55 protein-coding genes, 1 tRNA gene and 2 pseudogenes (1 of these 58 only partly in view) are annotated in these 56,664 nt (G+C 65.2%); 39 read left to right on the top strand and 19 right to left on the bottom strand.

Translation table 11 applies throughout. From position 1 onward, the window contains the following. Positions 1-373: the 3' end of a lipase family protein gene (locus tag JWN03_RS39895; RefSeq protein WP_297626942.1), read on the top strand. It extends 965 nt beyond the left edge of the window; 373 of the gene's 1,338 nt are visible here — the last part of the coding sequence; the start codon falls outside the window, past its left edge; it ends in the stop codon at positions 371-373. Here JWN03_RS39895 and JWN03_RS39890 read toward each other — a convergent pair. After that, positions 370-1,188, bottom strand: coding sequence for a helix-turn-helix domain-containing protein (locus tag JWN03_RS39890; RefSeq protein WP_297626809.1), 819 nt, complete (start codon positions 1,186-1,188; stop codon positions 370-372). The genes JWN03_RS39895 and JWN03_RS39890 overlap by 4 nt on opposite strands. A 114-nt stretch (positions 1,189-1,302) precedes the next feature. Between JWN03_RS39890 and JWN03_RS39885 the strand changes: the two genes are divergently transcribed. Then, positions 1,303-2,235, top strand: coding sequence for an alpha/beta fold hydrolase (locus JWN03_RS39885; RefSeq protein WP_297626807.1), 933 nt, complete (start codon positions 1,303-1,305; stop codon positions 2,233-2,235). Between the two features lie 369 nt (positions 2,236-2,604). Here the strand turns inward: JWN03_RS39885 and JWN03_RS39880 are convergent, their stop codons facing one another. After that, positions 2,605-3,150 carry a ferredoxin gene (locus tag JWN03_RS39880; RefSeq protein ID WP_297626805.1) on the bottom strand — a complete coding sequence of 182 codons (546 nt, stop codon included), beginning with the start codon at positions 3,148-3,150 and terminating at the stop codon, positions 2,605-2,607. Between JWN03_RS39880 and JWN03_RS45890 the strand changes: the two are divergent. Further along, a pseudogene (locus tag JWN03_RS45890) lies at positions 3,092-3,697 on the top strand (DUF6892 domain-containing protein). The gene JWN03_RS39880 and the pseudogene JWN03_RS45890 sit on opposite strands and share 59 nt — an antisense overlap. A gap of 668 nt (positions 3,698-4,365) precedes the next feature. After that, positions 4,366-4,439: transfer RNA gene (locus tag JWN03_RS39870), tRNA-Ile, on the top strand. A gap of 296 nt (positions 4,440-4,735) precedes the next feature. Here the strand turns inward: JWN03_RS39870 and JWN03_RS39865 are convergent. Then, a complete protein-coding gene (locus tag JWN03_RS39865) occupies positions 4,736-5,338 on the bottom strand; it encodes a DUF7691 family protein (RefSeq protein ID WP_297626801.1) in 603 nt (200 codons plus the stop codon). A gap of 501 nt (positions 5,339-5,839) precedes the next feature. Between JWN03_RS39865 and JWN03_RS39860 the strand changes: the two genes are divergently transcribed. Beyond that, positions 5,840-6,661, top strand: coding sequence for a sugar phosphate isomerase/epimerase family protein (locus tag JWN03_RS39860; protein ID WP_297626939.1), 822 nt, complete (start codon positions 5,840-5,842; stop codon positions 6,659-6,661). A 129-nt stretch (positions 6,662-6,790) separates the two neighbouring features. On the opposite strand, the gene JWN03_RS39855 is transcribed toward JWN03_RS39860, so the two are convergent. Continuing rightward, positions 6,791-7,195, bottom strand: a complete 405-nt coding sequence (locus tag JWN03_RS39855; protein WP_297626799.1) for a hypothetical protein — start codon at positions 7,193-7,195, stop codon at positions 6,791-6,793. Positions 7,196-7,484: 289 nt separating this feature from the next. Between JWN03_RS39855 and JWN03_RS39850 the strand changes: the two genes are divergently transcribed. Then, positions 7,485-8,687 (top strand): methyltransferase, encoded by a 1,203-nt coding sequence (locus tag JWN03_RS39850; protein ID WP_297626796.1) that lies wholly within the window; start codon positions 7,485-7,487, stop codon positions 8,685-8,687. 84 nt (positions 8,688-8,771) lie between these two features. On the opposite strand, the gene JWN03_RS39845 is transcribed toward JWN03_RS39850, so the two are convergent. After that, on the bottom strand, positions 8,772-9,809 hold the full coding sequence (locus JWN03_RS39845; RefSeq protein ID WP_297626793.1) for a 3-oxoacyl-ACP synthase III family protein: 1,038 nt from the start codon (positions 9,807-9,809) through the stop codon (positions 8,772-8,774). Further along, positions 9,806-11,677 (bottom strand): ThiF family adenylyltransferase, encoded by a 1,872-nt coding sequence (locus JWN03_RS39840; RefSeq protein WP_297626790.1) that lies wholly within the window; start codon positions 11,675-11,677, stop codon positions 9,806-9,808. Before JWN03_RS39840 ends, JWN03_RS39845 begins: the two co-directional genes overlap by 4 nt. Before the next feature lie 192 nt (positions 11,678-11,869). On the opposite strand from JWN03_RS39840, the gene JWN03_RS39835 reads away from it, so the two are divergent. Next, a complete protein-coding gene (locus tag JWN03_RS39835) occupies positions 11,870-11,992 on the top strand; it encodes a hypothetical protein (protein WP_297626787.1) in 123 nt (40 codons plus the stop codon). Positions 11,993-12,103: 111 nt separating this feature from the next. Here JWN03_RS39835 and JWN03_RS39830 read toward each other — a convergent pair whose 3' ends face one another. Further along, a complete protein-coding gene (locus JWN03_RS39830) occupies positions 12,104-13,366 on the bottom strand; it encodes an amidohydrolase (RefSeq protein WP_297626785.1) in 1,263 nt (420 codons plus the stop codon). Between the two features lie 255 nt (positions 13,367-13,621). Here JWN03_RS39830 and JWN03_RS39825 point away from each other — a divergent pair, with 255 nt between their 5' ends. Further along, on the top strand, positions 13,622-14,407 hold the full coding sequence (locus JWN03_RS39825; RefSeq protein ID WP_297626782.1) for an SAM-dependent methyltransferase: 786 nt from the start codon (positions 13,622-13,624) through the stop codon (positions 14,405-14,407). Between the two features lie 217 nt (positions 14,408-14,624). Here the strand turns inward: JWN03_RS39825 and JWN03_RS39820 are convergent, their stop codons facing one another. After that, entirely contained in the window at positions 14,625-15,446 is an 822-nt protein-coding gene (locus JWN03_RS39820; RefSeq protein ID WP_297626779.1) for a PIG-L deacetylase family protein, read from the bottom strand. A 182-nt stretch (positions 15,447-15,628) separates the two neighbouring features. On the opposite strand from JWN03_RS39820, the gene JWN03_RS39815 reads away from it, so the two are divergent. Next, positions 15,629-16,597 (top strand): SDR family NAD(P)-dependent oxidoreductase, encoded by a 969-nt coding sequence (locus JWN03_RS39815; RefSeq protein ID WP_297626776.1) that lies wholly within the window; start codon positions 15,629-15,631, stop codon positions 16,595-16,597. 118 nt (positions 16,598-16,715) lie between these two features. Here the strand turns inward: JWN03_RS39815 and JWN03_RS39810 are convergent, their stop codons facing one another. The 3 genes from JWN03_RS39810 to JWN03_RS39800 all read right to left on the bottom strand — a co-directional run bounded on the left by JWN03_RS39810 (position 16,716) and on the right by JWN03_RS39800 (position 18,836). Then, complete coding sequence (locus JWN03_RS39810; RefSeq protein ID WP_297626773.1) at positions 16,716-17,114, bottom strand: hypothetical protein; 399 nt, start codon at positions 17,112-17,114, stop codon at positions 16,716-16,718. 152 nt (positions 17,115-17,266) lie between these two features. Further along, a complete protein-coding gene (locus JWN03_RS39805; RefSeq protein WP_297626771.1) occupies positions 17,267-18,139 on the bottom strand; it encodes an SAM-dependent methyltransferase in 873 nt (290 codons plus the stop codon). Positions 18,140-18,242: 103 nt separating this feature from the next. Beyond that, on the bottom strand, positions 18,243-18,836 hold the full coding sequence (locus tag JWN03_RS39800; protein WP_297626768.1) for a TetR/AcrR family transcriptional regulator: 594 nt from the start codon (positions 18,834-18,836) through the stop codon (positions 18,243-18,245). Between the two features lie 125 nt (positions 18,837-18,961). On the opposite strand from JWN03_RS39800, the gene JWN03_RS39795 reads away from it, so the two are divergent. Together JWN03_RS39795 and JWN03_RS39790 are read left to right on the top strand one after the other, a co-directional pair. Beyond that, positions 18,962-20,407, top strand: a complete 1,446-nt coding sequence (locus tag JWN03_RS39795; protein WP_297626765.1) for an MFS transporter — start codon at positions 18,962-18,964, stop codon at positions 20,405-20,407. 173 nt (positions 20,408-20,580) lie between these two features. After that, positions 20,581-20,841 carry a hypothetical protein gene (locus tag JWN03_RS39790; protein ID WP_297626762.1) on the top strand — a complete coding sequence of 87 codons (261 nt, stop codon included), beginning with the start codon at positions 20,581-20,583 and terminating at the stop codon, positions 20,839-20,841. 77 nt (positions 20,842-20,918) lie between these two features. Here the strand turns inward: JWN03_RS39790 and JWN03_RS39785 are convergent, their stop codons facing one another. Next, entirely contained in the window at positions 20,919-21,872 is a 954-nt protein-coding gene (locus JWN03_RS39785; protein WP_297626759.1) for an acyl-ACP desaturase, read from the bottom strand. A 219-nt stretch (positions 21,873-22,091) separates the two neighbouring features. Between JWN03_RS39785 and JWN03_RS39780 the strand changes: the two genes are divergently transcribed. Continuing rightward, complete coding sequence (locus tag JWN03_RS39780) at positions 22,092-22,913, top strand: crotonase/enoyl-CoA hydratase family protein (protein ID WP_297626756.1); 822 nt, start codon at positions 22,092-22,094, stop codon at positions 22,911-22,913. A gap of 331 nt (positions 22,914-23,244) precedes the next feature. On the opposite strand, the gene JWN03_RS39775 is transcribed toward JWN03_RS39780, so the two are convergent. Beyond that, positions 23,245-23,835 (bottom strand): TetR/AcrR family transcriptional regulator, encoded by a 591-nt coding sequence (locus tag JWN03_RS39775; protein WP_297626753.1) that lies wholly within the window; start codon positions 23,833-23,835, stop codon positions 23,245-23,247. Between the two features lie 119 nt (positions 23,836-23,954). Here JWN03_RS39775 and JWN03_RS39770 point away from each other — a divergent pair, with 119 nt between their 5' ends. Next, entirely contained in the window at positions 23,955-24,794 is an 840-nt protein-coding gene (locus JWN03_RS39770; protein ID WP_297626751.1) for an SDR family NAD(P)-dependent oxidoreductase, read from the top strand. An 8-nt stretch (positions 24,795-24,802) separates the two neighbouring features. On the opposite strand, the gene JWN03_RS39765 is transcribed toward JWN03_RS39770, so the two are convergent. Further along, positions 24,803-25,567, bottom strand: coding sequence for an alpha/beta fold hydrolase (locus tag JWN03_RS39765; protein ID WP_297626749.1), 765 nt, complete (start codon positions 25,565-25,567; stop codon positions 24,803-24,805). A 284-nt stretch (positions 25,568-25,851) separates the two neighbouring features. Between JWN03_RS39765 and JWN03_RS39760 the strand changes: the two genes are divergently transcribed. The 10 genes from JWN03_RS39760 (at position 25,852) to JWN03_RS39715 (ending at position 36,311) form a co-directional block, all read left to right on the top strand. Beyond that, positions 25,852-26,670, top strand: a complete 819-nt coding sequence (locus tag JWN03_RS39760; protein WP_297626747.1) for an MlaE family ABC transporter permease — start codon at positions 25,852-25,854, stop codon at positions 26,668-26,670. 1 nt (position 26,671) lies between these two features. Next, complete coding sequence (locus tag JWN03_RS39755; protein WP_297626745.1) at positions 26,672-27,535, top strand: ABC transporter permease; 864 nt, start codon at positions 26,672-26,674, stop codon at positions 27,533-27,535. Positions 27,536-27,545: 10 nt separating this feature from the next. Beyond that, complete coding sequence (locus JWN03_RS39750; protein ID WP_297626742.1) at positions 27,546-28,811, top strand: MlaD family protein; 1,266 nt, start codon at positions 27,546-27,548, stop codon at positions 28,809-28,811. Continuing rightward, positions 28,808-29,860 carry an MCE family protein gene (locus tag JWN03_RS39745; RefSeq protein ID WP_297626740.1) on the top strand — a complete coding sequence of 351 codons (1,053 nt, stop codon included), beginning with the start codon at positions 28,808-28,810 and terminating at the stop codon, positions 29,858-29,860. The genes JWN03_RS39750 and JWN03_RS39745 overlap by 4 nt, the downstream gene beginning before the upstream one ends. Then, positions 29,857-30,879 carry an MCE family protein gene (locus tag JWN03_RS39740; RefSeq protein ID WP_297626739.1) on the top strand — a complete coding sequence of 341 codons (1,023 nt, stop codon included), beginning with the start codon at positions 29,857-29,859 and terminating at the stop codon, positions 30,877-30,879. Before JWN03_RS39745 ends, JWN03_RS39740 begins: the two co-directional genes overlap by 4 nt. After that, entirely contained in the window at positions 30,876-31,994 is a 1,119-nt protein-coding gene (locus JWN03_RS39735; protein ID WP_297626737.1) for an MCE family protein, read from the top strand. The genes JWN03_RS39740 and JWN03_RS39735 overlap by 4 nt, the downstream gene beginning before the upstream one ends. Continuing rightward, entirely contained in the window at positions 31,991-33,070 is a 1,080-nt protein-coding gene (locus tag JWN03_RS39730) for an MCE family protein (RefSeq protein WP_297626736.1), read from the top strand. The genes JWN03_RS39735 and JWN03_RS39730 overlap by 4 nt, the downstream gene beginning before the upstream one ends. After that, positions 33,067-34,254 carry an MlaD family protein gene (locus tag JWN03_RS39725; protein WP_297626734.1) on the top strand — a complete coding sequence of 396 codons (1,188 nt, stop codon included), beginning with the start codon at positions 33,067-33,069 and terminating at the stop codon, positions 34,252-34,254. Before JWN03_RS39730 ends, JWN03_RS39725 begins: the two co-directional genes overlap by 4 nt. Before the next feature lie 81 nt (positions 34,255-34,335). Beyond that, on the top strand, positions 34,336-34,962 hold the full coding sequence (locus JWN03_RS39720; protein WP_297626731.1) for a hypothetical protein: 627 nt from the start codon (positions 34,336-34,338) through the stop codon (positions 34,960-34,962). 35 nt (positions 34,963-34,997) lie between these two features. After that, positions 34,998-36,311 carry a hypothetical protein gene (locus tag JWN03_RS39715; RefSeq protein WP_297626729.1) on the top strand — a complete coding sequence of 438 codons (1,314 nt, stop codon included), beginning with the start codon at positions 34,998-35,000 and terminating at the stop codon, positions 36,309-36,311. A gap of 6 nt (positions 36,312-36,317) precedes the next feature. On the opposite strand, the gene JWN03_RS39710 is transcribed toward JWN03_RS39715, so the two are convergent. The 4 genes from JWN03_RS39710 to JWN03_RS39695 are packed head-to-tail and all read right to left on the bottom strand — an operon-like array spanning position 36,318 to position 40,060. After that, positions 36,318-37,466: an acyl-CoA dehydrogenase family protein gene (locus JWN03_RS39710; RefSeq protein WP_297626726.1), complete on the bottom strand. Its 1,149-nt coding sequence runs from the start codon at positions 37,464-37,466 to the stop codon at positions 36,318-36,320. Positions 37,467-37,469: 3 nt separating this feature from the next. Continuing rightward, positions 37,470-38,621: an acetyl-CoA C-acetyltransferase gene (locus JWN03_RS39705; protein ID WP_297626724.1), complete on the bottom strand. Its 1,152-nt coding sequence runs from the start codon at positions 38,619-38,621 to the stop codon at positions 37,470-37,472. Positions 38,622-38,657: 36 nt separating this feature from the next. Then, complete coding sequence (locus JWN03_RS39700; RefSeq protein WP_297626721.1) at positions 38,658-39,260, bottom strand: TetR/AcrR family transcriptional regulator; 603 nt, start codon at positions 39,258-39,260, stop codon at positions 38,658-38,660. Positions 39,261-39,262: 2 nt separating this feature from the next. Beyond that, the gene (locus JWN03_RS39695; protein ID WP_297626718.1) at positions 39,263-40,060 is read right to left on the bottom strand and encodes an SDR family NAD(P)-dependent oxidoreductase; all 798 of its coding nucleotides are present in this window, start codon (positions 40,058-40,060) and stop codon (positions 39,263-39,265) included. Positions 40,061-40,148: 88 nt separating this feature from the next. Here JWN03_RS39695 and JWN03_RS39690 point away from each other — a divergent pair, with 88 nt between their 5' ends. Together JWN03_RS39690 and JWN03_RS39685 are read left to right on the top strand one after the other, a co-directional pair. After that, positions 40,149-41,000 carry a PaaI family thioesterase gene (locus tag JWN03_RS39690; protein WP_297626715.1) on the top strand — a complete coding sequence of 284 codons (852 nt, stop codon included), beginning with the start codon at positions 40,149-40,151 and terminating at the stop codon, positions 40,998-41,000. After that, positions 40,969-41,814: pseudogene (locus tag JWN03_RS39685) on the top strand (enoyl-CoA hydratase/isomerase family protein); the annotation flags it as partial. The gene JWN03_RS39690 and the pseudogene JWN03_RS39685, both read left to right, overlap by 32 nt. A 33-nt stretch (positions 41,815-41,847) precedes the next feature. Here the strand turns inward: JWN03_RS39685 and JWN03_RS39680 are convergent. Beyond that, positions 41,848-42,492 (bottom strand): TetR/AcrR family transcriptional regulator, encoded by a 645-nt coding sequence (locus tag JWN03_RS39680; RefSeq protein ID WP_297626712.1) that lies wholly within the window; start codon positions 42,490-42,492, stop codon positions 41,848-41,850. Positions 42,493-42,618: 126 nt separating this feature from the next. Between JWN03_RS39680 and JWN03_RS39675 the strand changes: the two genes are divergently transcribed. The 14 genes from JWN03_RS39675 to JWN03_RS39610 are packed head-to-tail and all read left to right on the top strand — an operon-like array spanning position 42,619 to position 56,499. Beyond that, positions 42,619-43,071 carry a MaoC family dehydratase gene (locus tag JWN03_RS39675; RefSeq protein ID WP_297626710.1) on the top strand — a complete coding sequence of 151 codons (453 nt, stop codon included), beginning with the start codon at positions 42,619-42,621 and terminating at the stop codon, positions 43,069-43,071. Next, complete coding sequence (gene fabG / locus JWN03_RS39670) at positions 43,068-43,805, top strand: 3-oxoacyl-ACP reductase FabG (RefSeq protein ID WP_297626707.1); 738 nt, start codon at positions 43,068-43,070, stop codon at positions 43,803-43,805. Before JWN03_RS39675 ends, fabG begins: the two co-directional genes overlap by 4 nt. After that, positions 43,802-44,569 carry an enoyl-CoA hydratase/isomerase family protein gene (locus JWN03_RS39665; RefSeq protein WP_297626704.1) on the top strand — a complete coding sequence of 256 codons (768 nt, stop codon included), beginning with the start codon at positions 43,802-43,804 and terminating at the stop codon, positions 44,567-44,569. The genes fabG and JWN03_RS39665 overlap by 4 nt, the downstream gene beginning before the upstream one ends. Next, positions 44,569-45,360 (top strand): enoyl-CoA hydratase/isomerase family protein, encoded by a 792-nt coding sequence (locus JWN03_RS39660; protein ID WP_297626702.1) that lies wholly within the window; start codon positions 44,569-44,571, stop codon positions 45,358-45,360. Before JWN03_RS39665 ends, JWN03_RS39660 begins: the two co-directional genes overlap by 1 nt. Next, a complete protein-coding gene (locus JWN03_RS39655) occupies positions 45,357-46,163 on the top strand; it encodes an enoyl-CoA hydratase/isomerase family protein (RefSeq protein ID WP_297626699.1) in 807 nt (268 codons plus the stop codon). The genes JWN03_RS39660 and JWN03_RS39655 overlap by 4 nt, the downstream gene beginning before the upstream one ends. A gap of 14 nt (positions 46,164-46,177) precedes the next feature. Continuing rightward, a complete protein-coding gene (locus JWN03_RS39650; protein WP_297626697.1) occupies positions 46,178-47,812 on the top strand; it encodes a class I adenylate-forming enzyme family protein in 1,635 nt (544 codons plus the stop codon). A 5-nt stretch (positions 47,813-47,817) separates the two neighbouring features. Beyond that, positions 47,818-49,509 (top strand): class I adenylate-forming enzyme family protein, encoded by a 1,692-nt coding sequence (locus tag JWN03_RS39645; RefSeq protein WP_297626695.1) that lies wholly within the window; start codon positions 47,818-47,820, stop codon positions 49,507-49,509. Beyond that, a complete protein-coding gene (locus tag JWN03_RS39640; RefSeq protein WP_297626692.1) occupies positions 49,506-50,768 on the top strand; it encodes an aromatic ring-hydroxylating oxygenase subunit alpha in 1,263 nt (420 codons plus the stop codon). Before JWN03_RS39645 ends, JWN03_RS39640 begins: the two co-directional genes overlap by 4 nt. Further along, the gene (locus tag JWN03_RS39635; protein ID WP_297626689.1) at positions 50,768-51,280 is read left to right on the top strand and encodes an aromatic-ring-hydroxylating dioxygenase subunit beta; all 513 of its coding nucleotides are present in this window, start codon (positions 50,768-50,770) and stop codon (positions 51,278-51,280) included. Before JWN03_RS39640 ends, JWN03_RS39635 begins: the two co-directional genes overlap by 1 nt. Before the next feature lies 1 nt (position 51,281). Further along, entirely contained in the window at positions 51,282-51,488 is a 207-nt protein-coding gene (locus JWN03_RS39630; RefSeq protein ID WP_297626686.1) for a hypothetical protein, read from the top strand. A 2-nt stretch (positions 51,489-51,490) separates the two neighbouring features. Further along, positions 51,491-52,720 carry an acetyl-CoA hydrolase/transferase family protein gene (locus JWN03_RS39625; protein ID WP_297626683.1) on the top strand — a complete coding sequence of 410 codons (1,230 nt, stop codon included), beginning with the start codon at positions 51,491-51,493 and terminating at the stop codon, positions 52,718-52,720. A gap of 28 nt (positions 52,721-52,748) precedes the next feature. Further along, positions 52,749-53,945 carry an acetyl-CoA C-acetyltransferase gene (locus JWN03_RS39620; RefSeq protein WP_297626680.1) on the top strand — a complete coding sequence of 399 codons (1,197 nt, stop codon included), beginning with the start codon at positions 52,749-52,751 and terminating at the stop codon, positions 53,943-53,945. After that, positions 53,945-55,309 (top strand): OB-fold domain-containing protein, encoded by a 1,365-nt coding sequence (locus JWN03_RS39615; RefSeq protein WP_297626676.1) that lies wholly within the window; start codon positions 53,945-53,947, stop codon positions 55,307-55,309. Before JWN03_RS39620 ends, JWN03_RS39615 begins: the two co-directional genes overlap by 1 nt. Beyond that, positions 55,306-56,499 (top strand): acetyl-CoA acetyltransferase, encoded by a 1,194-nt coding sequence (locus JWN03_RS39610; RefSeq protein WP_297626673.1) that lies wholly within the window; start codon positions 55,306-55,308, stop codon positions 56,497-56,499. The genes JWN03_RS39615 and JWN03_RS39610 overlap by 4 nt, the downstream gene beginning before the upstream one ends. Positions 56,500-56,664: the final 165 nt, after the last annotated feature.

The raw sequence follows: 56,664 nt of genomic DNA, 5'->3' as shown, positions 1-56,664 counted from the left end.
CACCTGTGGCGACAGCAACGGCATTCTCGGCATCACCGGCGTTCCGATCGAGGTGGTCACGAACAATGCGCACCCGCTCGACACCGCGGTCGCCGGAACCATGTTCGACAACTCCGACTTCCGCAACCGGAAATCCGCTGCGCCGCTATACATCTACCACGGCATGCTCGACATCTGGGTGCCCGAAAGCGAGTCGCTCAACCTGCTCGCCGACCAGTGCTCCCGAGGCGTCCCCGCCGTCTATCGCGCCATCCCGGGCGAGCACACCATCACGCTGATGGTCGGTTTCCCGGGCGCCATCGACTGGCTGGATCAGCGACTGCGCGGCGTCGCGGCCCCGAACGAATGCCCCGCCCCGCGCCCGGGTTCCTAGGCCTGGCCGACAGTGCTCGTCGGCCAGGCCCTGTCGTCCACTGCGAGCCATGGTTCGCTGGTCGCGGATGTGAGTGGCGTGCCGGTGAATTCGCGGACGTCGCGGTAGAGATGGGACTGGTCGGCGTAACCGCTGTCGGCCGCCACTTGCGCCGGTGGATGTCCCAGGACCAGCCGGTGCACGGCGTGGTCGAAACGAACCAGCATGGCGGCGCGCTTGGGTGTCAGTCCGATCTGGGTGCCGAAGCGTGACCACAGGCGCTGGCGGCTCCACCCGACTCGCGTAGCAAGGTGCTCGACGCGGAACCGGCCGCGGCTGAGGATGATCTGGCGCCACGCCCAGTCAACCTCCGGATCGGTCCGGCGGTCGTTCCGTAACCGCGCCGACAGCGTCGCGTCGACCAGCGCGAATCGTTCGTCCCAACTTGGGCTCTCGTGCAGGCGCTCACGAAGGCGTGTTGCGTCGCGACCCCAAAGATCCTCGAGCCCAACGATTCTCCCGCTCAACTCGGCAAGCGGGCACCCCAGGATGGCCTGGGCGACAACCGGCGACAGGCGCACCTGCACGCACTCGATGGCTTCGACGCGCACCGGGGCCGCGCTGCCGCCGAGACCGAGAGCCAGGCTGCCCGAGTGGATTCGGCCCGTCGAATCGCGCACGTCGAAGCAACGGTCACCGAATTCGACGACCACCGTGACGGCCGGATGAGGAATGGCACGTAGCTGCGCCAGGCCCTCGCCGTGAATCCGGAACCCGGCCATATCGACACCGCGCAATGCGGGTGTCCGCGACGGTCGCGCGATCTCCCAGGCCATACGCCGATTGTATGAGCGGTTCACCCAATCCGCAGAGGTGGACATTTCTTCAATACACATCCGGTTGTCGTCCACAAGTGTGGTGGCAGCACCGATCCACCTCAGGAGGACCCCATGGATGAAACCACCACCGCCGCAAAGCCTTACCCACGGCGACGCATCGGCCTGATGACCGCCGCCGTGTTGGCCGCACTGATAGTGGGCAACACGGCGACGGTCGCGACCGCCCGGGCGGACGATTCCCAGGAGCAAATGGTGCACCTGGCGGACGGAGACATCCATGTCGTCTCCAGCGGCGCACCCAATGCCCGTGCGGTGGTGCTGTTGCACGGGCTGGCCGGATCGACCGCATGGTGGGACCCGGTGATGCCCGCATTACGAAATCAATACGTGGTGCGGATCGACCTGCTCGGGCACGGCAGATCGGCCAAACCGGACAACGGTTACAGCATGGCCGAGCAGGCACGCCGAGTCGGGGCCGTCCTCGATCAACTCGGCGTGCGCGACGCGATCGTCGTCGGTCATTCCACCGGCGGCTACGTCGCCACATCGCTGGCCGAACAACGCCATGACCTGGTGACGGCAATCGCGCTGATCGACACCGGCTCCCGGCTGGACGCATTCACCGACAACGGTCCCGCCGGCACCCTGCTGTCCATCCCGGCGATAGGGCAACCCTTGTGGCCGTTACTCCCTGACGCCGCCATCCGGGCTGCGTTGAGCACCGCGTTCACCCGCGACGTGCACATTCCCGACCAGATCGTCGCCGACGTCCGAGGCATGACCTACCGCAGCCTCACCGCGACCTCCGACGCATCGGATACGTACCTGCGGGACCGAACCGAACCGGACCGGCTCACCGATGTCGCCCTGCCGACCATGGTGCTCTTCGGCTCCGAAGACCGCCGATGGCAACCATCGTCCTTCGACGACTACCGCCGAGTCCCGCAGGTCCAGATCGAGACCCTCGACTGCGGTCACACACCCATGATCGAGGAGCCCGACCCCACCGGCACACTCATCCGCAACTTCGCCGACCATCACTGAACGCGTGCGCCAACGGAAGCCGCCCGCCACAACAGCGAATATTCAGCGCCACAACAAGTCTCGACCTAGCCCACCGAGTCGACCCGCCGCGCTCACCACCCGGAGCCGGACCCACCCGATCCGGTATTGGCCAGAATGGTGCCGATAATCATCTGCGCGAGCCCAGCGACAGAGCCAAGAAATTCCACGGTGTCCTCCGACTATCTCATCGCCGACTGGCCGGCGTAGCCGTGAACCTAACCCAGCAAACTTATGGAAGACACCCGTTTCATAAAATTCGCCACCAGATGATCTGGCGCGCTAAGTCCAGCCCCTCGCGCGGTCAACGCGGTCCGCGGCATGTGAAGACGGTCGTGCGTGACCTTCCGGCTACAGGTTTGGAAGCCGATCGCCCTTGTCCGGGTACCGACCACTTTCCAATCGGAACAGGTATGCCCGCAGGTCTGTCTCGAGGTCGCCGGCCAAGTACGCCAGAAAGTCGCGTGCACCTTCGGCCGCCTCGGCTTCCTGCGGATGGACTTCTTCTGCGGTCCACTCGGCAAGTAAATCGGCGACATGCTGCTCGACTCTCCTGCGATCAAGCCACCACGCGTGAACAGCAATTGGCGTCCACCGCGAGTCGCCATCGAAGGCGTAGCCATCAAACGGGTCCTCGTTCGCTGCAGCGAGTAAGGCTTCGACCTCAGCGGGTGACTTCGGCTGCCGATAAACGAACTCGTTGTAGAACTCGCCACCGTAGAGGACGTGCCGAGGTGCGCAATACCTTCCGGTCCAACAGGTATCGGTCTGGCCGGTGTAGACGGGACCGGGCACATTGAGCCAATGCTTCTCCGCCCACTTTGTACCGTCGTCGGGGATGAAGAGGTCCGATGGAACCGAACTCATCGGATCCCAGCGCCGCGGAATGTCGGTCATAGTGAAAGCATCTCCTACGGAACGGTATTCGGCACCGCAGGGCGTTGCCGCGCCGCGAGATGCCCACGGCCCATCTCGACGAGCAGTCCACGTCGTAGCCCCGAGCTACTTTGGGCGTGTGACTACGTTCGTGGACTTCAATCTCAAACTGTCCGTCATCGACGTACTGATGTACGGATTCCATCCAAGGCTTCCGCCATGGTCTCTTGAGCGCGCGCTGGAGGCACGTGGCGTCACCGGCGACCTCTGGGCCTATTCGATCGACAACTACCCAGACCAAATCGTGCCGGAAGCCCGAGCGTACTTCGAGAGGTTGGACTTGCCCGGCGACCTCCTCGGCGGCATCGAGGAGTTGAACTTTGACGGTGGCTGCCGGGTGTACTTCGAATGTTGTCCGCACTAGGACGGTGAGACTGAGCAGTTCGACGTCACCAGTCTCGATGACCTCGACCTCCTGCCGAATCTGAAACGTGTAGTGAGTGCGGATTGGCTTGCGCCTCATCTCAAGGACGTGTTGCGCTCCCGCAACATCGAAATGGTCTCCTAGCCAGCCCGTCTCGGACTCTCGGTGCAACAGCGAGGAGACCGCTCGTCGGCTACGTTCGGCAAGCCCCGGATGGCCCGGCCGGTGATCTTCGGGCGTGGTGCGTGGCCGCTTCGAACCGCGCGGGTCGCGGCATGAGCGGATGATTGCAGCCCGCACTTCGCCCGGAAATTGATTCGCCATCCGGCCGAGCATGTGGTGGTGTGCCCAGATGCTCAGAGAACATGCGGCTCGCGAACTGTGGAATCGGATGTCGCCGGAGACCCAAGATCGGTTCGACGCTCTGCTTACATCTGGCCGTGCCATTCAGGCCGTCGCCTTGGTGCGTGAGCACCTCGGGGAACCCTCCCGCACCTTCATGACTGCATGGAACTGCTCGTCGTACGCGCCGACGAGCTCGGCCACCACCTGCCGGGCACACCTGGCCCGTACACCGAGTGAGATCAGATCAGACACTCACGTCGGCGATTGCTGGATAACGACACTGCCAGTCAACGTCGTGCGGCCAGTCGAAACAGCGCTGGAAGCGGCATTATCGTGCATTCATCGTTCGAGGCCGAGCCACTGGCCCAGTGTCACTGGCCGATGCCATACTGTCCTCATGCTCGAACTGCTGGGTCAGTGCATACCTAGCCCCGGGGCCAGCCGCCCCGGGGCTTCGTCGTGCACATGCCCCCGTAGCTCAGCCGGTTAGAGCAGGACGCTTATAACGTCAAGGTCGTGGGTTCAAGCCCCGCCGGGGGTACTCAGGATTGGGCAAGTCAGCTTGAGGACCACGCTCGCCGGAATCCCTCCGGTATCCCTTTGCCCATGTACGCGGAGGACGGCGATCAGTCCCCGGTACCCGGTTTCGACCCCACCGCTGACCGCGTAGTGCTGCTGACAGATCCACACCTGGACTGAACCCGAACCGACGAATAGCCAGCACCTCAACTCGGCAGAAGTGGGCGTTGGAAGTGGTGTCGGCCAACCGGTTTGGACGGTCGACCAACGCGCGGGTCGCGGCATGAGAGTGCGTCCAGGGAAAGCGACCCGGGAACGTTATCCGCCCCAGAACCCGATGAGGTCCTTGTTGGCAGCTTTCGATGCGCGCAGCCACTCGACGACAAGTTCGCCATACCCATCGGAGTAGTCGGGATCTTCGGCAACTTTGCCTTCCCAGTACTCCAGTTCCTCAGTACAGCTCTTCTTGCTCATGACACCCCATCCGTTCCGTTCGGACTTGGGAAAGGGTGGCTGGCCCACCATCCCGGTAGCCAAGTCCTCGATGACGAACGGGAGATCGTCGTTGCCGAACCAGAAGGTCGCATCGCCGACGTAGGGACCTAGTTGCCGGCAAATCAGTTCCAGTGCCTCAACATAGTTTCCAGCACGTTCCTCATCGAAAGGCCCACCCGCGATGATGGTTCGAAGCGCTGCCTTGTTCCGCTCGACGTGACCATCCTGATCTGAGATCTGGAACGTGATCGAGAGCCGCCGCGAGTCTTCGGCCTGCCGTCCGAGTGGCGGGATCAGCCGCGACAGCATCCTGCGCCACGGCGGTCCCCCTTCCAGAACCCGGTTCAGGAGCTTGTTGTTGTTGGAACCGACGACGGCCTCGAGCTTGGCCCGATCGACAAGGTAGACGTGCAGAGCATGTGACACGACGCGAATCGTAGCCAGCCATAGCGGCATTCGGTCCGGTGGCCTCCTCGCTCACAACGACCTATAGGGACACGCTCATCGGCATTTCAGTGCGTTACCGATGCCGAGATGATCTCAGCGCGTTGGTCTTCGGGGGTGACGTATGGTCGGTCTGGGCGGCTCGCTACGCGGCAGTTCGGGGTGGTTGCCGTGATCGATGATGCGGAGTATCGCCGACCAGGAACTGGTGGCGGGGGCTTCTCGGTGTTTGCCGCCATCATTTCCTGGTGGGCGTCGGTTCAGTTGTAGGTGAGGGGAATTCGGGCATTGATCGGGCTCACGGTCATGAACTCGTTGCGGTGGCGAAATCTGTTGGTTTGACGTCGATTCTTGACCGCGAAGATCGGTTGTGCAGTCGAATCTGCGATGGAATATCGGTCTGTCATTAAGGTGGTGGGATGCGCGATTTCGGGCTTCGGCCACCTGGCGGCTACATGTTCAGGAGAGGGCGGTCGCAGGGCGATGGATCGGCTTAGTATCGAGGCCCTTAGCGTGTTCGGTTTGCCGCCGGTGGAATTCGTTGATCTCGCGGCAGACCTTGGATGCCGCAACATCACGATCTTTCTTCAGAATTTCGCGTCGGTGCCTCTCGGCTATCCACCGTTCTCACTGAAGGACGATGTCGCGCTCCGAAAGGACATGCTCGCCGCGATGGAGCACCGCGGCGTCACGATCTCGCTGGGCGACGGGTTCCTGGTGCTACCGGGGGCCGACATGCGTTCTTTCCGTGGCGATTTCGATATCCTGGCCGAACTCGGGGTCCCCCGGATCAACGTGGTCAGCCTCGACCCGGATCGCCACCGCTCCTTCGACCAGTTTGCCGCGCTGGCAGAATTGGCCGCGGAGCGGAGCATCGAGACGGTGATCGAAGCGGTGCCCGGCCTGACTGTTGGTGACCTGCCCACCGCGCTGGACGCGGTGAAACATGTTGCAAGACCGGACTTCCGATTGCTGATCGACACCATGCACCTGGTGCGGTCGGGATCCGGCGCTGCCGACCTGGCCGCGATCGATCCCCACCACATCGGCTATGCCCAAATCAACGACACCACGCTGCAACCGCGGACCGTCAACTACGCCGAGGAAGCCATGTACGAACGCATGGTTCCCGGCGAAGGCGAACTGCCCCTGCGCGATATCCTCGCCGCGCTGCCGTCCGACATCGTGATCGGACTCGAGGTACCGAGACGATCACTGGCGCTGGCCGGCGTCCATCCGGCAGAACGGCTTCGCCCTTGCATCGCGGCGGTCCGCGCCTTATTGACAGCCGTTTCCCCTAAGTAGCTCCGCTGAGAGTGGCAGAGCTGCAATCGATTACCGAATCAGGCAATCGAGAAGGCGAGTGGCACAACCTGATCAGAATCGTCGGTTCGAGACCGAGGGAAGTCCACGGAACTGCTGGACCTCTTCATCTCAGGCTCCGAGCTCGACTGCGTAGGCATCGATGTATCGGACAGCGCGCTCTGGCGCGATCGGCTCTCCGGTGTCCGCATCGGTGCAGCTCGCATCGAACATCTGCTGCCCGGACAGCGGGTGGAGAACGCCCTCGTTGATGCACCAGCCGCGCACTTCTTTGATGGGGATGGACGTGCCGTTGGGAAGGGTGTGGCTGATCTCCTGGGTGAAAGTGCGCAGGATCAGGCTGGTTTCTTCGCCGTGATCGAGGATTCGGCGCAGTTCCGCTAGCGCTGCGGGATATTCGATGGAGTAGGAGTCGTCGTCGAGGCGTTCGATGGCGGTTGACCATCCATTTCCCAAGGTCATGATGTGTTGTGAGGTTCCGGCAGGTCGAACGAGCATGGCCAGAAGGTCCGTCATCAGGTGCTGTCCTTTGCGATTGCGATGAGGGTGGTGCGGCGCGGGCCGTACGGTCGAAGGCCGGGCGGCGTGTGGCCTAACCTGTCATTCGTGTCTCGCTTGATAATGGATGGCCGTGCTGCGAATCCAGGGTTGAACCTCCTCGACCCCGCAGTTGATGTCGGATATGGGTGCTTTTGCCTATACCTGGGCGGTTCCCGGTGATGTGATTGGCCTGAGCCTCGCGCTCGGCACGGATTGCACCTGGGTGCCGGTTCGCAGGTCGGTCATGACACTGGAGGAGTTGCACATGGCACATCCCAAGAGTTCGATCGAAGGCAGTCCGCTTCTACCGGGTCGCGAGGTTCCCTCGGGCGCAGGTCAGGCGGTGTCCGGTGCTGATCGCGCGCGCGGGATCCGCCGGGAGTTGTTGCTGATGAAGGCTTTTCAGAGTCGGATCGGCGGTCCGGTGCTGCGGCGGTTTGCCGATCCCCAGAAGATTCTGGAGACGGGGATGGCGTTCTGGTCCTCTCGGGTCGTCCTCACGGCGGTGGAGTCCGGTGTGTTCACGGAGTTGGCGGTGGGTCCGCTCTCGGAGCAGCAATTGCGAGACCGGCTCGGGTGGCATCCGCGCGCTGCCGGGCCGTTCCTGGCGGCTCTGGTCGACATGGGATTGCTGCGGCGGGACCGCGCGGGGATCTACACGAACTCGCGTCAGGCCGCGTTGTTCCTGGACCGCGCCAAACCCAGTTATATCGGCGGGTTGATGGAGCTGTCGAGCACGCGACTCTACGACCTGTGGTCGGGGCTGGGGGATCTGCTGCGGACAGGCAGTCCCGGGGCCGAGGAGGAACACGGGGAGAGCGAATTCTTCTCCTCGCTCTACGGCGACCAGGCAGCGCTGCGGAATTTCCTGGCCGGGATGACCGGAATCTCGACCGGCGAGGCGATGCTGATCGCCAAACGTTTTCCCTGGCAGCGTTTCCGGACGTTCGCGGACGTCGGCGCGGCTCAGGGGGCGCTGCCCGTGCGGGTCGCGCTCACCCACTCCCATATCAGCGGGTTCAGCTACGACCTGCCCGCGGTGGGCCCGATTTTCGAGGAATACGTCGAATCGTTCGCACTCGGCGACCGGATCAGCTTCGTCGCGGGCGATATGAACGACGGCCCACTGCCGAGCGCGGACGTGATCTGCTTCGGCCACCTGCTGCACGGTTACAGCGAAACCAAGCGCCGCGAACTGATCGCGAAGTCCTATACGGCACTGCCGCCCGGCGGCGCATTGCTCGTCTACGACGCCATGACCGACCCCGGTCGCAGGAACAATCTCGTCAGCTCGCTCTCCAGCCTGAACATCATGTTGGAGATGCGCGAGGGCTTCGAAGCCACCACCACACAGTGCACAGGATGGCTTCGAGACGCGGGATTCATCCACATCAAGAAGCGGCACCTGATCGGGCCGACATCGATGGTGTTCGGCCGCAAACCGGGACGATTGCCCACTGCGCCGTAAACAGGCGAACGGTCCAGAAGGTTTGCGGCCTTCTGGACCAGTTGCGCCGAGCGGTGAACGGTCAGTCAGGCGACTGTCGGAAACCTATCCCTGACGGAAACATAGTGTGCCCCATTGGAATCCGGCTCCGATGGCTGACAGTATAAAGGAATCGCCGGGTTGGATCCGGTGATCGGTGCGCGCCTGATGCAGAGCGGTGAGGACCCCGGCGGACCCGGTATTGCCGAGGGTATCGAGGGTGACGGGCGCCCGCTGCATCGGCACCTCGAGTTCGGTCATGGCGGCGGTGAGGATATTGAGATTGGCTTGGTGCAGGAAGAAGTGGTCGATCTCCGTGACGGGGAGCCCGGCACGATCGGTAGCGGCGCGGATGCTCTGCGGCAGCCGCGTGGTCGCCGCCGCCCAGACCGCCCGGCCGTCCATCCGGAGATAGTGTTCGCGGTCGGCGACGGTCTGAGCGCTGGTCGGCAAACGAGACCCGCCGGCCCGGATTTCGACATCATGGGATAGCTGAGATCCGAAGTCCCAGGACAGCAGTCCCGCGCCGGGGGTTTCGGTGCGGGTAAGCACGACGGCGCCCGCCGCGTCCCCGAAGAAAACGCCTGTGGTGCGGTTCCGGGGATCGGTGATTCGGGATGCGCAGTCGGCAGCGACGACCAGCACCGCTCGCGCGGAAACCTGAAGCAGGTGGGCGGCAAGCAATATGGCTTGCAGCCCGTTGGCGCACGCAGCCTGGGTGATGTCGATCGGCAGGGCTCGGTCGGCCCCGATGCGTTCCTTGACCATCAGTGCTGTCGAGGGAAGCGGCTGGTCGTAGGTGTAGGTCGCGATAATGACCGCGTCGAGATCACGAGGCGAGATCCCCGCTTCGGCCAGTGCCGCAGGGGCGGCCGCAACACACATATCCGAGACCGCCAGCTCCGGCGCCAGTCGCCGGCGTTCCCGGATACCGGTGCGACTGACGATCCACTCGGCGGAAGTATCCAGTGTCCGAGTGAGATCCGCATTGGTGACGACGGTCTCGGGCAGATGAATGCCGGAGCCCGACACCAGGATCGGCAGCGGGACCGGCGGCCGCACGGCCATGGACTGCGGCTGGTCCGGCGCATACACCGTTGTCATGTGAGGACACCGTCCAGCGCGGCGGCGGTGTTGTACTCGGGCGCGATCAGGGTATCGAGATCGATGTAGAACCTGCCGGATTCGCAGGGTGCGCCGAGCAGGATCCGACGAGCGGCCGAGGTGACGAGCGCTCCGCCGAGTGCCACATCGGAGGCGAGTTGCGGCCAACTGCTCAGTGTCCGGCCGATTTCGCCGAATGCGGCGGCGAGTTCGGGGCTGATCCGCTCGGCATCGACCATCGCCAAGATGAGATCGGCCTTGGCCTGGGCCGTGAGCTCCGGCAGATCCGCCGCGCGGAGATCACCGATTCTGCCGTGCAGCAGTGGCCGGTCAGGCTCCAGATCGAATCGCTCGATGTCGAGCATGCCGCGATCATTGCAATCCATGACCACCGGAATGCCCAGTGCGCGAGCGTATTCCCGGGCCGCGATCTTGACGTACGGCGTATCGCATTCCTCCACCAGGAGATCGATCGGCGTCTGGTTGCCGTGGAAGAACTCGGTCATGGAGGTTTCCGTCAGCCCGGTAGTGATGATCTCGATGTCCAGATACGGGTCGATCTCGAACATTTGGCGTGCGCAGATCACCGCCTTGCCGACGCCCAGATGATGCACACCCGCACGCAGTCGGTTCATATTGGACAGGCTCAACTCGTCGAAGTCGGCGAGCCGGAACGCGCCACCGACGCCTTCGAGCGCGAGTGTGACCGCCGCGCTATTGCCGACCGACAGTCCGACGATCCCGATCCGCCGGTCGAGCAGCCGGCGTTGCTGAGGGCGTTGGATCTTTTCGCGATTGCGGTCGCTGCGGACGAGCCGGAACTCCTCGCGCGGCAGCACATGTACCAGCCGCCCCGACCAGGGGTACCAGACCCAACTGCCGTAGGCCCACGCCTGGACCCCGGCCAACTGCTCGTCGATCTTCTGATCGAGTTCGACCCCCGCGTAGCGGCGACCGGGCTCCCGGCAACTGATCAGCTCGGCCAACTGAGTGGTGATGGTGTCGTGCACGGCCGTGACCCGGCCTGATTCGAGCAGTCCGGTCAATGCCTCGTGGTCGGCAGCGTGGATCGGCTCGAGCAGCACCGGCTGCCACTCGTCGCGGTCCGGTACGGCCGCCGCCGCCAGAGCCGCTGGAGCGTCGTAGGTTTCGAGCCCCGGCGCTGTCCATGCGTCGAGATCGCCGGTCGTCAGCGCTGGAAACCGGTGACGCATCCGGTCCACCAGGTCGGTGTATTCGCCGGCTCCCGCTGAGGTCCGGTGCAGCAGAATCACCACCTCCTCGGTGTAGCGCTCGACGTAGCAGCGCGTTCCCGGCACGGGATGAAAGCCGAACCGCCCGTGGAACTGATCCTGGCCGTCCTGGGTCCCCGACGTGCCGATCATGATCTTGGCTCCGAGATGGTGCGCGGCGCCGATCGCGACCGCGTTCAGATACGCGCCCAGCCCCAGTTTGCGGGCTCGATGCTCCACCACCAGCCGACTGTGCTCGTAGGTCTCGTCGATCCCGGCGCCCTCGGCGGCCAGCAATCGCTCGTACTGCAGTTCGCCCAGATGCGCCCGGGACTGGAACAGCTCGCCGGTCGCCGGAGTCGACAGCCGGATATAGCCCAGCACCGGGCCGTTCGGATGTCGCCGGGCAACGAAATGCCAGGCACCGTAATCCAATTCCTGATCATCGACATGGGCGCCGCTGGCGTCGCGGAAGTCCGGCCGCCTGCCGTTGTCGTACAGGATTCGAGCCCGCAGTTCCCGTAGCCGCCGCACCTGATCGGTGTGGTCGGCCCCGTTGCGGGGTGCTTGAAACGCCGAAACATGCCACTGCACATCAGGATTGCGGTCCCAGATGTCGCATCCTTCGATAGACATGCGAAAGCCGCCAGATACCGACACGTGCATGGATCCTTTCCAGGAATTCGTTTGCTGAGGGTGCTGTACGTAGATGCGGACGAGCAGAGTACGTCAACGTCTGAGCGAATCCGAGCAGGAAGACAACATGATTCTCGTGCCATGAGAGGTCAGCGAGTCGTGTTGCTGAATAGTAGCTGTGAAATGAGGCAAATGACCAACAGGACAAATCACCGTGGTGTGTCCGAGGGAACGACGACGATCAGCCGGGGTCGTTCCGTGGTGCTGTACGCACCGCACGTCGCGACGAATCCCGCTGCGCACAACGGCAATTAGGCGGTCACGGCGTCATCGTCGGAGCAGGACGGGCCGGTGCCGCGGTGCGTGAGCACGGGCATTTCGGGAAGCGCAGGGCCGGGATGCACCGACGCGGGTGGCGAATAGCTGTTACGCCGAGACGTCACCGGTTCGGCGCGGATCGAGCCACGCGCGGGCCGCCGCGGTGAGGGCGGTGACGCCATGGCTGATCGTCGGCTCGGCGAGCGGCGCGAAGTACGGCGAGTGGTTCATGGGGATGTCCTGGTCGACGGTGCCCTTTTGTTGTGCCGCCGCGAATTTCGCGGCGTCCGCACCGCCGAAGAACCAGAACGACAGCGGCGCACCCGCGGCCTCGGCGAGGATGCCGACGTCCTCGCTGGCCGGGAAGGACCCCATTTCCAGGACCTGCTCGGCGCCGAGGGCATCCCGCAGCGCGGTGCGCGTCTTGTCCAGTGCGACAGGTTCGTTGATGGTGACGGGCAGCCGGGTCAGATGTTCGATCGTCGGCGCACGGTCCGCGCCCGCGGCGTCGGCCTCCGCGTGCACGATCCGCCGCACCGCTTCGAGCACCTTGCCGCGTAGCTCGGGGGAGTAGGTCCGAATGCTCAGGCCGAGTTCGGCCTGAGCGGCGATGATGTTCTCCTTGGTGCCCGCGTGCAGGGTGCCGACGGTGACAACGGCCTGGTCCGCCGCGGCGATCTCGCGGGACACGATGGTCTGCAGGCGCAGCACGGTGGCGGCGGCCATCACGATCGGATCGACCGTCGTCTCGGGGCGCGAGCTGTGTCCGCCGCGGCCGTGGAGGGTGATCCGCAGACTGTCGTTGGCGGAGAGGATTGCGCCCGGGCGTGTCGCAATGGTCCCGACCGCAATCGGCAGGACATGCTGGGCCAGCACGATTTCCGGCTTCCCGAAACGTTCGAAGAGCCCGTCGTCGACCATTGCCTGCGCGCCGAGCCCGATCTCCTCGCCCGGTTGGAAAACGCCCAGCACGGTGCCGGACCACTGCTCGCGGGCGGCCGCGAGCACATCGAGCGCGCCGAGCAGACAGGTGACGTGCATATCGTGGCCGCAGGCGTGCATGGTCGGGCGGCCGCTGTCCGGATCGGTGTCGATCGAGGCATAGGTCAGTCCGGTCTGCTCGCTGAGCGGCAGCGCGTCCATATCCGCGCGCAGCAGGATCAGCGGGCCGGGTCCGTTCGCCAGGCGGGCGACAACACCCGTCTTCCCGACTCCCTCGGTCACTTCGTAGCCGAGAGCCTTCGCGCGCCGAGCGACGATCGCCGCGGTGCGGTGCTCGGCGAAGGACAGTTCGGGATGCGCGTGCAGGTCGCGGTACAGCTCCGCGAGATCGGCGGTGATGCAGGCGACACGAGAGTTGATCGACGGCACAGGGCCAATGATCCACGCCGTAGCGCAGACCATGGCGATTTCCCCGTTTTCGTTCCTTCCGGGAGAGAACAACACCGTGACAGGCTCTGCCGCGCACGGCCTTTTCGGGCATTCGCGACAAAGTTCTGACCGGCGGCGATGGAATCGCGCGAGTCGAAGCTGTTCCGCAAGAAACCCTTCGGTCCGGGGGCCCGGCGGACTAGCCTGTGCGGGTACGTGTGTGGTCGACCAGCCGATGATTGAAGTGGTGATTGGATGGACAAGGTAATCCCATTGGATCAGCCGCACACCTCGCGTATCTACGACTACTTCCTCGGCGGCAAGGACAACTACGAGGCCGACCGGAAGGCCGCGGAGGAGATCCTGCTGGCGTGGCCGGATATTCGTACCGCCGCCCGGGTCAATCGGCAGTTCATGCAGCGCAGTACCCGGTTCCTGGCCGATGCCGGGATCCGGCAGTTCCTCGATATAGGTACCGGGATTCCGACCGAGCCCAACCTGCACCAGATCGCGCAGCAGGCCGCACCGGACTCGCGGGTGGTGTACGTCGACAACGATCCGGTGGTGCTGGCGCATGCGCGGGCGTTGATGCCCGGCGGCACGTCGGGGGCGACAACCTATATCCAGGGTGATGTCACCGATCCGCTCTCGATCCTGGCGGCCTTGGACGGCGTGCTGGACCTGTCCGAGCCGGTCGGCTTGAGTATGATCGCGTTGCTGCATTTCGTCGAGGCCAGTATCCCGCTGATCGTGTCGACTTTCCTGGATGCGCTGGCTCCCGGCTCGTTCCTCGTGATCTGCACGATCACAGCCGATTTCGCCCCGGAGCAGGTGGTCGCGGCACAGGATGTCTATCGTGTCCGCAAGCTCCCCGCGCAGGTCCGTACCCGGGAGGAGCTGACCGGCTGGTTTTCCGGCCTGGAACTGGTCGAGCCGGGAGTGGTGCCACCGCATCGGTGGGGGCTCGCGGAGACCACCGAGATCTCACCGGCCTTCGATGCCAAGGTGTCCTGCTACTGCGGGGTCGGTCGCAAACCCTGATCGAGTGTGGCTGCGGAACAGAGCTTTTCGGTGGGTCGGGCAACGGCGCCGCGCAATCCACCGGACCGCTGCCCGAATTCCTGCGCGGCCCGTTCGCCGAGGCGATGGGGACCAGCCTCTACCTACCGGCGGCCGCGCTGGTCGTCGGTTTCGTAGTCGTGCAGTTCCTCGTCATGCCGAGTCGAGTGCTTCGTGAGTGACCGCGAAAGTGCCTGTGTCACTGGGTGACAATCTGCAACTGATCGGTATGCGGATCGGCTGTCGCTGTTGTCGCCGGGGCCGCGACCACATCCGTGATGATGCGCTTGTACGCCTCGGCGTATTCGCATCCGAGGCGTTTGCCGTACCCGCGCATGCGGTCGATCACCCATCGGACGTCCGCGCGCGGATCCGGGGATCCGCGAAATTGACTACGGTGCGCGAGAATTGCCGTCACTTTGCGCTCTGCGGTGCGATCGACGTCGACCAGGAGGTCGGTGTGCTCGTAGCCCGGTACCCAGACCTCGGCTACTCGGTGGGCGGGCAGTCCCTCGGCGAGCAGTTCCGGGAAGGCCCGGGGATTGCGCGCGCAGGGATAGACGGCGCTGAGTGCGGCCTCCCCGACCGCCATGTGGTCCGGATGTGATGCGCCGATCGGGAACTGCAGCGACCGCAGCGGTTGATGGGTGAGGACGAGGTCGGGGCGGTGCCGTCGGATCTCCCGGGTCAGCGCGAGCCGAAGCTCGGGAGTGTCGGCGAGTGATCCGTCGGGGAAGCCGAGGAACGAAACATCGTCGACACCCAGCACTTTCGCGGCATTTCGCTGTTCGGAGTATCGGGTCGCGATCAGTTCGTCCGCTGGTTCCGCCGGGTCCTCGCCACCCTGCGCACCGTCGCTCACGATGAGGTAGGTCACCTGCGCGCCCTCGTCCACGAGGCGGGCGGTGGTGGCCCCGAAGTTGAATTCGGCGTCGTCGGGATGTGCTGCGATCACCAGGATTCGGTCGAAACGGCGGGGGAGGGGAGTAGGACGGGAGGTCGCCGGGAACGCGGGCTTCATGGCCGAAACATACACGGGCGGAACCACTTCTGGCAGGGCAGAGCGGATCGCCGTACGCCGGGCCGCTCATCGCGTGCCGGTCACCTGACGACGATAGCGAGAACTTCGGTAACGCTACGGTCACCAAGATCGAATACCATCGCCGCGAAGGGGATTGGATCTCAGGAAGTATGGGTAGTGCGTTGACAAGCATTCGTAAGGCCATTGCGGGAGCCCAGATCGAGTTGGTCCGGCAGGTGGTCAATGTGCTGACCGTACCGTGGCGGTTGCCGCTGCCGTTCGGGCCGACGCTGGGCGATCGGGTAGCGGGTAAGACGGTGCTCATCACCGGAGCGTCCAGCGGCATCGGCCGCGCACTGGCGCTGCGGGTGGCCGACGCGGGCGCGACCGTCATCGTGACGGCCCGCCGCACAAGCGAATTGGATCAGCTGGTCGCCGAGATCGCGGAGCGGGGTGGGCAGGCATTCGCTCTCACCTCGGACCTGTCCACCGCCGAAGGTATCGACAAGCTTGCCGACGAGGTGCTGGTCGAGTTCGGTGCGCCCGACGTCCTGGTCAACAATGCGGGCCGTTCCATCTGGCGTTCGATCGCCAGTTCCGAAGACCGCCTGCACGATTTCGAACGCACCATGCGTATCAACTACTTCGGTCCGGTCGGGCTGATGCTGCGGTTGCTGCCGGAGATGCGCCGCCGTGGTTCCGGGCACATCGTTTCGAGTTCGTCCCTCGGCGTGATCACCGACGTGCCCCGGTTCTCCTCCTACCTCGGTTCCAAGGCCGCGCTGGAGGCGGTCATGCGGGTGGCGGCGGTCGAATGCCTTTCCGATGGAATCTCTTTCACGGATGTGCGCCTTCCACTGGTGGCCACCGATATGAGCGCGTCCCTGGGCTGGAGCGGTTACAAGACGCTGTCTGCCGAAGCCGCGGTGGATATGCTGGCCGACGCCATCGTGCACCGTCCCTCCCATCTGGAGAACCTGCACGGCGCGCTGTCGCTCTGGTTCAATCTGCTGCTGCCCGGTGTGGCCCGCCGCGGCCTGCACGAACTCCACCGCAGGATGCCCGACCCGGGCCTCGCGAAAGCAACTGTGCCGCAGTCGGAACCGGCCGCAGTTGCCGGCGATGCCGTAACCGTGCCCGCGCACGACTGAACTCCGATCATCGGGTGATGCGGGAACGGCCGGTCCATCACAATTTGTGATGGACCGGCCGCGTTCTGCGATGTACGAGCAGCACCGCGAATGCGGGTGCCGCGTCACCGGTTTCGGCTCAGGAGCCGGACGACCCGGTGCCCGACAGCAGGCCCGACAGCAGGCCGCTGCCGCTGCCCAGGCTCGAGGACCCGGTGGAGACCTGCAGTGTCCAGGTGCCGCAGCCACTGGTGAAGAACGCGATATCGGTCGACTGGATGGTGACGCTCGCCGACCCGTTCACGGCGCCACCGGTCTGCAGGACCGCGGTCGCGCTGGGGGTGAGTGCCGACAGTCGCGCCCAGGCGCAGGTCGTGAGGGCGGTGGTGGTGGTGTAGGTGCCGGCCTGGATATCGGTGCCGACGTTGAAGATGGAGTCGGTGCCCATACTGGTTCCGGCCGCGCTCGCGGTTCCGGTCGAGCCCAGCACGGCGATAGCGGCCAGAGCGAGCCCGCTGACCCAGAGTGACTTACGCATAAAGTGTGTCCTCATTCATGTGAAACGTAGTTGTTTCGGAGGCTAGCGGGTCGGTGCTCGTCTCGGATGCATTACCAGGAACCTCCCAGGAACAACGGCTGGTGATCACGGATTTCGTGATCACCAGCCGTTGTCCGTGCGTCGGGAATCGGTCAGGGTCGGGTGACGGTGACCAGGTTGACCAATGACTGCTGCTGGACGCCGTCGGCGGCGGCTTGGCCGAGTTCCTGGATGTAGTCGGTGAGGTAGACGCGCTCGCCGGTCCAGCCGCGGCCGCCGAACCATGCGGTGGCCTCACTGCGGGGCTCGTTGTAGATCAAGCGCACCCAGTCCCCGCCTCCGTCGCTGTCGGCCATTGCGGCGGCGGCCTCGGAGGGCAGGGGATCCATCTGCTCGATAGCGACCTGACTGCCGGACGCACTGAGCGCGTCGATGGAGTCGAACAGCTGGTCCTGTGCGGCCGGGGGCAGATAGATCAGCAGGCCCTCCACCAGCCATGCGCTGGGCTTCGTAGGGTCGAAACCATTGTCGCGCAATACTTTCGGCCAGTCCTCACGCAGGTCCACCGCCACCTCGTGGCGCTCGGCGCTCGGCTTGTGCCCCGCCTCGGCGAGGGTTTCGCGTTTGAACTCCAGCACCTGTGGCCGGTCCAGCTCGTAGACTACGGTCCCGTCGGGCCACGGCAGCCGGTACGCGCGGGCATCCAGGCCGGCCGCCAGAATGACAACTTGCCGGATGCCATCGGCCGCGGCGCTGTTCACAAAATCGTCGAAATATCGGGTGCGGGCGATTTGATGCTGCTGGAACTGAATCCCGAATTCGCGGGTCAGCAACGGATGGTCGGGCGTTCGGCCCTCGACCAGGTCGACCCACTCCTCGCCGGCCGCTCGCACGAAGATCTCGGCGAGCGGGTCGCGCGCGGGCGCATCGGGCGCGCGGCCGGCCAGAGCGCGAGCCGCCGCGACGAACAGTGCCGTGGATCCGACACCGGTATTGATATCCCAGGAATCTCCATCGGTACGCATGCCCGCCAACGTACAGATCGCGGCGCACCCCGGCATTCAAGCGCACCGGGGCTGCGAAAATCGTCCACGAATCAACCGCCACAGCGGTTTTCGCGTCGTGAAATCAGTTCTGAGCGTCGGAGCTGTTGACGGGTGCCACGCGGAGGCCGTCGAGTGTCACCGCGAGCAGGCGTTCCGCAGCCTCGGGCGTCGTTTCGCAGGCCACGCCGATCCCGTGACCGAACCTGAGCAGATCGCGGGGTTCGATATCCTTGCGGATCGCGCCCGCGTCCTGTGCTGCCTGCAGCACCGCGGAGGCTGCCCCGGTGATCGCCGTCCGGCACAGCTGGAATGTCGGTGTGTTGTGGTCCATCCCGGCCTTCAGAGTGGTGGCGAGGCTGCGATTGGCCATCACCCATTCCACCTGCGCGCGCAGCCATATCTCGAATGCCGTTATGGCCGTGTGCTGTTCGAGCAGCTCGTGAGCGCGCTGGCTCAGCTGCTCGATGCTGGAGCGGTAGACGGCCTCGATCAGCACGTCTCGATTCGGGAAGTGCCGGTACAGCGTGCCGATGCCGACGCCGGTGCGGCGCGCGATCTCTTCCAGCGGTGCATCGGGACCTAGCTCGGCGAATGCCTCCTGAGCGGCCGACACGATCCGCTCGTAGTTGCGCCGCGCATCGGCGCGCATCGGCTTTCCCGTCGGCGGTGCTTCCACGAACCCTCCACTAGAAAACGGATGGACCCTCCGGATAGACTTGCGCAAGTGGAGGAACCCTCCATATGATAGCTCTATCGCAAGCGGAGGCTACCTCCGTTTGACTTCATTCGATGGAGCACTCCTTGTCGACCACACTTTCTTCGAACAATGCTGTCGCGGACACGCTCGTCTCCGCACCGCCCGAATCTCGCAGACTTCGGTCGAACATCGTGCTGGCCACGCTGTTGACCTGCCAATTGATGATCGTCCTGGACATCACGGTGATGAATGTGGCGCTGCCTCGCATTCAGGCCGACCTGCATTTCACCGCGACCAGCCTGTCCTGGGTGATGAACGCCTACACCCTGGTCTTCGGCGGATTGCTACTGCTCGGCGGGCGCGCGGGTGACCTGTTCGGCCGCCGCAATCTCTTCATCGCCGGAGCAACCCTGTTCACCCTGGCCTCGCTCGCGGGTGGTCTCGCGCCCTCGGCCACCTGGCTGCTCATTGCGCGGGTAGTGCAGGGCATCGGTGCGGCGATGGCCGGACCCAGCACGCTCGCACTGCTGACCACCACCTTCCGTGAGCCCAAAGCCCGTATCCGCGTACTCGCCCTGTTCTCCGGAATGTCCAGTGCCGGTTTCGCTATCGGCCTCATTGTCGGTGGCCTGCTGACCGAATGGCTGAGCTGGCGGTCGGTCCTCTTCATCAATGTGCCCTTCGGCCTGGCAGTCGTGGCATTGGCGCTGCGCTATCTGCCCAGGGCCGAGCGGCAGCCCGCCCACCTGGATCTGCCCGGCGCGGTCACCGCCACCACCGGTGTGGCCGCGCTGGTCTACGGCTTCATCAGCGCCGCATCGAACGGCTGGGGCAATGCGACGACCGATATCTCCCTCGCGGCCGGCGCCGTCCTGATCGCGGCCTTCCTCATCATCGAATCGCGCACGGCCCAACCGCTGCTACCCCTGCGTTTGTTCGCCGATCGCAATCGCGCCGCCGCCTACGCGAGCATGTTCCTGGCCCCCATGGCAGGCATGTCGATGTTCTTCTTCCTCACCCAGTTCCTGCAGGACGTGCTCGGATTGAACGCTCTGGCAACAGGGTTCGCCTTCCTGCCCACCGCCCTGCTGATGTTCACCATGATCCGCACGATCCCGCGCCTGCTACCGCGCTTCGGCCCGAAGCCCTTGGCCATGGTCGGCACAGCGTCAATGGTGGCCGGACTCATCCTGCTGACCCAACTGACGGCAGACAGCGGCTACTTTCCGCTCCTGTTCGTGGCGATGCTCCTGATGGGCTTCGGTCTCGGCCTGGCGGTTTCGCCACTCAATGTGATCATCATGTCGAATGTCGAACCGCATGACGCCGGCGCCGCAGGCGGCGCCCTGCAAACCCTCCAGCAAACCGGCGCCTCCCTGGGCCTGGCCATCCTGGTAACCATCTTCGGCACCGCATCCCGCAGCGCCGGCGGCTCCGCCCAGCACGCCCTGGTCAGCGGTGTGACCACCGCCTTCGCAGCAGCCGCAGGCATTGCGACCCTGACCTTCGTCGTCGCCCTCACGTTCCGCAACCCACGTCCCGCGAACTGAATAATGGCCGGTCACCAGCGTTCTCGCGTTGACCGGCCATTTTCGTACTATGCGGCGCGGCCCTCCGGCCATGCGCTCTGAATCACATACTAACCCTATGGTCAGAAACTGACTGCATGGATAGGGTGGGTGGTGCATCAATTCGTCGTTCATTCCCCAGGAAGGAACCGAGCATGCGCAAGATCGCCGTAACTCTCATGGCCGCCGCGGTCATCACCCTCACCTCCGGAGCCATCGCACACGCCGACGCGGTGCCCGTCGACGGGGCGAATCACCCGGCCGCCGCAGGTCCGCTATGTCCCCTGGTCGCTCCGATCACCGGCTCGATAATCAACGCCATCATGCCCTTCGCGGGCGGACACGGCGGCACCCTGTTCGGTGTCATAGCCCTCCTCCCCTTCGCCATCGCGCAAGGCGAAGCCTGCGGGTATTAGGTATGACGAACATCTGGAGCGTTGGACTCGCGGAATGGAACACGCCGACGGCGTCGTCCGGGGCGTTCGACGAAGGGCTACGTGCGGGCTCTGTCCCGGGCCAAGGCGCGGTCGCGTTGTTCCTCGAAGCGGGGGATTTTGACGTGTTCCATGTCGTGGAGGAAGTGGGACAGGCGGTCGCGGGCTTGTTCGCCGCGGGCGGTGAAGTCGTTGCGGCCGAAGATGTTCCATTGGCGGACTACGGGCATGAGGACGTCTTCGAGGTGCTGGCGTAGGTCGTAGACGCCGTGTTTGGCCATGAGGACGCCGTTGCGGCGGAAGTTGGGCATGCCCGCGCCGGGCATTTGGAAGTTTTCGACGATGGTGTCGATGGCTTCCATGGCTTGGTCGGGTACCAGGTCCAGGGCTGCGCCGCACATGGTGCGGTAGAAGATCATGTGCAGGTTTTCGTCTGCGGCGATGCGCTGCAGCATGCGGTCTGCGATGGGGTCGTTGCAGACGCGGGCGGTATTGCGGTGGCTGACGCGGGTGGCCAGCTCTTGGAAGCTGACGTAGGCGACCGAGTACAGGAAGCCCGCCTGGCCCTCGAGTGCTCCGGTGGGTGCGCCGAAACCGTTTGTCATATGCGTCATTCGGTCGTTCTCCAGCGCTACCGGGTCCACGCCGCGGGTGACCACCAGGTAGTCGCGGATCACCACGCTGTGCTTGTTCTCCTCCGCGGTCCAGCGGCCGACCCAGGTGCCCCAGGCGCCGTCGCGGGAGAAGTTCTCGGAGATCTCGCGGTGATAGGAGGGCAGGTTGTCCTCGGTGAGCAGGTTGGTGATCATTGCCGCCTTGGCGACCTCACTGAGCTTGGATTGCTCAGGCGCCCAGTCGATTCCGTCCAGCATGGCGAAATTCCGGCCCTCGTCCCACGGAACGTAGTCGTGCGGATGCCAGTCCTTGGCCCGCGACAGATGCTGGTGCACGCACTCCTCGGCGGTGGGTTCGAGCTCGGACAGGATCTCTCGCTGAGTCAGCTGACGCGGCAAACCATGCTCCCGGGTCCAGGGCCCGCGCCTGATGCGCTGCGGCCGAGTCGTATCGACCAACTCACCAGGGAAAGTCCATGGCCGTTAGGGGCAAATGTCCCGACGGGCCCAACCTTGACGTAGCTCACACGGGGAGTTCGGTTCCGTCAGCGCTTGTATACCGATCGGTATACTATGCTGCTATGTGACCGTTCCCAATTTCGGAAAGGCGGGTCTCCGATGACGAAAACGGTGCTGACGGAACGTGATGGCCACACCCTGGTCATCACATTGAATCGACCCGACAAACGCAATGCCTTCGACTTCGATCTGCTTCGCGGTCTGTCGGAGGCGTACACGGAGCTGGCGAAGGATCGCGAACTGCGAGTCGGGGTGCTCAGAGCCGAGGGGAAGGACTTCACCAGCGGGCTCGATCTCGCCTCGCTGGCGCCCCGGCTGCCTCTCGAAGTGATGGCAACGGCATTGCGCCCCTTGCCGATCGAGCTGGTGAAGGGCATCGTGCCACACGGCGGCATCGATCCGTTCGGGGTCTCCACCGAGCCGTGCCCGAAACCTGTTGTCACCGCTGTGCAGGGCCGCTGCTACACCCTGGGCATCGAGCTGATGCTGTCCGCACAGGTCAATATCGCCAGTGAGTCCGCGGTTTTCACCCAGTACGAAGTCGCCCGCGGACTGTTCCCCTTCGGCGGCGGGACCGTGCGCTGGCCACAGTCGGTGGGCCTGCACAATGCTTACCGCTACCTGCTCACCGGCGACGAGTTCGACGCCGCCGAGGCCTACCGCGTCGGATTGGTCCAGCAGGTCACCTCTGACGGCGGACAGTTCGAGGCGGCGCTGGCGATGGCGCACAAGATCGGCAGGCAAGCGCCGCTCGGTGTCGCGGCCATCCTCCGGAACACCCGCACGGCCCAAACCCACGGTGCGAGAGCGGCATTGCGGCGTATTCGGCCGGAGTTGGTGCGCATCCTGTTCTCCAAGGATGTGCGCCGCGGATTCGCGGCTTTCAAGAATCGCGAGCCGGCCGAGTTCTTCGGCGACTGACAGATTGGGCAACGGTCCGGGAGTCGAGGGGTCGACTCCCGGACCGTTTCGTGTTCCGGCCACCGGCGCTGTGTACCAGCGTCCCGCTGGGCACCGTCGGGTGGTGCGCCATCCTCGCAGCAGTCTGCGTTGCTACGACGACCTGCGCATTCCCCGCACATATGCACGCTTGCGGTTCGCCGCACCGTGCCCGGAGCAGACCGGGCGGCTGGCGCCATTGCTGGCGAATCCCCGCCGGTCACAAGAAGTCTCATGGACGCGGCGGCGGACGTCGAACCGAGGGGAGTGGATGGCACGGCGCGTCGGTGAGTTGGCACAAACGGGACACCGGCTATTCGAAGATCGTGAGGAGGCGCCGACTGCGCGCGATCATTGCCGAAGCGCTCTCCTGCGGATGATGCAACCACCAATCGACCAGCGCGGTGACCGTGCCCATCCAGACCGCGGTGACCGCCGACAAATCGTCGGGGTCGGTGAGGCCGCGTCCGTCGAGGACCCGGCCCACGCCCTGCCCGGCCTGTTCGGCAATGCGCCGCCGCGCACCCTGGACGGCCTGGGCCGCGGCCCCGTCGGCAGGATGCGAGCGGTCGAAAATGACCTTCCAATCATGCGGACGCGGTTCGAGCGCGGTGAAGATGCCCGCCAGCGTGCGCTCGGCCATCTGTAGCGTCGCGGGCCCGTTGATCGCCTCATCGATCGAATCACCGAGTGCGGCCGCCGCCCGCTGCACACATGCCACGTACAACCCGTCCTTGGTGTCGAAGTAGGCGTACACCAGCGGTTTCGACACGCCTGCCCGAGTGGCTACCACTCCGAGCGACAGGCCCGCATAACCCACCCGGGCGATCTCCGCGGCCGCGACATCGAGGATCTGCGCCTCGCGCTGCGCACGCGGCACACCCTTGGTTCCCGCACCGCTCACCGCTCCCGCCTTCCGTCCGCACCTTTGACACTGGATTGAGCTCTCGGTAATTTACCAAATAGTCAATTCCTGCGCGCCGGGCTGCGGAGGCCCACGAACATCACCGAGGACGGCGTCCGATGAAGAACCCGCTGATCACCGCGTTGCTCAATCCCACACCGTCGGTCCGGGACTTCTTCGGTGCCGGCGCACCCGACCTGCACGGCACAACGGTGATCCTGACCGGCGCCTCGTCGGGAATCGGCGAATCGACCGCACAGTTGCTGGCCGCCCGCGGCGCTCGGATCCTCGCCGTCGCCCGCGACCGCGAGCGACTCGACACGGTGTGCAAGTCCATTACGGACAATGGCGGCACCGCGCACCCCATGCCCTGCGATCTGACCAGCCCCGACGAGGTGGCAGCGCTCGCCACCGCCGTGCTCGACCGCTTCGGCCCGCCCGACATCGTCATCAACAATGCCGGTCGCTCTATCCGCCGCACCGCGCTCGATGCCGCCGACCGCCCGCACGACTACGAACGCACCATGGCGGTCAATTACTTCGGCCCCGTCCGTTTGACCCTGGCCCTGCTGCCGACCCTGCGCGAGGCCGGTCGCGGCCACATCATCAATATCGGCACCTGGGGCACCACCGCCGGAGTGATGCCCAAATTCACCGCCTACCACGCCTCCAAGGCCGCGCTCTCCGCCTTCGGCCGCAGCCTCGGCGCCGAATGCCACGGCACCGGAATCGCCGTCACCACAATCGGATTCCCGCTGGTGCGCACGCCCATGATCAGCCCGACCGGCGACTACGACACCCAATCCGCGCTGACCCCGGAACAAGCCGCACAGTGGGTGCTCACCGCGATCCGCGACCGCCCCGTCGAGCTGTACCCCACCTACGCCGCCGCCCTGCGCCTGGTCTCCACCGTCTCACCGCGCCTGGCCGACGCCCTGGTCCGCGCCGCCGGCATCTGAATCCTGCTTCAGCTCAATGATTTCCGGCGGATCGGCGCGAAGGTCGGCACCGGATCCTTGCCGAGGAAATCGGTAATGAGCAGGTTGCAGAGATCCGGCTTCTCCGCGAGCACGCCGTGTGAGGTGCCGGGAACGATGGCCAGTTCGGCATCCGGCAGGCTGCGGTACAGCTCGAGGGCGTGTTCGAGTCGAACCTCGTCGTCATCCCCGACCAGAATCAGTGTCCGACTGGTGATCTGCCGCAGATCCGCAGGAGTCAGCGACGGCTCGTGCTTGTGTTCGGCGGCAATCTTGGCAACAACGGTGCCATAGTGTCCCGCGCCGTCGGGGGAGACCTCGGCGTAGGTGTCCCGCATGAAGTCCGGCGGCGTCTCATCGTGATCCAGGACGCCGTCGGCCCAGCCGTCCCGATGGAATACTCCGGCGGCGAACACCAAGCGCCGCACGAGATCCGGGCGGCGCAACGCGACGAGCAATGCGACAACCGCGCCGTCGCTGTATCCGGCCAGGAATGCCGGTCCGCCGACGACGGTCTCGAGGAAAACGATGGTGTCCTGCGCCATCAGCTCGAAGCTGATCGGCCCCTCGACGTCGGGAGTGCGCCCGTGTCCACGCCGATCCGGCGCATAGAGGTGGAACTGCTGCGAGAGCCCGTCGAAGTTCGGTGTGAAGGCGCGGGAATCGACTCCCGCGGGATGCAGCAGCACCATCGGGTCACCTTTTCCGAGCTCCTGGTGCCACATGTGCACGATGCCAGTCTGCGGAGTCGTCATCAAGACCTGCCTTTGCTGTAGCCGTGCACTGCCCCACCGATAGCTCCAATGGTGGACGGTCGGTCGATCACTGGTGTTGACGGCGGGGGTGGCGAGAACTCATCGGTGCTCGACAATAAACTAGACAAGATTCACTTCGAAATATTGGGCGTGCTGAAGAGCTGGACACGTGGCCATATTGCTGGCAAAAGTGGCGAATTATTCGAGTAGTCGCGATCTTGACCACAACGGTGTGACTGCTGTTACGCTACGCACGATTCACATACAGCAGTTTGGAGGGGCCGATGGCGGCAATGGTGGAGTGGGGCCGGACCTACTGCCGCGACCATCCCGTGCGATCGATCGAAACGTTCGGCAGGCAGCTCACCATGGGCCGCGAGGCGATTACGCAGCTGATCCTGGATCTGCTGCGCGGGCGTTTCCGTTTTCAGGAGTTCGTGCGGCAGTGCGCGTTCATGACCAGTGCCTCGGCCGCGCCGACGGTGCTGATCGCCATACCCATCGGCGTCATTCTGTCGATTCAGGTGGGCTCGCTGGTGGTTCAGGTCGGCGCGACCTCGTTCATGGGTGCGGCGAGCGGGCTGGGCATTATCAAACAGGGTGCGCCGCTGGTGACTTCACTGATGATCTCGGGTGCGGTCGGATCGGCGATCTGTGCCGACCTGGGTTCGCGGACGGTGCGCGAGGAGATCGATGCCATGCGGGTGATGGGCGTCGACCCGCTGACCAGGCTGGTCGCACCGCGCCTGCTCGCCGCCATGCTGGTGAGCGTCCTGCTGTGCGGTTTTGTGGTGTTCGTCGGATTCATTACCGGCTACGCATTCAATGTCTACGTCCAGGGCGGCACGGCGGGCTCGTTCGTGAGCACCTTCGCGGCCTTCGCGACGCCGGCCGATCTGGTTGCGGCCGTGGTGAAGTCACTCATCTTCGGCTTGATCACCGCGATCATCGCGTGTGATACCGGCCTGAATACCCGCGGCGGCCCCGGTGGCGTGGCCAATGCGGTGAATTCCGCGGTGGTCAACTCCGCGCTGCTGCTGTTCGCCACCAATGTGATTCTCACCCAGGTGTTCAACACCCTGTTCCCGCATCAGGTGGTGTGAGATGGCAGCGACCTATGTGCCGCCATTGCTGCGGCCCGTTCATGCCTTGCGTCGTGCCGCGACCGGCCCGGCGAACACGGTGCGGGCCGCCGGTCATCAAGCCTTCTTCTTCGTGCGCTGCCTCGCCGATATTCCCTTGGCGTTCAAGCACTATCGCAAGGATGTCTGGCGACTGCTTTCGGATATGACGTGGGGCAACGGCTCGCTCGTGGTCGGCGGCGGCGTGATGGGCGTGATCGTCGCGATGAATATCTTCGTCGGCATCACCCTTGGGCTGGAGGCGTATTCGCAGCTCGACCTGCTGGGAATGGGCCCGGTGACCGGTGCGATCACGGCCTTCGCCGTCACCCGGGAGATCGGCCCGATGATCGCGGTGGTGGCATTTGTCGTCCAGGGCGGCTGCCGGATCACCGCGCAGCTGGGCACCATGCGTATCTCGGAGGAGATCGACGCACTGGATTCCCTTGCGATACGCCCACTTCCGTACCTGGTGAGCACCCGGATCCTGGCCGCCTGGATCGCTATCGTACCGATGTACGTCGTCGGACTCAGCGCCGCGTACATCTCCGCCCGGTTCACGGTCGTCCTGATGGGCGGCACCTCCAGCGGCACCTACTTCCACTACTTCCATCAATTCCTGATCAGCACCGACCTGCTCTTCTCGATTCTCAAGGCGGTCATCTTCGTCACGCTGACGGTGTTCATCCAGTCCTACTACGGGTTCTTCGCGCAGGGCGGTCCCGAAGGCGTGGGCGTCGCGGCCGGCGCCGCCATCAAGGTCTGCTTCGTCGTGGTCGTGCTGGCGGATCTTCTTCTCACACTGGGCATCTGGGGCATCGACCCGGGAATCCGATTCTCGGGATAGGCGGGCACATATGATCAAGGATCCGACCGGTCGCGGTCCGTCCGGCCGGCAGTTGCTGGTCGCCGGCCTCGCGCTCATCGTGGTGATCGCCACCGCGACAACCCTTCTGCTGCTGCGCTACAGCGGCAAATTCACCAGTAGGGTGCCCGTCGTAGCGGAGCTGATGTCCACCGGCGACGGTTTGCCCGCCGGTTCGGACGTGAAGTTCCGCGGTCTGACCATCGGCCGCGTGCAGAGCTCGGAAGCCGCTGCGTCCGGCGACATTCAGCGAGTCGCGATCGACTTGAAGCCGGAGTTCGCGGGCGGCGTGCCGTCCACGGTCACCGCCCGGGTGGTGCCCGCGAATGTGTTCGCGGTGACCTCCATCGAACTGCTCGACAATGGCCCGGCCGCGCCCCTGACCTCGGGATCGGTGATCCATCAGGACCGCACCAAGGAGACCGTCGCCCTGCAGAGCGCCCTGACGACCTTCCGCAATGTGCTCACCAAACTGGAGCCGGAGAAGCTCGGGCGCATTCTGAACTCGCTGTCGGACGCCCTGAACGGCAGCGCGCGCATGCCCGGCTCGACCCTGGAACGCCTCGATCATTGGCTGACCGCCGTCGACCAGGTCGGAATCGCCTCCGATCTGCAGAATTTCACCGCAGCCGCATCGGGACTGGACCAGTCCGCACCCGCGCTCCTGGACCTGCTCAGCGAGACGGTGACCACCGCCCGCACGATCGCGGACCGTCAGGACAAACTCACCGCCCTGCTGACCACTGCGAGCGGCACCGTCGATGTGGTCAACCGCCTGTTCGCCCGCAATCCCGATACCGGTAAGGAACTGGTGGCCGGGCTCTCCGATACGTTCGGCGCGCTCGCCGCCGATCCCGAAGCCTTGCCGCAGGCGATGGCGAACTTCAGCGACACCCTCCAGAAGTACTCGACCACCTTCCATCCCGATGACAGCGGAAAGCTGAAGTGGCAGTGGAGCATCGATGTGTCGCTCACCCCGTTCCAGCAGTACACGCGCGCCGACTGCCCGCACTACGGCGAGCTGGCCGGACCCAGCTGCGGCACCGCACCCACGGTTGCCGAATCCAGTGACCTCCCAGCGGGACTGCTCCCGGGTCTGCCCGCCGATCCCGTCCACCCGGCCGCCCTGCGCGGCCCCGCCGCAGTCGCCGGTGTGCTCGGTCGCAACCCGAACGCCACCCAGCTCATCCTGCTCGGCGCGGCCCTGACCGGCGGCGCGGTCTACCCGGTCAACTCGGAAGGCGTTCCCGGACAATGAGTTACCGCAAACCGCTGATCGGTTTCAGCCTGTTCGCCCTGGTGTCCGTCCTGGTCACCTGGGTGGTCTGGTCGACGCTGCAGCGCACCATTCCCGGTGATACCGACAACTATTCGGCGACCTTCTCCGATGCCTACGGACTGCACCCCGGCGACGATGTGCGCATGGCGGGCGTGCGAGTCGGCCGGGTCCAGACCGTGGCGCTGGACAAGGACCACAATGCCCGGGTCACCTTCAAGGTGCAGCGCAATCAGGCGGTATTCACCAATACCAGAGCCATGATTCGTTACCAGAACCTGATCGGGCAGCGCTATGTCGCGCTCGCGCTGGGCAAGGGCGAGGCGAACAGACTCCCGGACAATGGCGCCATTCCGCTGCGCGCCGCGGACGGCGCCTTCCAGACCGAGCCCTCCTTCGATGTCTCGGCGCTGCTCGGTGGATTCGAGCCGCTGTTCAGCGCGCTGAAACCGGACCAGATCAACTCGCTGTCGAACACGCTGATCCTGGCGCTACAGGGCGACAATGTCTCGCTGAGCACGTTCATCAGTCAGGCGGCCGCCGTGGCCGGTGAATTCCAGCAGCGCGATCAGATCCTCGGCGATGTGATCACCAACCTGAGCAGCGTCGTCAATGGATTGGCTGCCCGCGGCGGCGAATTGGACACCCTGGTGACCCGCACCACCGATCTCGTGACCGGTCTGCACGATCAGGGCCAACTGCTGCTGCATTCGACCGAACAGGTCGCCTCCGCCGCCGGTTCGGTGGCGAGCATGCTCGGGCAGGTCCAGTCCCAGCTGCGGGACGCCCAGAACTCGTCCACCGCGGCATTCAATCTGCTGATCGCCAATGGACCGAGGCTGGACCAGGCCGCACTCGACCTGCCCATGCTCCTGCTCGGCCTGTCCCATCTCACCGAGAACGGCGCGTACGCGAATGCCTATGCCTGCGAACTGGATATCTCGCTGTACGGCGCGCTGCTGCCGCGCGGGGTGTTGCCGAACATTATGAATCTGCTGATAGGCGATCATCATTCGGAGGTCTGCCGATGAATCTGCCCCACTGGCTGCGTGCGAATACGCCACGCCGCCGTCATATCAGATCCGGTCTGCTCGGCTCGGTTGTCATTGTCGCGCTGCTTGTCGGATCCAGTACGTACAAGTCGATGGGCTTGGGGGACAAGGTCATCCACGCCGAATTCGTGCAGGCGGCCGGGCTCGAGACCGGCGATAAGGTGCGGGTCGCCGGGATCGAGGTCGGCCGGGTGGCCGGCGCCCGGATCGAAGGCGATCATGTGCTGGCGACCCTGCAGGTCGACAGCGGTCTCGCCTTCGGGCCGGACGCCAAGGCGGAGATCAAGACCTCGACGATTCTCGGCGGCACGTATATCTCGCTCGACACCGGTCACGGCAAGGGGTTGCCCGGTGGGCGAATAGCGCTGTCCAACACCGTCGTTCCGTTCAATCTGGCCAAAATCGTGCAGGATCCCGACTACCCCTCGCAATTCGATCGGCTCGAACGCATCGATACCGGCAAGGTCGCCGATGCGATCGGTGTGCTCGGTTCCCAGCTCGGTGATTCGCCGCAGCTGACCGCGACCGCGCTGGACAGCGTCGGCGCCCTCGCGAAGACGATCGATGCCCGTCGCGGTCAGGTGGATGCGCTGCTGAAGAGCCTGGATCAGGTCGCCGGAATCCTCGACGACAATCGGAACAATATCTTGCTGATCATGGTGAAGGCCGGTGCCATCGGCGACCGCGTCAATGAACGCAAACAGCTGGTCCAGGGCTTGCTCGACAATATGGCGGCACTCTCGCGCCAGTTCCAGCAGATCGGCGCCGAGAACAACGAACAGCTGGGCCCGATGCTCGGCCAGCTGGCCACCATGAGTGCGGGTCTCGAGAAGAACCGCACCCAGCTCGACCAGCTACTGCAACTCATGCCGATCACCGTGCGGCAATTCGACAATGTCTTCGGCAATGGCGATTACGGCGATGTGTGGGCGCCATGGGGGCCCATTACCGATCAGATGCTGTGTGGCGTGCCGGGAATCATCCAGGGGTGCCGATGACCGGATTACGCCGAACCATTGCGGCCGTCGCCGCCCTCTGCGCCGCGGTATCGGCGGTCGCGGGCTGCGGGGTCCTCGGGAAGCCCTTCGCCGACAAGATTCACCTGACCGCCGATTTCGCGAATATCGCCGGGGTCTACGAAGGCAATGACGTGTCCCTGCTCGGTTTGAAGATCGGCGAGATCGACAAGATCGAAGCGCATGGCACCTATGTGACCGTGTGGATGACCATAACGGCCGATACCCCGATTCCGGCCGATGCGATCGCGGCGACCATCTCGCCCTCGCTGGTGACCAACCGGCACATCGAACTGGCGCCCGCCTACTCGGGAAAGGGGCCGAAACTCGCTGACGGCGACCATATTCCGTGCGGCAGTCCGTGCGGACAGGACGGCCCGGCCCGCACCCGGACGCCGGTCGATCTCGATCGGGTGCTCGCGACGGTCGACAGCATTGCCACCTCGCTCAAGAGCAAGGGTGGAACGGAAGGTCCGCTGTCGGGCGAGGCGCTCGCACAGGTGTTGCGGGGCAATGGCGATCGGATCCGCGACACCATTGCCGCACTATCGCGATCGGTGCAGCTCGGCGTGGACAATGGTGATGCCATCTCGCGAATCATCATCCGGCTCAACGAGATAACGCAGATCATTGCCTCCAATGACCAGGCGGTCCGTGATTTCAGCGGACAGACCACGCAGTTGACCCAATTGCTCGCCGATCAGGCGCCCGGCCTGCAAGCGGTGCTCACTCAGCTCAATGATTTCCTGGCCAATACGAGCACCGTGCTCGCGCAGCATCGCGGCGAATTCGGTTCCGCCGTCTCCGGATTGACCGGCGTCACCGATCAGCTGCAGCGCAATGCCCGCAATTTGATCGAGATCGTCGATGTCACGCCACTGCTGTTCCGCAATATCGACAAGGCGGTGCTGCGGGATCCGGCCCAGTTCCGACTGCACTTCCTGGTGGACAAGTCGCTGCTCGACGGCGAGCTGCTGAGCCTGTTCTGCTCGAAGATCCAAATGCGCTCGGACGGTTGCCGGACCGGTAAGGCGGAGGATTTCGGCGCGGACTTCGGTATCACCGCGGCCCTGCTCGGATTGAGTGGTATGAAATGACCTCCCGGACAAGGCTATTGCTACCCCTGCTGATCAGCGTCACCGCCATCAGCGGCTGCGGTATCACCGTCGAAGATCTGCCGCTGCCGCGTCCCGGCGTCGGCGCGAACAGCTACAGCATTCATGCGATCTTCGGCAATGCGCTCAACCTGCCTGCCTCCGCCCATGTGAAGATCGGCGGCTCGGATGTCGGTGAGGTGACCGCGATTTCGACACGGAACTACATTGCCGATGTCGAGATGAGCATTCGCGGGGACGTCCAGGTTCCCGCCAACGCGACCGCGGAGCTCCGGCAGGCCACCCCGCTGGGTGATGTGTACGTGGCGATTTCGCTGCCCCCGCGCACACCCGATCAGCAATTGCTGCACGCGGGCGACACCATTCAGCAGCAGAACACCTCAGCCGGTGCGTCTGTCGAAGATCTGCTGCTGTCCGTCGCGACGCTGGTCAATGGCGGCGCGCTGAATCGGCTCGCGAACATCTCGACAGAACTGGATTCGATGGTCGCCGGCAGAGGTCCGGTGCTCGCCCATCTGATCACCGAAATGACCTCCGCGACTACGGCATTGAATCAGCGCTCGGATCAATTGGATGGCTTCCTCGGCGCGACCGGCGGACTGCTCGCCCAATTCAACCAGCGCAAGGCCGAGCTCAGCGCCGTCGCCGATACTGTCCCGGCCATGATCAGCGCGATCGCTGACGACAATCGGAAGATCGGCGATCTGCTCGGCAAGATCGCGACCACCGGTGCGGCCCTGGACGATTTTGCCAAGACCTCGGCCACCGACCTGAGCACCCTGCTCGACAGCACCGAGAAGCTGACCTCCAGCCTGGCCCGGATGGGCGACAATTTCGCGGGCACCCTGGACGCCCTGCACGAGGTGACGCCGAAACTGCTGACCACCATGCGAGGCAATGCCATGGCGTTCTACGGCACCGCCAACTATCTGGGCATCGGGGCGCTCTACGACCCCGGCAGCAAATTCCCCGATGGCAGCGATGCGAATGCCTTCACCGGCAGCCTGCTCGATGTCCTGCAGCGGGTCTACAACCGGGTGACAGGAGGCCAGCGATGACCGTCCTGCGAAAACTGCTGCAGCGCAAGGTGCTACTGACAAATCTCGGGCTGGTGGTCGCCCTGCTCGTGGGCGGCACCTACCTCTTCGTGGGCATGGCAGGCATCAACCCACTGCGTGACACCTACACCGTCCGAATCGAAATGACGCGTTCCGGCGGCCTGATGCGCAATAGCGATGTCACCCTGCGCGGCTTTCGCGTGGGCTCGATCAGCTCGATCACATTGACCAGCAATGGGATCGAGGCGCTCGCCCGGATCAATTCCTCGGCGCGGATTCCGTCCGGCGGGATTGTCGCCGTGCAATCGCTGTCTGCGGTGGGGGAGCAGTATCTGGACTTCCGGCCTACCACCAATGACGGTCCGTACCTCAAAGATGGTGCGCTGATCGTCTCGAAGGATGTGACGACCCCGGTTCCCATGGCCGATGTGCTGGAGAATTCGAACGCGCTGATCGCCCAGCTCGACCCGGCCTCGGATCCGACCCGGTTCCAGACCATCATCACCGAACTGGACAAGGCGCTCGGCGGCGGCCCGGATCAATTGCGCAGCTTGATATCCGGCATCAGCGCGATCACCGTCGGGATGGAGAACGTGCTGCCGCAGACCGTCGCGCTGCTGACGAATCTGCGGACCATCGCGGGCACCACCGCGCACATCCAGCCCGATCTGGCCACCCTGACCGCCAATTCGAGCACCCTGTTCCAGCAGCTGACCGCCGCCGATTCGGAGGTGCGCAAGCTGCTCGATCTCGGCCCCGGCCAGCTCGCGACCCTCGGTAGCGTGCTCAACGAAACCTCGGACCCGGTAACGAGTCTGGCGACGAACTTCCTGGCCATCGCTCGCTCGGCCAGACTCCGGACCCCGGCCATGCGGGAACTGTTTCCCGCACTGCGGGATGGGGCCGGCGCGCTCGGCCTGCCCGCCCACGAGGGTGAGTTCCACACGCTCGTCGATATCTGGCCCCGCCAGACCTGCGAGTACGAGGCCGTTCCGGTCTCACCCACCCAGCTCAATGGCAATACCGTGCGCCGGTGGAACTTCTGCGTCACCAATAACCCCGCGCTGCAGATTCGAGGTTCGGCCAACGCACCGCGCCCCGATCTGCCGGACAACGGCGCCCAGCGGCCGCCGGGTGTCGACCCGAACGAACAGTCGGTCCCGGTCGGGCCCGCGCCCCGCTGACCCCGAATCTTCCGATCAACAGTGAGAAGCAGTCAGATGACATCCAGCTCAGATTCCGCAGTACCGTCCGATACCTCAGAGGTGACTGAAACACCGGAGTCGGACGTAGTTTCACCGACCCCCGAAACATCACGACGCTGGTCGCGCCCGATACGCCTTGCCGCCCTGGCGGTATCTATCGTGGTCCCGCTTGCCGCTGCCACCTTCTTCTACACCCGCTACGACAGCAACCGGACCGTCATGGACGCCGAGGGCACAGTCCGCGGCATCGCCTGCGACTATGCGAAGACCATGACCAACTACGACTCCCAGAACATCGACAAGTACGTCCCCGCCGTATTAGACGGTGCCACAGGTGATTTCAAGACCGAGTTCGGGAAAACCAGCAGCGAGCTGAAGGACGTCATCACCGGCGCGCAGATCAAATCCGAGGCCCGTGATGCCCGCTGCGGTGTCGAGTCCGTCGATGCCACACACGCCAATGTCGTGATCGCCATGAGCATTTCGATCAGCAGCCTCGGCACCCAGGGCAAGCAGGTGCCGAGCCAGATCTCCCTGGTCGCATCCTTGGACAAGATCGACGGAAAGTGGCTGGTGAGCAAGCTCGACGCACCCGCACTGGAACCTGCCGCTGCTGCCCCCGCTCCCGCCGCTGCCGCGCCCGCTCCCGCCGCCCCAGCCCCAGCCGCCGCGCCGGGCCAGCGTTGACGGTTCTCGCTACGGGCGGCCTGATCGATTGGGATATGACCGAGCGGTCCAGGTTCGTCTTCGAAATCGTCACCTTCTCGGTCTTCAGTGCGCTCGCCGGATGGCTGACAAACTGGACCGGCGTGCTGATGCTGTTCTGGCCGGTGCTGTTTCGCGGTGTGCGGATTCCGGGACTCGCCGTCCTCTACCCATATTTCCCACGCCGTGTGCAGGTACTGCCGATCTTCTCCGGCGACGGTCAGCGGCTCGGGTTCCAGGGCTTCATCCCCGCGCGGGCCGAGAAGATGGCCAGCGTCTGTGCCGACAAGGCCCTGATGCGCATCGGTAGCCCGCACGACCTGATCGGCGAACTGGATCTCGATGGAATCGCCGACTACATAGCCGAACTCGTGCGCGCACAGGTGCGGCCGATGGTCGACGAGATGATGGACGGCGAGAATCGGGACCTGTGGCGCAATGTCCCGCAGCCGATGAAACAGCTGGTCTACGAGCGGGTGGAACGTGAGCTTCCGGCGCTGTGCCGCAGCGCTTTCGGCACGCTGGGCGGCAGCGTTGACCAGCTGATCGACGTCAAGAGCTTCGTCATCCGCTATCTCCGCGAAAACCCGGCCATCCTGAAGGATCTCACCACCACCGTCGCGGCCCCGGAGTTACGGTTCATGGTCCGGATCGGCCTGCTGGGCGCACCGTTCGGCCTGCTGCTCGCGCTGTATATGCGTGTGCACCAGAGCATTCCGGTGATCGGCGCGATCCCGGCCTGGATCATCATCCTGCTGGCCGCCGCGAGCATCGGCGTCGCGGTCAATGTCATCGCGATCAAGATGGTGTTCGAACCGGGTGATCCGCAGCCGTGGTACCGGTACCTGTGGCGACAGGCCCTGCTGGCGAAGCGGCAGCCGCAGGCCGCGGCCGATCTCGCACACATCCTGGCCTACCGGGTGCTGACGCTGGAGAACCTCTCGGAAGAGCTGCTGGACGGGCCGAACGGTGACAAGACGCGTCGATTGCTCGGCTATGTCGTCACCGCCGAGATCCAGCATCAGCTCGGACCGACCCGGTCGATAGTGCAGGCGGCCCTCGGCGCCCGCCGCTTCGACCGCCTGAATTCCGCGGCGGTCGACGCCGCGGTGGCGCTGGCTCCCAGCCTCATCGCCGATGAGGGGTTCATGCGGGAGCAAGCGAGGAAGATCGACGAATTCGCCGCGCGCAAGCTCCGATTGCTCACTCCGGGTGAGTTCATGGAGATGTTCTACGCCTCGGTCGAACAGGATGCGTGGCTGCTGTACCTGCACGGCGCCCTGCTGGGCCTGGTGGTCGGCGCGACCCACCTCCTGCTCTTCGGCTGGTGAGCGCGGTTATCGAGCCAGGTCGCGTCCGATGATCTCCTTCATGATCTCCGTGGTGCCCGCGTAGATCGTCTGCACGCGGGTGTCGGTGTAGGCGCGGCCCACCGGGTATTCGGACATGTAGCCGTACCCGCCGTGCAGCTGCAGACAGCGATCGACGATGCGTTTCTGCAGTTCGCTGGTGTACCACTTGCCCTTCGCCGCATCGACCGGCGTCAGCTTGCCCGCGTTGTACGCGCGGACGGATTTATCGACATAGGCCTCGGTGATATCAAGTTCCGTAGCCATTTCGGCGAGTTCGAATCGCACGTGCTGGTTGTCTCCGATCGGCTTGCCGAATGCCGTTCGGGTGAAACAGTATTCACGCGTCACCTCGAAGATGGCGCGCGAGAGCGCAATAGCCCCCGCGCTGATCCCGAGTCGTTCCCTGGGCAGGTGGCTCATGAGATTCTGCAGGCCGCGTCCGATGCCGCCGAGCACATTGGCGCTGGGCACCCGCACATTGTCGAAGAACAGTTCCGCGGTGTCCTGGCCGGGCAGCCCGATCTTCGCGAGCTTGCGACCGCGCTCGAAGCCGGGCATATCCCGCTCGACCACGAACAGTGTGAAGGCCCCGGTACCGCCGGCCGGATCGGTGCGGGCCGCGACGATCACCACGTCGGCCATGATGCCGCTGGAGATGAAGGTCTTCTGCCCGTTGAGGATCCAGTCGTCGCCGTCCTGCCTGGCCTCGGTCCGGATCCCTTGCAGATCGCTGCCCGCCCCCGGCTCGGTCATGGCGAGCGCCCCGATGAGCTCGCCGGCGGCGAAGCCGGGCAGCCAGCGCTGCTTCTGCTCCTCGGTCGTCAGATCGAGCAGATAGTGCAGCACCAGATCGTCCTGTAGCGCCAGCGTCAGCGCGAAGGATAGTGCGTGCGCGCGAGATACCTCCTCGCACACGACCATTCGATACCGATAGTCGAGTTCGCCTGCGCCTCCGTACTGTTCGGGAATCTGCAATGCGTAGACCCCGGCCTTGGCGGCCGCCGCGAACACGCTGCGATCGATCCAGCGTTCCTCGTCCCAGCGCTCGCGGTGGGGAATCACCTCGCGAGTCAGGAACTCGCGCACCGTCTGCCGATAGAGTTCATGGTCCTCGGTGTAGAAGTCGCGGTCCATGGCTCAGAGCCGTTCGATAATGGTGACATTTGCCTGTCCGCCGCCCTCGCACATGGTCTGCAGGCCGTAGCGCCCGCCGGTGCGTTCGAGTTCGTGCAGCAGGGTGATCATGAGCCGGGTGCCGGAGGCGCCGAGCGGATGTCCGAGGGCGATGGCGCCGCCGTTCACATTGACCTTCGCCGGATCGGCCTTCAGTTCGTGCAGCCAGGCCAGGACCACGGAGGCGAATGCCTCATTGATCTCGGTGAGGTCGATATCAGCCATGGTCATGCCGGTTTTGGCGAGTGCGCGCCGGGTCGCGGGGATGGGAGCGGTCAGTAGGTTCACCGGATCCGCGCCCAGCACCGACAGATGATGGATGCGAGCGCGCGGGGTGAACCCGTGCGCCTTGACCGCAGCTTCGGAGGCGATCAGCATGGCCGAGGACGCATCGGAGATCTGGCTGGAGACCGCGGCGGTGACCCGCCCGCCGGGTACCAGCGTCGGCAGCGCCGCCATCTTCTCCAGCGTCGTGTCGGGGCGTGGGCCCTCGTCCTGCGTCACCCCGTCGAAGGCGGCGATCTCGCGATCGAACCGCCCTTCTTCGCGCGCCCGCACGGCACGCGAATGGCTCTCCAGCGCGAAGCGCTCCATGTCTTCGCGCGAGATGCCCCACTGCGCGGCAATCGTTTCCGCGCTGTGGAACTGGGAGACTTCGGCATTGCCGTACCGCGCTGCCCAGCCCTTGGATCCGGTCCACGGATCGGTCGCGCCGAACGGCTCGCCCGCGGTGAACGAACTGAGGATGGGGAACTGGGTCATCTTCTGCACGCCGCCGGCGATGATCAGATCAGAAGTACCGCTCATGACGGCCTGCGCCGCGAAATGCACTGCCTGCTGCGAGGATCCGCACTGCCGGTCGATGGTGACACCGGGAACGGTCTCCGGCAGTCCGGCGGCGAGCGCGGCGGTGCGCGCGATATCGCCCGCCTGCGAACCGATGGCGTCCAGGCACCCGTAGATCACATCGTCGATGGCGGCCGGATCGAAGTCGCCGCGCTCGACCAGCTCCCGGATGACATGCGCGCCGAGGTCGGCGGGATGGGTGTCGGTGAAGCCGCCCCTGCGGCGGCCGACCGGGGTGCGGACGGCGTCGACAATGTATGCCTCGGGCATGGTGTTCCTCCGGTAATGGTGGTGCGGTGGGGGTGTTCAGTGCGCGGACAGGCCGGCGCGAATGAACGACTGTGCGGTGCTGATCAGCAGATCGATGGATTGTGTTGTCGCATGCCACCATTCGGGCGCCCAATTCAAGGCGCCGATGATCAGCATGCGTGCCGAGCGCGGATCGATATCGGTGCGGATCGAGCCGTCGGACTGTCCGTCGGTAATGAGCGCGCGCCAAATGGCGTGGTACTGAGCGCTTTCCTGTCCGACCTGCGCGCGCACGTCAGCGGGCAGTTGCCCGGCATTGCGGGTGACAGCGGTGGCGAAGTCCGACAGCTCCAGCTCGACGCGCAGGTGGGCGTCGACGGCAACGCAGACCCGGTCGAGGGCCGAAGTTCCCGGCGGCAGTGCGTCGAGCGACTCGGTGACATGCCGTCGCACCCATTGCTGGCCGACGATCATCACCTCGGCGACCAAGGCCTCCCGCGAATCGAAGTAGTAGTAGACGGCCGGTGCGCGTAGCTGCGCGACTTCGGCGATATCGGTGAGTCGCGCTGCCGCGTAACCCTTTTCGGACAGCACCGCGGCAGCGGCCGCCAGGATCCGGTCGCGGCTGCCATTGCCGGGGTTCTTCGCTGGCCGGGCCATCGCTACGGCATCGTGTATCCGCCGCTGACCGAGAACACCTGACCGGTGACCTGGCGCGCGGCACTGTCGGAGGACACCCAGACCACCGAATTGGCAATGTCCTCGGCGGTGGTGAGCCGGCGCAGCGGAATGTCCTTGCGCAGGAAGTCGATCTGCTTCTCATTGAAGACGGCGTCCTGGCCGACCGCCCACAGACTGCTCGGCCCGACCGCATCGGGCCCGTCGGGGATGACCAGGCCCGGGCAGACGACATTGGAACGAATGCCGTGGCGGCCGTGCTCACGAGCGGTGGTGCGCGCCAAGGCGATCAGCCCGGCCTTGGTCGCGCCGTAGATGCCCTGGCGGATCTGCCCGAACGCCGCATCGCTGGCAATGAAAACGATTGCGCCCGCTCCTGTCTCGCGCATGGCCGGAATCGCGGCCTGGGTAGCGGCGATCGCGGTGTAGAGATTGATCTCGATGGTGCGCTGCCACTTCGCGCGGTCGGTGTCCTCGGCAATGAAGCCGGGCACACTCCAGCCCGCATTATTGACCAGCACATCCAGCCCGCCCCACCGCTGCACCGCACGATCGACCGCCTCCTGGGCGACACCGTCGAGCGTGAGATCGCCTGTGGCGACCTCGACGGCCGTAGCGCCCAGTTCCAGGGCCTCCGCCCGCACATTCTCGGCCTGCGGCCCGTCGATATCGCTGATCACGATGCGCGCGCCTTCGCGAGCGAAGCCGTGCACGATGCCCCGGCCGATATTGGAGCCGCCGCCGGTGACGAGCACACGCGCGCTGTGCAGCTGGAGATCCATGCGGTCGCACCCCTTCGTTGTTGCTTGCGCCTTAATTTAATCTATATTCAATTCAATAAGCAAGGCTGGGGTACGACAAGGAGGCCCGATGACGGTGGAGGTACCCGCGATTGCCGCGGCCGACCCGATGGCGAGAGCCGCTGAGGTAGCGAGATTCCCGAACCTCGGCCCGGAGGACCGCTTCGGCATCCGCCAGATCGGCCACGGGCCCGATCGGATCGCCGTCGAGCAGCGCTTGCCCGCCGGCAACGCGGGGGAGTTGCCGATCGGCTGGCTCGGTCCACTCGCGGATTTTGTCACCGGACGCGCGGTGCAATCGGCGCTTGTTCCCGATGTCGGCATCCGCACGCTCTCGCTGCATCTGCAGGTCGGCGCGCGTGGGTTGCGCGGTGGGCAGCGGTTGCTGGCCAGTGGCGAGGTGGTCGAGATAGGGCCGCACTCGGTCCTCGCGGCGGGGCGGATCACCGAGGAGGCCGGTGCCTTGGTCGCAGAGGTGACCGGACGATTCATTATCGTTCCCGGCTCCGTGCAGCCGGTTGCCACCGAGGGTTCGGAACTGACTGTCCCCGAATCGGATTCGCTCGCCACGCAGTTGGGCGCCGAAGCCGCTGTGGGCGAGTCCGGGGAAACACGATTCGTGCTGCGTCCCGCGCAGTGGATGGCCAATCCGTACGGCATTGTGCACGGCGGCATCCCGGTCGCACTGGCGGGACTCGCGCTCGCCGAGGCCGCGACGGCGGCCGCCGGACCGGTGCGGACTCTCGGAATGGACATCACCTTCCACCGCCCCGGTCTGCTCGACAATGCGCCACTCACGGCGGACGCCGTGGTCGAGCGTGCCGGGCAGCGGGTGGTATCCGCGAACGCGATTGTCTACCAGGGCAGTTCGAAACAGCCGATTGCCAGGGTGGCATGCACGATGCTGCGGACAGGAGACTGAGGTGATGGGCTCATTCGCCGAGGACGAACCACTCGAGACCATCGAATACTCGGTGGCCGACGGGATAGCCACGATCTGCCTGAACCGTCCCGATGCGCGCAATGCGATGGACCTACGTCTCGCCGAAGAGCTGCTGATCGTGGCTCGGCGCTGCGCGGCCGACCGCGATATTCGCGCGGTGCTGATCAAGGGCAACGGGCCGGCGCTGACCGTCGGCGGCGATATCGGCTACTTCACCGAATCCGCGCAAGCATACGGAGACCTGTTCCGGCGCATGACCGGGCCGCTCCATGAGGCCTTCCGCATCCTGAGCCGGCTCGAGGCGCCGATCGTCACCGCCGCGCATGGTGCGGTGGCCGGTGGCGGGCTCGGCCTCGTCTATATCGCCGACTTCGTGTTCGCGGCCGAGCGCACCAAGTTCGCCACCGGGTACGCCGCCATCGGAATCTCCGGTGACGGTGGCGGAACCTGGTTCCTGCCGCGTCTGGTCGGTCCGCGCCGGGCTGCCCAAATGTATTTGCGGAACAAGGTTCTCGACGCGCGTGAGGCTGTCGAGTGGGGTCTGATCACCGAGGTGGTCGCCGCGGAGGAACTCGCGGATCGCGCGGAGGAACTCGCTCGTGAACTCGCCTCCGGGCCGACAAAGGCCTTCGGGCAGATGCGCGCGCTGCTGCGAGCGTCCTGGGGCAACACGCTCGCTGAACAATTCGTCGAAGAGTCCGAAGCGCTTGTCGCGACCGGCAATTCAGCCGACGCGACGCACGCGATCGAATGCTTCGCGGCCAAACGCCGCCCGACCTTCGAGGGTCGGTGAGCGGTACCGTTTCGAGCGACCTGCAAGCAGTCGCTAGCGGCCCGGGCTGAGCCCGTTGCGCACAATATCCTGCGCGGTCCGAACCACGGTATCCAGCGATCCACGCTCGGGCGTCCACCATTCGGCCGCCCAATTCAGCGCGCCGAGAACGAGCATCCGCGCAATGACCGGATCGAGCTCCGGCCGCAGCTCACCCGCGGCCACGGCGTCGTCGAAGAGGCTGCGCCACATCTTGCCGTATTTGGCCTCTTCTTCCAGCTGCCGCACCCGGATCTTCTCGGGCACCTGACCGGCATTGCGAATGGAAGCGGTGGTGTAGTCGGAGATCTCGAGCTCGTGCCGCATATGGGCCTCGACCGCCACCAGAATGCGATCCATCGGCCGGACACCGGCGGGGACAGCGGCGAGCACGCCGCCCACGTGCACATTCATATCGGCGATGCCCGCCCACATGACTTCCTCGACCAGATCGTCCTTGGACGGGAAGTAGTAGTAGATCGCCGGAGCCTGCAGCTCGGCGATCTCCGCCACCTCCGACAGCCGGGTGCCGGCATATCCCTTGCGGCTCAGCACGTATGCCGCCGCGTCGAGAATCCGCTTCCGGGTGCGAACCGCCTTCGACTCGGCACCGGTCTCGGTGCTGTCGTCGGTCGGTGCTGAAGCTGATTTCCTGGCCACGGGACGACTATAGGGCCAGGTCGGGCCCCGCTCGGACAGCGCGCCCTCCGGGCGTCCGGGGATGTGTCGTTGACCACTCATATCTTCTAATCTATATTAGATTCAAATTCAGGCAGGAGTGATGACGTGCAGGTTTTCGCCAACATCCACGAGTTCGCCGCAGCCGAGGGGGCCTCGCTCGGGACTACCGAATGGCTCGACATCGACCAGGACCGCATCGACAAATTCGCCGATGCGACGGGGGACCACCAGTGGATCCACACCGACCCGGCGAGGGCGGCGGACGGGCCGTTCAAGTCGACCATCGCGCACGGATTGCTGACGCTGTCGCTGCTGCCGGTGCTCAACCATGAGCTCTACCGGATCGAAAACCTCACGATGGCAGTCAATTACGGCTTCGACAAGGTCCGTTTCATCGCGCCGGTGCCGGTGGGCGCACGGGTGCGCGGCGCCACCACGATCGAATCGGTGACCGAGGTACCCGGCGGCATCCAGGCGAAATTCAGCACCACCATCGAGATCGAGGGCTCGGCCAAGCCCGCGTGTGTCGCCGAATCGATCGCCAGGTTCATCGCATGACGGGCCTGCTCAGCGGCAAGACCGCCGTGGTGACCGGCGCGGCCGGTGGCATCGGACTCGCTGTCGCACAGCTGTTTCACGAGCACGGTGCGGCGGTGGTCCTGGCCGATATTCATGAGTCCGGCGCGCGAACCGCCGCAGAGCTGGTCGGGGCGCGGGCAATCGGCGTGGGCTGCGATGTGACCGACGAGGATTCGGTGCAGCGCCTGGTAGACGAAGCCGTGCGGTGGTCGGGCCGTCTGGATGTCTTCGTCAACAATGCCGGAGTCACCCGCGACGCCTCGCTGCGCAAGATGACGGTCGCGGATTTCGATACCGTCATCGCCGTCCATCTGCGCGGCACCTGGCTCGGTGTGCGCGCGGCCTCGGCGGTCATGCGCGACGCCGGTGGCGGCTCGATCATCAATATGTCTTCGCTGTCCGGGAAGTCGGGCAATCCGGGGCAGACCAATTACAGCGCAGCCAAGGCCGGAATTGTCGGCCTGACCAAGGCGAGCGCGAAAGAGTTGGCGCACAAGGGTGTCCGGGTCAATGCGATCCAGCCCGGCCTGATTCGCACCGCGATGACCGAGGCCATGCCGCCCGAGGTGTTCGCCGAACGCGAGGCCGCGATTCCGATGAAGCGCGCCGGTGAACCCAGCGAAGTCGCCGGTGCCGCACTGTATCTCGCCTCGGATCTGTCCAGCTACACGACCGGCGCGGTGCTCGAGGTGGGCGGGGGTCGATTGATGTGAGCGATATTGTGCTGACCGAGGTCTCGGACGGGGTCGCCACCCTCATCCTGAACCGGCCCGAGCAGATGAATGCCATCTCGGTCGAATTGGGTGCGCGACTGCATGCCGAGTTGCTGACGCTGGCCGGTGCCGCCGACGTGATCGTGATTCGCGGCAGCGGCGGAAACTTCTGTGTCGGAGGCGATTTCCGGGAACTCGAGCATTTGCGGGCGCAGGGCCGCGACGCCATGGCGCCGCTGTTCGCCAACTTCCGCGCCGCCTGCGATGTCATTGCGACCCTGCCGGTGCCAGTAGTCTGCGCGGTCGAGGGTTACGCCATGGCAGGCGGGTTCGAGCTCATGCAGGCCGCCGATATCGTCCTGATCCACGAGAACGCGGTGGTTGCGGATACGCACGCACGCTTCGGCCAGATACCCGGTGGCGGCAGCAGTCAGCGCCTGCCACGGCTGGTCGGCCGCCAGCGCGCACTGGCGCACATTCTTACCGGTGACCGGCTCTCCGCCGACGAGGTTGTGGCCTGGGGCCTGGCCTATCGCAAGCTGGCAGCCGACGAATTCGACTCCGCCGTCACGGAATTCGCGCGCAGGCTGGCGGCCAAGGATCGTGCGGCCTTGGCCGAGATCAAGCATCTCGTCGACGCCGGTCTGGGACTGCCGCTCGCCCAGGGGCTCGATCTCGAATTCGAAGCCGTGCTCGACCATCTCTCGGGTGCGACGGCCGGAGCCGGAATCGCCTCGTTCACCACGGATCACGGGAGCAAATAATGTCCGACCTGGTGCAGCTCGATATCGACGACGACGGCATCGCCCGGCTGGTGCTGAACAGCCCGCAGACCTCCAACGGTATGGATGTGCCGTTCCTGCAGGCGTTGCATGCCGCGATTCTGCGGGTGCACGGTGAGCCTCGGGTGCGGGCGGTGGTGCTCTCCGGTGCGGGGAGGAACTTCTGCGCCGGCGGCAATATCAAGGTCTTCGCCTCCAAGGGCGAGCAGCTGCCGGACTATCTGCGCGAGGCCACGGCCTGGTTGCAGATCGCGGTGGCCGCACTGACACAACTGAATCCCCCGGTGATCGCCGCCGTCCACGGATTCGCCGCGGGTGGTGGCGGATTCGGGCTGGTCTGCGCGTCGGACTTCGTGATCGCCGCGGACTCCGCGAAATTCATGTCCGGGGCGGTGCGCGTCGGTATGGCTCCGGACGCGGGTGTGTCGGTGACACTGACCCAGCTGGTCGGCCTGCGCCGTGCCATGCACATTCTGCTCACCAACCCCGTGCTCGATGCCGTAGCGGCGCTCGAAATCGGATTGCTGACAAAGGTGGTACCGGCCGCGGAACTCGAGTCCGAAGCTGTCGCCTACGCCCGGCAGTTCATCGACACCGCACCGAAGGCGATCGGCGCGACCAAGCGACTGGTGTGGGGTGGCATCGGTGCGACGCTGGCTGACCGCCTACCCGAGGAAGCGCGCACCGTCTCCGAGCTGTCCGGCACCGCGGACTCGCGCGAAGGTCTCGCCGCGGTGATCGAACGGCGCGAACCCAAGTTCCGGGGCGAATGACCTTGTCCGACAAGGAGACAGAACCGTCCACCGAGATTCCGGTCCTGACCGAGGACATCGGCGCGGTCCGCATCATCACCCTGAACCGCCCGCACCGGCGCAATGCCATCGACATTCCGCTGCGTCTCGCTCTCGCCGATCGGATGGAAGAGGCGATGGACGATACGGCTGTCCGCGCGATCGTGCTGACCGGCGCGGGCACCGGATTCTGTGCGGGCGGCGATATTTCGACCATGCGGCGGATGGACGAGTCGGAAGCCCGCCCGCGTGCGCAGGCCGCGCAACGGGTGGTTCGTGCGATCTGGCAGGGCGGCACGCCGGTGATCGCGGCCGTGGAGGGATCCGCGTTCGGCGCGGGAGTTTCCCTGGCACTGGCCTGCGATCGAGTGATTGCTGCCGAGGACGCGGTATTCAGTACCGCCTTCACCGGGGTCGGATTGGCCGGGGATATGGGCATTTTCGCCTCACTCCCCGCCCGCGTCGGGCCTGCGAAGGCGCGGCAGCTGATGCTGCTCCCGACCAGGCTCTCCGGCACCGAGGCTGCGGCGCTCGGCCTTGCCGACATAGCCGTTCCCTCCGGAACCGCACTGGAATGCGCGCTCGCCGATGCCGAACGCATCGCCACCGCACCACCCTTGGCGATCGCCGCGCTGAAATCGCTGCTGGCCCACTGGCCCAGTGACCCGCTCGACGTGCTGGAGCACGAGGTCGACGCCCAGGTGCGGCTGTTCGACACCGAAGATTTCGCCGAGGGAGTCTCGGCGTTCCATGACAAGCGAACACCCGCATTCCGCGGGAAGTAGATGGAAGCCCGCCCATGACCTCTGTGGCAGAACGCAATCTCACCGAATCGTATTGGGCGCGGGACGACAGCGTGCCGCTGTCTGATCACACCGTCGGTTCCCTGCTCGCTGACCGTGCCCGGCACTTCGGCGACACCGTCGCCCTGGTCGGCACACCGCACGGCACGACGGAACTGCGCCGATTCACCTATACCGAGCTGTACGACGAGGCGCTGCGCGTCGCCGCCGCGCTGACGGCCTTGACGGAACCAGGTGACTTCGTGGCACTGTGGGGTCCGAATGTCGCGGAGTGGCCGGTCATCGAATTCGGCGCGGCCCTGTCGGGGCGTGTCCTGGTCGCCATCAATCCCGCATTCCGGCAGGGCGAACTCGCCTATGCGCTGCGCCATTCCGGCGCGAGGGTGCTGATCCACGCCGAGGAGAACAAAGGCTACGACATGGCGGGTGTCGCGAAGGCGGCAGTGGCCGAGGCGCCTGCCGTCGAACACCTGATCAGTCTGTCCGAGCGCGAGCGGTGGCAGTCACCGCGCCTCGACAACACCGAATTCGGTCCTTGGGCAAGCGATCCGGAGTCACCGGTAATGCTGCAGTACACCTCGGGGACGACCGGAAATCCCAAAGGTGTGCTGCTGCGGCATCGTTCGCTGGTCAATGTCGCCCGAATGACCATGGAGGCCGCCGAGATCGCCGAGGGATCGGTCTTCGTCAATCCGCTGCCGATGTTCCATACCGCCGCCTGCGTGATCGGCACGCTGGGCCCGGTCTGGAAGGCTGGGACAACACTGCTGGTCGAAACCTTCGCCCCGGCTGCCGTATTGGATTGGGCGAGGCAGGAGCGCGCCGATGTGCTCTTCTTCGTTCCGACAGTGCTCGGCGCGCTACTCGAGACGATGCGCGGAAAAGAAGACAGCGCACCGCGATTCGCCAGTGTGGTCGGCGGCGCCGCGAATGTCCCGCGCGTCTTGATCGAGGGATCGGCCCGGGTATTCGGCGCTTCGGTGCACAACCTGTTCGGCCAGACCGAGCTTGCGCCGGTGCTCACCTTGACGCGCAAATCGGATTCGATCGAGGATCAATTGGCGACCGTCGGGCGTCCGATAGGCCAGGTGGAGACCAAGATCGCGGATGGCAGGGGCACCGGAGTCGCGCCGCTGGGCACCGAGGGCGAGATCTGCGCACGCGGCTATCAGCAGATGATCGAGTACTACCGGGACCCAGAGGCCACCGCCGCGACGGTCGACGCCGAGGGCTGGCTGCACACCGGAGACCTGGGATCGATGGACAGCCGAGGGTTTGTCACGGTGACCGGGCGGCTCAAGGACATGATCATCAGCGGCGGCGAGAACATCGCACCGGCCGAGGTGGAATCACGGCTGGTCGAACATGATTCGGTGCAGCAGGCGGCCGTGGTCGGAGTGCCGCACGAGAAGTGGGGTGAGACCGTCGCCGCGGTGCTGGTCGTGCGCGGGGAACGGCCCGACGATCTGGTCGATTCGGTGAAGGCGCATCTGAGTGCACGGCTTGCGCCGTTCAAGACGCCGCGGCGCTGGTTCGTCACCACCGAACTGCCGACAACACCGTCGGGCAAGATCCAGAAGTTCAAATTGCGTGAGGCCATCCTCGCCGAATCCGTCGACGAGATCGGGTGATCGGCATGGATACTCTCGAGGCTCGGCGGCAACGACTGGTCGAACGGTTTCCCGAGTGGCGGCCGTCGTCGCTGGGGGACTGGCTCGGAACGTGTGCCGATCAGTACGGTGACAGGCCGCTGGTCATCACCGACGATCGCAGTCTCACTTACCGCGAGACCGCGGAATGGGCTGCCCGCCTGGCCGATGGCCTGGTCGCGCTCGGCGTGCGGCCTGGCGAGCACGTGGGCGTGCTGATGGCCAACTATCCGGAGTTCGTGCCGGTGAAGTTCGCCATCGCATTGGCCGGTGCGGTCGCCATTCCGATGAACTTCCTCTATCGCACCGAGGAATTGGCGTACGTGCTCGCGCAGTCACAGGCGCGGGTGCTGATCACCATGACCGGATATGCCGCGCTCGACTATCCGAGCATGCTCGACACCATCGCACCCGGCTGGGAATCCGGTGCGACCGAACAACTGCCGCTGCTGCGCACGGTGATCCAGGTGCCGACCGACGGCAAGGTGCGGGCAGGGGTACCCACACTCGCGGACCTGGAGAACATCGGTGTAGCGAACAAGGCAGCGGCTCGAGGTATTTCGGTGGATCCAGCCGGGGTCGGAGACATTCTCTACACCTCCGGCACTACCGGATCGCCGAAGGGCGTCCTGATCACCCATGACGCGGTCCTGCGCACCGGCTATGCCTCGGCGTTGACTCGCGCATTCGGTGACGGACGGCGAATCCTGTTCTCGCTGCCCTGCTATCACATGTTCGGCTACGTCGAGGGCTTGATCGCGGCGATGATGGTCGGCGGTGCGGTGATCATGCAGGCCGCGTTCGATCCGGCGAAGTATCTGGCCGGCATCGAACGGCATCGGGCCGACGACATCCTGTGCGTACCGACCATGACCGTCGCAATCCTGGAACATCCCGATCGGCACGCCTACGACCTGTCTTCGCTCTCTGCGGTGCTTTCCGGCGCTGCCCCGGCTCCGGTGTGGCTGTGGGAGCGGGTGCGCGACGAGCTGGGCGCGACCGAAATCGTCACCGGTTACGGTATGACCGAATGCGGTGGAGCGATGACGCTGACTCGGCCCGAGGATTCGTTCGAACTCACCGCGACGACTGCGGGGAAGCCGAAATCGGCTGGGGCGGCGGGACTCTCGGATGGCGCGCTGGTGTGGTACCGCACGCTCGATCCGGCAACCGGGGACGTCTTGCCCGAAGGCGCGGAGGGTGAACTGGTCTCGCACGGCCCCACGAGCATGCTCGGCTTCTGGGGCAAACCGGAGGAGACCACCCGCGGCCTGCGCGACGGCTGGGTGTACTCGGGAGATCTGGGCCGGGTCCGCCCGGACGGCTACCTCGAAATCACCGGCCGCAGCAAAGAGCTCTACAAGAGTGGCGGAGAACTGGTGATGCCCAAGGAGATCGAGGACCTGCTCACCGCGCAGCCCGAGATCAGTCAGGCCTACGCCGTCGGTATTCCGGACGAGCGCTGGGGTGAGGCGGGTTGCGCGTGCGTCGTCCGCGCACCGGACAGCGTGATCGACGCCGCGGCCGTGATCGCCCTGTGCAAACAGCATCTCGCGCGCTTCAAAGTCCCCAAACATGTGGTGTTCCTCGAAGCTTCGGAACTTCCGACCACGCCGACAGGCAAGGTCCAGAAGTACAAGCTGGTGGCACAGCTCAAACAGCGATTGGAGCAGTTATGACGGTCGGAACTTCAGCGGCCCCGCGGGTCGACTACTCCGCGCTCATCGAACCCGAGCGCGTGCACGGCTCGCTGTACACCGACCCGGCCGTCTTCGCCGATGAGCTGGAGCGGATCTGGTACGGCGGCTGGGTCTTCGTCGGTCACACCAGCGAGGTGCCGCAGCCGAACGACTACGTGCGCAAGAACATCGGGCCGCAGGACATCATCATGACCCGGGACCGCACGGGCGAGGTGCACCTGCTGGTGAACCGCTGCGCGCATCGTGGCAATCTGGTCTGTGATGCGCCGAGCGGCAATTCCAGCTCGTTCCGCTGCCCGTATCACGGGTGGACCTACCGCAATTCCGGTGAGCTGCTGGGTGCTCCGTTCAACAAGGGCTACGGCGGCAAGGGTGCCCTGGATCTCAAACTTGGTGCGGTGGCGAGGGCGGAGTCCTATCACGGGTTCGTCTTCGGCAGTTTCAATGCCGAGGTGCCGCCACTCGCCGAGCATCTCGGGGCAGCGGCCGGTGAACTGGACCGGCTGGCGCGACTCTCACCTGTGGGCAAGGTGTCCCTGGATGCCGGCTGGCTCAAACACCGCACCCACGCGAATTGGAAGCTGCTGGCGGAGAACGAAACCGACGGCTATCACCCGCAATTTGTGCACAGTTCGATCTTCTCGGTCACCGGTTCCACCATCGGGCCGCTCTACAGCGACAATTCCACCGCGGTGACCCGGGCCTTCGGCAACGGTCACAGCGAGAACGATCTGCGACCGGAGTTCCGCAAATTCGCCGAGCCCATGCGCTGGTTCGGCACCACCGAATCCCGGGTGCCCGACTATGTGGCCAAGATGCGCGAAAAGCACGGCGACGCAGCCGAAGAGATCCTCATCGAGGGCGCGCCGCACGTCATGATCTTCCCGAACCTGTTTGTCGCCGAGATCCAGGTCTTCAATATCCAGCCGATCTCCGAGCGCGAATGCATCCAGTTCTCCACCGCCGTACAGCTCGACGGCGCACCGGAATTGAACAAGCGAATGCTGTCGCAGTCGATCGGATCGGTCGGTCCGGCGGGCATGCTGCTGGCCGATGACACCGAAATGTACGAGCGCAATCAGCGCGGCGTCGAACAGCTTTTGCCCGAATGGCTGGATGTCCGGCGCGGGGTGCAGCGAGAGTCGGACGACGAGAACGGTTTCCGCATCGGCGGCGCGACCGACGAGACCGCGATGCGGGCGTTCTGGCAGCACTACAAATCCCTGATGGAGAAGTGATGACCACCATGGAATCCGAGCCGAACCTCGACTCCCCGGCGCTGCTCGAGCTACGCGAGGTCGAGCAATTCCTGTACCGCGAAGCGCGTTTCGCCGATGAGCATCAGTACGACGCGTGGGAAGCGCTGTGGACCGACGATGCGCTGTACTGGGTTCCGGTCGCCGGTTCACTCGCCGATCCGGAGCGAACCGTATCGGTGATGTACGACAATCGCCGCCGGATCAGCACCAGGCTCGCCCAGCTGCGCACCGGTAAGCGGTACGCACAGTCGCCGCCGTCGAATCTGCGCCGGACCATCTCCAATGTCGAACTGCTCGGCAGCGAGGACGGCGATACCAGTGTCGGCGCGAATTTTGTGCTGCTGGAGTCGAAGCCGCGCGGATTGGTGACCTGGGCCGGTCGCTATCTGTACCGGCTGCGCCTGGTGGAGGGCGAGATCAAACTGGTCGGCAAGACCGTACTGCTGGTGAACAATGCCGAGGCGCTGCCCACTCTCGGATTCCTGATCTGAGATGGACGAGGTGATCAGCAGCGAATTCGCCGGTGTCCGTGTCGATATCGACCACGAGGGCAATGGGCCACGACTGCGGCTGACGGATCTGAAGTCCGGGCGGGTCCGGTATCTGGATGCTCTCGAACTGGAGACGATCGTGTGGCTGCCCGAGGGGCGTCTGGAACAGCTGCTCGACCCCTCCGCCGACCGCTGGCGTGAGGAGTAGCGATGAGTATGGCGGACATCGACTTTCGCGACATCATTCGTGCGGGCGACTTCGTGGTGTGGGGGCAGGCGTGTGCGGAACCCGTACCGCTCACCGAGCGACTGCTGGCGCAGCGGGCCGAGTTCGGTGGGATCACCTGTTTCCTCGGGATTCCGGTGGCCGATACGGTGAAACCTGAACATGCGGACCATATTCGGTTTGTCGGATACTGCGGGACCGGCAGTAATCGCGCACTGGCTGCGGCCGGGGCGCTCGACATCTACCCGGGCCACTATTCGACGCTGCCCGACTATGTGTCGCGGGCGGACGTGGTGTTGGTTCAATGCGCACCGCCGGATGTCCAGGGACGGTACAGCCTGGCATTGGCCGACGACTATCTCACTGCTGCAATAGATTCCGCGCGCGTGGTAGTGGCCGAAGTGAACGATCAGGCACCGGCGACACCCGGTTCCCGGTATCTCACCGCGCACGATATCGATATCGAGGTTCGGACCTCGCGACCGGTGGCGCAGAGCCTGTCCACTCCGGCGTCGCCCGAGCTGACGGCGATCGGCGAGCACATTGCCGGGGTGGTCCCCGACGGAGCCACCCTGCAATTCGGCATCGGCTCGGTGCCGGAGGCCGTGCTCGGTGCGCTCAGTGATCACAATGACTTGGGCATCCACTCCGGGATACTCACCGATGCGGTCGTCGACCTGATCGGCAAAGGCGTGGTCACCAATGCCCGGAAGACCACCGATCGCGGGATATCGGTGGCCGCGGTGCTGATCGGATCGCGACGACTTTTCGACCACGCGCACCACAATCCGGCCGTCTCGCTGCGGCCGGTCGAATACACCCACAATCCGGCGCGGCTCGCGGCGCAATACCGGTTCGTGGCGATCAACTCGGCCATCGAAGTCGATCTGACGGGCCAGGTGAATGCCGAAGTCGCGGGCGGGCGCTACGTGGGCGCGGTCGGTGGCGGAGCCGAATTCCTGCGCGGCGCAGCACGATCGGCGGGCGGCATCCCGATCATCGCGCTGCCCGCGACCGCGGGCGCCCGGACCCGCATTGTCGACCGGCTGTCCGGCCCGGTGAGCACCGCGCGCAGCGACGCCGGCGTCATCGTCACCGAATACGGGGTTGCCGATCTGCGGGGAACCACCCTGTCCGAGCGCCGGGAACGGCTGCTGGCGATCGCCCACCCCGACCATCGAGAAGCCCTGCGGGCGAAGGAGTTCCCATGCTGATCCGGTCCGAGGATGCGAGGTCGCTGCGATGAGGAGAGCGGCAATCGTGAGCCCGCTGCGCACGCCCGTCGGGACATTCGGCGGCGCGCTGCGCCCGATGCCCGCCGAAGAGCTGGCGGCGCTGATCATCAAGGCGGTGGTGGCGCGTGCCGGCATCGATCCCGCGCGCATCGACGACGTCTCGTTCGCCCAGTCCTACACCAACTCCGAGGCCCCCTGCATCGGCCGCTGGGCGGCGTTGGCGGCAGGGCTTCCGATAGCGGTCCCCGGTTTCCAGGTGGACCGTCGCTGCGGCGGCGGACTGCAGGCCGTCGTCACGGCGGCGATGATGGTGCAGACCGGTGCGGCCGATGTGGTGCTGGCCGGCGGCGTCGAGAGCATGAGCAATATCGAGTACTACACCCAGGACATGCGCTGGGGCTCACGCGGGGGCAATGTCGCGTTCTACGACCGACTCGATCGGGGGCGGGAACGCTCGCAACCCGAGGATCGGTTCGGGAAGATCAGCGGGATGATCGAGACGGCCGAGAATCTGGCGTCCCGATACAACATCAGCCGGTCGGCGGCCGACGAATTCGCCGCTCGTAGTCACCAGCGGGCTGCCGCCGCATGGGCTGCTGGGAAATTCGACGATGAAGTGGTGCCGGTTTCGGTGCCGCAGCGCAAGGGTGGACCTGTCGAATTCGCCAAGGACGAGGGTGTGCGCCCGGACTCGACTCCGGACACCCTCGCCAGCCTGCGCACGGTCATTGCGGACGGCACAGTGACAGCGGGCAATTCGAGTCAGCAGAACGATGCTGCGGCCGCCTGCCTGGTGGTTGCCGAGGACAAGCTCGACGAGCTCGGGCTGGAACCACTCGGCTACCTGGTCGGCTGGGCCGCCGCCGGTTGTGAGCCCGCCGAGATGGGGATCGGCCCGGTTCCCGCCGTGGCCAAGCTTTTTCAGCGCACCGGGCACACCTTCGATGACATCGACCTGGTCGAAGTCAACGAGGCATTCGCCGTTCAAGTGCTGGCCGTCATGAAGGGCTGGGGTTTCGATGACATCGACCGCCTGAATGTGAATGGTTCGGGCATCTCGCTCGGACATCCCATCGGCGCGACCGGGGCTCGCATTCTCACCACTATGCTGCACGAATTGCGCAGGAGCGGTGGACGGTACGCACTGGAATCGATGTGCGTCGGCGGCGGTCAGGGCATGGCCGCACTGTTCGAGGCGCCGTGATGAGCTACGGAATCAACGCCTACAGCACCTACCTGCCCGTACACCGCGTGCTGCTGGCCGATATCGGTGCGACGCTGGGGACCAACGCGGGCAAGGGTTCTCGTGTGGTGGCCTCCTACGACGAGGACAGCACCACGATGGGGGCAGCCGCTGCCGCCCTATTGTTCTCGGCTGTCCGGACCGATGTGGATGCGCTCTACTTCGCGACCACCACACCGGCGTATGCGGACAAGACGAATGCCACGGCAATCCATGCCGCACTGGACCTTCCGGAGTCCGTTTTCGCCGTCGACCTGGCCGGCTCGGCCCGCAGTGGGGTGGCCGCACTGCGCGCCGCTGCCGCATCCGGCGGGCTCGCAATACTCGCCGATGTGCGGGTCGGCCGCCCGGGGTCCGCAGATGAACGCAGCGGTGGTGACGGCGCTGCCGCCTTCCTGTTCGGACCGGACCCGATCGCCGAGATCATTGCCGAATCCAGCATGACCGCGGAGTTCCTGGACCGCTGGCGGGATCCGCTGGCCCCGACCGGAACCCAGTGGGAGGAGCGCTTCGGCGTCGAGCAGTACCAGCCACTGATCGACCGGGCGGTGGCGGCAGTGCTGGCGGAAGCCGGGATCACCGAGGCCGACCACATCGTGCTGGTATCGCCGAACCTCGCGGTGGCCAAGCGTGCGGCCTTCGCGTTGTCGGGCAAACTCACTACCACGAACTCGCCGATCGGTCACGCGGGTGCCGCCGATATCGGTGTCGCGCTGGCTACGGCCCTGGATATCGCCGCGCCGGGCGAGACGGTGCTTGTGGTCTCCGCCGCAGACGGCTGCGATGCCTGGGTGCTGCGTGCCACTGATCGGATAGGCGGAGGCAGACAACAGGTTTCGGTGGCAGAGCAGCTTGCGGCCGGTACGTCCGTGCCCTACCCGGCCTACCTCGCCTGGCGTGGCATTCTCGACCGCGAACCACCGCGTCGCCCGGAACCCGACCGGGTCGCCGCACCGCCCTCGGCCCGCGCGGCTCGCTGGAAGTACTCCTTCACCGGCAGCCGATGCGCCGCATGTGGTCTCGTACATCTGCCACCCGCCCGAATCTGCAAGCGCTGCGGTGCGATCGACGATATGACCGCCGTATCGATGGCGCATCGACAGGCGACCGTAACGACTTTCACCGTGGATCGCCTCGCATATTCTCCGGCCCCACCGGTGATCGAAGCCGTCGTCGACTTCGAGGACGGCGGCCGCTACACCCTCGAAATCGCCGACGGCGGTGCGGATCGGCTGGCGGTCGGCGCGCGCGTGGAGACGGTCTTCCGGCGGCTGCACAGCGCCGGTGGAGTGCACAACTACTTCTGGAAAGCGCGATTGATATGAGCAGCAACGGTATTCGGGACAAGGTCGCCATCGTCGGCATGGGCTGCACCCGATTCGGTGAACGCTGGGAAAGCTCGGCGGACGATCTGCTCATCGACGCTATGGCCGACTGCTTCGACGGCAGCCCCAAGTTGGACCGCCGCGATATCGATGCTTACTGGCTCGGCACCCTCGCGACCGGTCAGAGCGGCCTGACCGTCAGCAAGCCACTCGGTCTGACGAATACTCCGGTCACCCGTGTCGAAAACTACTGCGCCAGTGGCTCGGAAGCCTTCCGCAATGCCTGCTACGCGGTCGCTTCCGGAGCCTACGACCGGGTTGTCGCGATCGGCGTCGAAAAGCTCAAGGACTCCGGCTTTTCCGGTCTGCTGCGCGGCGACCCGCCCAGCGATGGAACCGCCGCAGAACTGTCGTTGACCGCCCCGGCCGCCTTTTCCCTTCTCGACCCCGCCTACTGCGCGAAGTACGGCGTCGACCCGGCCGCCATGCGCGAGGCGATGACCCATGTCGCGTGGAAGAACCACCACAACGGTGCACGAAATCCCAAGGCCCAGTTCCGTTCCGAGGTCTCCAAGGAGAAGATCGCCCGTGCCCCACTGGTCGCCGGCAGGCTCGGGGTGTTCGACTGCTCGGGCGTCTCCGACGGCGCCGCCTGCGCGGTAATCGTGCGAGCCGAGGATGCCCTGAACTACACCGACACCCCGCTCTACGTGAAGGGGCTGTCGCTCACCGCGGGGGCGGGACTCGGTGCGGTCGATCCGGATTACGACTACACCACCTTCCCCGAGGTCGTCGCCTCCGCCGCGGACGCCTACGCCCAAGCCGGGGTCACCGATCCTCGCACGGAACTGTCCTTCGCCGAGGTGCACGACTGTTTCACCCCCACCGAGCTGATCCTGATGGAAGACCTCGGCTTCACCGACCCGGGCCGGGCCTGGAAGGACAGCCTCGCAGGCGATTTCGACCTGACCGGCCGCCTGCCCATCAACCCCGACGGCGGCCTCAAATCCTTCGGCCACCCCGTAGGCGCCAGCGGCCTCCGCATGCTCTACGAATGCTGGCTGCAATTCCAGGGCGCGGCAGGGGACCGCCAACTACCCGATCCGCGACTTGCCTTGACCCACAACCTCGGTGGCCGCCCCGGAGCCTGCGTGTCCTTCGTATCGGTAGTCGGCTCAGAACTCGGCTGACCCTCACCTCCGGCAACGTGAATGTAGTTCTGGGCGTGGCCAAGATCGGCCCCCTGCACATCACCGACGCGATGGTGGTCGAACTGGACGACTCCGGCCTCATCACCCGCATCACCCCTCACCTACGCCCCTGGCTGGGCCTGACCCTGGTCGCAATCGCCCTCG

The organism is Nocardia sp. (assembly GCF_025465275.1).
GTDB lineage: Bacteria > Actinomycetota > Actinomycetes > Mycobacteriales > Mycobacteriaceae > Nocardia.
The sequence above is the reverse complement of the archived record's forward strand: the minus strand, read 5'-3'. Positions and strand labels throughout refer to the sequence as shown.

Coding starts and splice junctions, on each gene's coding strand:
- JWN03_RS39890 (WP_297626809.1), bottom strand. CDS start 1,188: ATGGCCTGGGAGATCGCGCGACCGTCGCGGACACCCGCATTGCGCGGT.
- JWN03_RS39885 (WP_297626807.1), top strand. CDS start 1,303: ATGGATGAAACCACCACCGCCGCAAAGCCTTACCCACGGCGACGCATC.
- JWN03_RS39880 (WP_297626805.1), bottom strand. CDS start 3,150: ATGACCGACATTCCGCGGCGCTGGGATCCGATGAGTTCGGTTCCATCG.
- JWN03_RS39860 (WP_297626939.1), top strand. CDS start 5,840: ATGGATCGGCTTAGTATCGAGGCCCTTAGCGTGTTCGGTTTGCCGCCG.
- JWN03_RS39855 (WP_297626799.1), bottom strand. CDS start 7,195: ATGACGGACCTTCTGGCCATGCTCGTTCGACCTGCCGGAACCTCACAA.
- JWN03_RS39850 (WP_297626796.1), top strand. CDS start 7,485: ATGGCACATCCCAAGAGTTCGATCGAAGGCAGTCCGCTTCTACCGGGT.
- JWN03_RS39845 (WP_297626793.1), bottom strand. CDS start 9,809: ATGACAACGGTGTATGCGCCGGACCAGCCGCAGTCCATGGCCGTGCGG.
- JWN03_RS39840 (WP_297626790.1), bottom strand. CDS start 11,677: ATGTCTATCGAAGGATGCGACATCTGGGACCGCAATCCTGATGTGCAG.
- JWN03_RS39835 (WP_297626787.1), top strand. CDS start 11,870: ATGACCAACAGGACAAATCACCGTGGTGTGTCCGAGGGAACGACGACG.
- JWN03_RS39825 (WP_297626782.1), top strand. CDS start 13,622: ATGGACAAGGTAATCCCATTGGATCAGCCGCACACCTCGCGTATCTAC.
- JWN03_RS39820 (WP_297626779.1), bottom strand. CDS start 15,446: ATGAAGCCCGCGTTCCCGGCGACCTCCCGTCCTACTCCCCTCCCCCGC.
- JWN03_RS39810 (WP_297626773.1), bottom strand. CDS start 17,114: ATGCGTAAGTCACTCTGGGTCAGCGGGCTCGCTCTGGCCGCTATCGCC.
- JWN03_RS39805 (WP_297626771.1), bottom strand. CDS start 18,139: ATGCGTACCGATGGAGATTCCTGGGATATCAATACCGGTGTCGGATCC.
- JWN03_RS39790 (WP_297626762.1), top strand. CDS start 20,581: ATGCGCAAGATCGCCGTAACTCTCATGGCCGCCGCGGTCATCACCCTC.
- JWN03_RS39780 (WP_297626756.1), top strand. CDS start 22,092: ATGACGAAAACGGTGCTGACGGAACGTGATGGCCACACCCTGGTCATC.
- JWN03_RS39770 (WP_297626751.1), top strand. CDS start 23,955: ATGAAGAACCCGCTGATCACCGCGTTGCTCAATCCCACACCGTCGGTC.
- JWN03_RS39765 (WP_297626749.1), bottom strand. CDS start 25,567: ATGACGACTCCGCAGACTGGCATCGTGCACATGTGGCACCAGGAGCTC.
- JWN03_RS39760 (WP_297626747.1), top strand. CDS start 25,852: ATGGCGGCAATGGTGGAGTGGGGCCGGACCTACTGCCGCGACCATCCC.
- JWN03_RS39755 (WP_297626745.1), top strand. CDS start 26,672: ATGGCAGCGACCTATGTGCCGCCATTGCTGCGGCCCGTTCATGCCTTG.
- JWN03_RS39750 (WP_297626742.1), top strand. CDS start 27,546: ATGATCAAGGATCCGACCGGTCGCGGTCCGTCCGGCCGGCAGTTGCTG.
- JWN03_RS39745 (WP_297626740.1), top strand. CDS start 28,808: ATGAGTTACCGCAAACCGCTGATCGGTTTCAGCCTGTTCGCCCTGGTG.
- JWN03_RS39740 (WP_297626739.1), top strand. CDS start 29,857: ATGAATCTGCCCCACTGGCTGCGTGCGAATACGCCACGCCGCCGTCAT.
- JWN03_RS39735 (WP_297626737.1), top strand. CDS start 30,876: ATGACCGGATTACGCCGAACCATTGCGGCCGTCGCCGCCCTCTGCGCC.
- JWN03_RS39730 (WP_297626736.1), top strand. CDS start 31,991: ATGACCTCCCGGACAAGGCTATTGCTACCCCTGCTGATCAGCGTCACC.
- JWN03_RS39725 (WP_297626734.1), top strand. CDS start 33,067: ATGACCGTCCTGCGAAAACTGCTGCAGCGCAAGGTGCTACTGACAAAT.
- JWN03_RS39715 (WP_297626729.1), top strand. CDS start 34,998: ATGACCGAGCGGTCCAGGTTCGTCTTCGAAATCGTCACCTTCTCGGTC.
- JWN03_RS39710 (WP_297626726.1), bottom strand. CDS start 37,466: ATGGACCGCGACTTCTACACCGAGGACCATGAACTCTATCGGCAGACG.
- JWN03_RS39705 (WP_297626724.1), bottom strand. CDS start 38,621: ATGCCCGAGGCATACATTGTCGACGCCGTCCGCACCCCGGTCGGCCGC.
- JWN03_RS39700 (WP_297626721.1), bottom strand. CDS start 39,260: ATGGCCCGGCCAGCGAAGAACCCCGGCAATGGCAGCCGCGACCGGATC.
- JWN03_RS39695 (WP_297626718.1), bottom strand. CDS start 40,060: ATGGATCTCCAGCTGCACAGCGCGCGTGTGCTCGTCACCGGCGGCGGC.
- JWN03_RS39690 (WP_297626715.1), top strand. CDS start 40,149: ATGACGGTGGAGGTACCCGCGATTGCCGCGGCCGACCCGATGGCGAGA.
- fabG (WP_297626707.1), top strand. CDS start 43,068: ATGACGGGCCTGCTCAGCGGCAAGACCGCCGTGGTGACCGGCGCGGCC.
- JWN03_RS39660 (WP_297626702.1), top strand. CDS start 44,569: ATGTCCGACCTGGTGCAGCTCGATATCGACGACGACGGCATCGCCCGG.
- JWN03_RS39655 (WP_297626699.1), top strand. CDS start 45,357: ATGACCTTGTCCGACAAGGAGACAGAACCGTCCACCGAGATTCCGGTC.
- JWN03_RS39650 (WP_297626697.1), top strand. CDS start 46,178: ATGACCTCTGTGGCAGAACGCAATCTCACCGAATCGTATTGGGCGCGG.
- JWN03_RS39645 (WP_297626695.1), top strand. CDS start 47,818: ATGGATACTCTCGAGGCTCGGCGGCAACGACTGGTCGAACGGTTTCCC.
- JWN03_RS39640 (WP_297626692.1), top strand. CDS start 49,506: ATGACGGTCGGAACTTCAGCGGCCCCGCGGGTCGACTACTCCGCGCTC.
- JWN03_RS39635 (WP_297626689.1), top strand. CDS start 50,768: ATGACCACCATGGAATCCGAGCCGAACCTCGACTCCCCGGCGCTGCTC.
- JWN03_RS39630 (WP_297626686.1), top strand. CDS start 51,282: ATGGACGAGGTGATCAGCAGCGAATTCGCCGGTGTCCGTGTCGATATC.
- JWN03_RS39625 (WP_297626683.1), top strand. CDS start 51,491: ATGAGTATGGCGGACATCGACTTTCGCGACATCATTCGTGCGGGCGAC.
- JWN03_RS39620 (WP_297626680.1), top strand. CDS start 52,749: ATGAGGAGAGCGGCAATCGTGAGCCCGCTGCGCACGCCCGTCGGGACA.
- JWN03_RS39615 (WP_297626676.1), top strand. CDS start 53,945: ATGAGCTACGGAATCAACGCCTACAGCACCTACCTGCCCGTACACCGC.
- JWN03_RS39610 (WP_297626673.1), top strand. CDS start 55,306: ATGAGCAGCAACGGTATTCGGGACAAGGTCGCCATCGTCGGCATGGGC.